This window comes from Sphingopyxis sp. (assembly GCF_034380315.1).
Lineage (GTDB): Bacteria > Pseudomonadota > Alphaproteobacteria > Sphingomonadales > Sphingomonadaceae > Sphingopyxis.
Window position 1 is genome coordinate 115,344 of sequence record NZ_JAXMPB010000005.1, and the last position, 56,098, is coordinate 171,441.

General features: G+C 64.2%; 54 protein-coding genes and 2 tRNA genes (2 of these 56 only partly in view). 28 read left to right on the top strand and 28 right to left on the bottom strand.

Annotated elements, in window-relative coordinates; translation table 11 throughout:
* The 3 genes from U0S50_RS10895 to U0S50_RS10905 form a co-directional block, all read left to right on the top strand.
* Window positions 1-240, top strand: the final stretch of a protein-coding gene (locus tag U0S50_RS10895; protein ID WP_322308811.1) for a TonB-dependent receptor domain-containing protein. The gene continues 1,641 nt to the left of window position 1, outside the view; 240 of the gene's 1,881 nt are visible here — the last part of the coding sequence; its start codon lies off the left edge, out of view; it ends in the stop codon at window positions 238-240.
* A gap of 27 nt (window positions 241-267) precedes the next feature.
* A complete protein-coding gene (locus U0S50_RS10900) occupies window positions 268-1,113 on the top strand; it encodes a hypothetical protein (RefSeq protein ID WP_322308812.1) in 846 nt (281 codons plus the stop codon).
* A gap of 137 nt (window positions 1,114-1,250) precedes the next feature.
* Complete coding sequence (locus U0S50_RS10905) at window positions 1,251-3,338, top strand: winged helix-turn-helix domain-containing protein (RefSeq protein ID WP_322308813.1); 2,088 nt, start codon at window positions 1,251-1,253, stop codon at window positions 3,336-3,338.
* Between the two features lie 10 nt (window positions 3,339-3,348).
* Here the strand turns inward: U0S50_RS10905 and U0S50_RS10910 are convergent, their stop codons facing one another.
* The 5 genes from U0S50_RS10910 to U0S50_RS10930 all read right to left on the bottom strand — a co-directional run bounded on the left by U0S50_RS10910 (window position 3,349) and on the right by U0S50_RS10930 (window position 12,093).
* Entirely contained in the window at window positions 3,349-4,086 is a 738-nt protein-coding gene (locus U0S50_RS10910) for a carboxypeptidase regulatory-like domain-containing protein (RefSeq protein WP_322308814.1), read from the bottom strand.
* 14 nt (window positions 4,087-4,100) lie between these two features.
* On the bottom strand, window positions 4,101-5,189 hold the full coding sequence (locus U0S50_RS10915; RefSeq protein WP_322308815.1) for a hypothetical protein: 1,089 nt from the start codon (window positions 5,187-5,189) through the stop codon (window positions 4,101-4,103).
* A 14-nt stretch (window positions 5,190-5,203) separates the two neighbouring features.
* Window positions 5,204-5,686 carry a hypothetical protein gene (locus U0S50_RS10920; protein WP_322308816.1) on the bottom strand — a complete coding sequence of 161 codons (483 nt, stop codon included), beginning with the start codon at window positions 5,684-5,686 and terminating at the stop codon, window positions 5,204-5,206.
* Entirely contained in the window at window positions 5,680-6,009 is a 330-nt protein-coding gene (locus tag U0S50_RS10925) for a hypothetical protein (protein WP_322308817.1), read from the bottom strand. Before U0S50_RS10925 ends, U0S50_RS10920 begins: the two co-directional genes overlap by 7 nt.
* 237 nt (window positions 6,010-6,246) lie before the next feature.
* Complete coding sequence (locus tag U0S50_RS10930; RefSeq protein ID WP_322308818.1) at window positions 6,247-12,093, bottom strand: autotransporter domain-containing protein; 5,847 nt, start codon at window positions 12,091-12,093, stop codon at window positions 6,247-6,249.
* Window positions 12,094-12,562: 469 nt separating this feature from the next.
* On the opposite strand from U0S50_RS10930, the gene U0S50_RS10935 reads away from it, so the two are divergent.
* Together U0S50_RS10935 and U0S50_RS10940 are read left to right on the top strand one after the other, a co-directional pair.
* Entirely contained in the window at window positions 12,563-13,660 is a 1,098-nt protein-coding gene (locus U0S50_RS10935; RefSeq protein WP_322308819.1) for a sensor histidine kinase, read from the top strand.
* Complete coding sequence (locus U0S50_RS10940) at window positions 13,657-14,340, top strand: DUF4336 domain-containing protein (RefSeq protein WP_322308820.1); 684 nt, start codon at window positions 13,657-13,659, stop codon at window positions 14,338-14,340. The genes U0S50_RS10935 and U0S50_RS10940 overlap by 4 nt, the downstream gene beginning before the upstream one ends.
* 26 nt (window positions 14,341-14,366) lie before the next feature.
* On the opposite strand, the gene U0S50_RS10945 is transcribed toward U0S50_RS10940, so the two are convergent.
* Window positions 14,367-15,185, bottom strand: a complete 819-nt coding sequence (locus U0S50_RS10945) for a LytTR family DNA-binding domain-containing protein (protein WP_322308821.1) — start codon at window positions 15,183-15,185, stop codon at window positions 14,367-14,369.
* 200 nt (window positions 15,186-15,385) lie between these two features.
* On the opposite strand from U0S50_RS10945, the gene U0S50_RS10950 reads away from it, so the two are divergent.
* On the top strand, window positions 15,386-16,540 hold the full coding sequence (locus tag U0S50_RS10950; protein WP_322308822.1) for a sensor histidine kinase: 1,155 nt from the start codon (window positions 15,386-15,388) through the stop codon (window positions 16,538-16,540).
* A gap of 272 nt (window positions 16,541-16,812) precedes the next feature.
* Here U0S50_RS10950 and U0S50_RS10955 read toward each other — a convergent pair whose 3' ends face one another.
* The gene (locus U0S50_RS10955; RefSeq protein ID WP_322308823.1) at window positions 16,813-18,111 is read right to left on the bottom strand and encodes an aminotransferase class V-fold PLP-dependent enzyme; all 1,299 of its coding nucleotides are present in this window, start codon (window positions 18,109-18,111) and stop codon (window positions 16,813-16,815) included.
* Window positions 18,112-18,128: 17 nt separating this feature from the next.
* Window positions 18,129-20,516 carry a TonB-dependent receptor gene (locus tag U0S50_RS10960; protein WP_322308824.1) on the bottom strand — a complete coding sequence of 796 codons (2,388 nt, stop codon included), beginning with the start codon at window positions 20,514-20,516 and terminating at the stop codon, window positions 18,129-18,131.
* A 183-nt stretch (window positions 20,517-20,699) separates the two neighbouring features.
* Here U0S50_RS10960 and U0S50_RS10965 point away from each other — a divergent pair, with 183 nt between their 5' ends.
* Window positions 20,700-20,972 (top strand): metal/formaldehyde-sensitive transcriptional repressor, encoded by a 273-nt coding sequence (locus U0S50_RS10965; RefSeq protein ID WP_322308825.1) that lies wholly within the window; start codon window positions 20,700-20,702, stop codon window positions 20,970-20,972.
* An 8-nt stretch (window positions 20,973-20,980) separates the two neighbouring features.
* Complete coding sequence (dmeF, locus tag U0S50_RS10970) at window positions 20,981-21,937, top strand: CDF family Co(II)/Ni(II) efflux transporter DmeF (RefSeq protein WP_322308826.1); 957 nt, start codon at window positions 20,981-20,983, stop codon at window positions 21,935-21,937.
* 54 nt (window positions 21,938-21,991) lie between these two features.
* Here dmeF and U0S50_RS10975 read toward each other — a convergent pair whose 3' ends face one another.
* Window positions 21,992-22,669, bottom strand: a complete 678-nt coding sequence (locus U0S50_RS10975) for a response regulator transcription factor (RefSeq protein WP_322308827.1) — start codon at window positions 22,667-22,669, stop codon at window positions 21,992-21,994.
* A 32-nt stretch (window positions 22,670-22,701) separates the two neighbouring features.
* Complete coding sequence (locus tag U0S50_RS10980; protein ID WP_322308828.1) at window positions 22,702-24,645, bottom strand: ATP-binding protein; 1,944 nt, start codon at window positions 24,643-24,645, stop codon at window positions 22,702-22,704.
* 183 nt (window positions 24,646-24,828) lie between these two features.
* Between U0S50_RS10980 and U0S50_RS10985 the strand changes: the two genes are divergently transcribed.
* Both U0S50_RS10985 and U0S50_RS10990 read left to right on the top strand, forming a co-directional pair.
* A complete protein-coding gene (locus U0S50_RS10985; protein ID WP_322308829.1) occupies window positions 24,829-25,506 on the top strand; it encodes a hypothetical protein in 678 nt (225 codons plus the stop codon).
* A 100-nt stretch (window positions 25,507-25,606) separates the two neighbouring features.
* Window positions 25,607-26,098, top strand: a complete 492-nt coding sequence (locus U0S50_RS10990; RefSeq protein WP_322308830.1) for a copper resistance protein CopC — start codon at window positions 25,607-25,609, stop codon at window positions 26,096-26,098.
* A gap of 308 nt (window positions 26,099-26,406) precedes the next feature.
* Here U0S50_RS10990 and U0S50_RS10995 read toward each other — a convergent pair.
* Window positions 26,407-26,483: transfer RNA gene (locus U0S50_RS10995), tRNA-Arg, on the bottom strand.
* Between the two features lie 69 nt (window positions 26,484-26,552).
* Here U0S50_RS10995 and U0S50_RS11000 point away from each other — a divergent pair.
* Together U0S50_RS11000 and U0S50_RS11005 are read left to right on the top strand one after the other, a co-directional pair.
* Window positions 26,553-27,302 carry a queuosine precursor transporter gene (locus U0S50_RS11000; protein ID WP_322308831.1) on the top strand — a complete coding sequence of 250 codons (750 nt, stop codon included), beginning with the start codon at window positions 26,553-26,555 and terminating at the stop codon, window positions 27,300-27,302.
* Window positions 27,303-27,322: 20 nt separating this feature from the next.
* Window positions 27,323-27,709 (top strand): hypothetical protein, encoded by a 387-nt coding sequence (locus U0S50_RS11005; RefSeq protein ID WP_322308832.1) that lies wholly within the window; start codon window positions 27,323-27,325, stop codon window positions 27,707-27,709.
* On the opposite strand, the gene purQ is transcribed toward U0S50_RS11005, so the two are convergent.
* Both purQ and purS read right to left on the bottom strand, forming a co-directional pair.
* A complete protein-coding gene (gene purQ, locus U0S50_RS11010; protein ID WP_322308833.1) occupies window positions 27,671-28,336 on the bottom strand; it encodes a phosphoribosylformylglycinamidine synthase subunit PurQ in 666 nt (221 codons plus the stop codon). The genes U0S50_RS11005 and purQ overlap by 39 nt on opposite strands.
* A gap of 19 nt (window positions 28,337-28,355) precedes the next feature.
* A complete protein-coding gene (purS, locus tag U0S50_RS11015) occupies window positions 28,356-28,586 on the bottom strand; it encodes a phosphoribosylformylglycinamidine synthase subunit PurS (RefSeq protein ID WP_322308834.1) in 231 nt (76 codons plus the stop codon).
* A 180-nt stretch (window positions 28,587-28,766) separates the two neighbouring features.
* On the opposite strand from purS, the gene U0S50_RS11020 reads away from it, so the two are divergent.
* The 3 genes from U0S50_RS11020 to U0S50_RS11030 all read left to right on the top strand — a co-directional run bounded on the left by U0S50_RS11020 (window position 28,767) and on the right by U0S50_RS11030 (window position 30,252).
* Window positions 28,767-28,940: a (2Fe-2S)-binding protein gene (locus U0S50_RS11020; protein WP_058816440.1), complete on the top strand. Its 174-nt coding sequence runs from the start codon at window positions 28,767-28,769 to the stop codon at window positions 28,938-28,940.
* Window positions 28,941-29,043: 103 nt separating this feature from the next.
* Window positions 29,044-29,526: a bacterioferritin gene (bfr, locus tag U0S50_RS11025; RefSeq protein ID WP_322308835.1), complete on the top strand. Its 483-nt coding sequence runs from the start codon at window positions 29,044-29,046 to the stop codon at window positions 29,524-29,526.
* Window positions 29,527-29,763: 237 nt separating this feature from the next.
* A complete protein-coding gene (locus U0S50_RS11030; protein ID WP_322308836.1) occupies window positions 29,764-30,252 on the top strand; it encodes an addiction module antidote protein in 489 nt (162 codons plus the stop codon).
* Here the strand turns inward: U0S50_RS11030 and U0S50_RS11035 are convergent.
* Entirely contained in the window at window positions 30,213-30,692 is a 480-nt protein-coding gene (locus tag U0S50_RS11035) for a hypothetical protein (RefSeq protein WP_322308837.1), read from the bottom strand. The two genes, U0S50_RS11030 and U0S50_RS11035, sit on opposite strands and share 40 nt — an antisense overlap.
* Window positions 30,693-30,767: 75 nt before the next feature.
* Window positions 30,768-31,421, bottom strand: a complete 654-nt coding sequence (locus tag U0S50_RS11040; protein ID WP_322308838.1) for a glutathione S-transferase family protein — start codon at window positions 31,419-31,421, stop codon at window positions 30,768-30,770.
* Window positions 31,422-31,616: 195 nt separating this feature from the next.
* On the opposite strand from U0S50_RS11040, the gene U0S50_RS11045 reads away from it, so the two are divergent.
* The 3 genes from U0S50_RS11045 to U0S50_RS11055 all read left to right on the top strand — a co-directional run bounded on the left by U0S50_RS11045 (window position 31,617) and on the right by U0S50_RS11055 (window position 35,614).
* Window positions 31,617-33,275, top strand: coding sequence for a CHASE domain-containing protein (locus U0S50_RS11045; RefSeq protein ID WP_322308839.1), 1,659 nt, complete (start codon window positions 31,617-31,619; stop codon window positions 33,273-33,275).
* A gap of 50 nt (window positions 33,276-33,325) precedes the next feature.
* Window positions 33,326-34,342, top strand: a complete 1,017-nt coding sequence (locus U0S50_RS11050) for a LacI family DNA-binding transcriptional regulator (RefSeq protein ID WP_322308840.1) — start codon at window positions 33,326-33,328, stop codon at window positions 34,340-34,342.
* 90 nt (window positions 34,343-34,432) lie between these two features.
* The gene (locus U0S50_RS11055) at window positions 34,433-35,614 is read left to right on the top strand and encodes a GGDEF domain-containing protein (protein WP_322308841.1); all 1,182 of its coding nucleotides are present in this window, start codon (window positions 34,433-34,435) and stop codon (window positions 35,612-35,614) included.
* Window positions 35,615-35,639: 25 nt separating this feature from the next.
* On the opposite strand, the gene U0S50_RS11060 is transcribed toward U0S50_RS11055, so the two are convergent.
* From U0S50_RS11060 to U0S50_RS11070, 3 genes are read right to left on the bottom strand one after another with little or no spacing between them, the layout of a single operon-like run.
* Window positions 35,640-36,314, bottom strand: coding sequence for an MIP/aquaporin family protein (locus tag U0S50_RS11060; protein WP_322308842.1), 675 nt, complete (start codon window positions 36,312-36,314; stop codon window positions 35,640-35,642).
* A 9-nt stretch (window positions 36,315-36,323) separates the two neighbouring features.
* Window positions 36,324-36,785, bottom strand: coding sequence for an ArsI/CadI family heavy metal resistance metalloenzyme (locus U0S50_RS11065; RefSeq protein ID WP_322308843.1), 462 nt, complete (start codon window positions 36,783-36,785; stop codon window positions 36,324-36,326).
* A complete protein-coding gene (locus U0S50_RS11070; RefSeq protein WP_322308844.1) occupies window positions 36,782-37,123 on the bottom strand; it encodes a metalloregulator ArsR/SmtB family transcription factor in 342 nt (113 codons plus the stop codon). Before U0S50_RS11070 ends, U0S50_RS11065 begins: the two co-directional genes overlap by 4 nt.
* A 249-nt stretch (window positions 37,124-37,372) precedes the next feature.
* Here U0S50_RS11070 and U0S50_RS11075 point away from each other — a divergent pair, with 249 nt between their 5' ends.
* The 3 genes from U0S50_RS11075 to U0S50_RS11085 all read left to right on the top strand — a co-directional run bounded on the left by U0S50_RS11075 (window position 37,373) and on the right by U0S50_RS11085 (window position 42,595).
* A complete protein-coding gene (locus U0S50_RS11075) occupies window positions 37,373-39,367 on the top strand; it encodes an alpha/beta hydrolase family protein (protein WP_322308845.1) in 1,995 nt (664 codons plus the stop codon).
* A 240-nt stretch (window positions 39,368-39,607) separates the two neighbouring features.
* The gene (gene acnA / locus U0S50_RS11080) at window positions 39,608-42,280 is read left to right on the top strand and encodes an aconitate hydratase AcnA (RefSeq protein WP_322308846.1); all 2,673 of its coding nucleotides are present in this window, start codon (window positions 39,608-39,610) and stop codon (window positions 42,278-42,280) included.
* Window positions 42,281-42,295: 15 nt separating this feature from the next.
* Window positions 42,296-42,595, top strand: coding sequence for a hypothetical protein (locus U0S50_RS11085; protein ID WP_322308847.1), 300 nt, complete (start codon window positions 42,296-42,298; stop codon window positions 42,593-42,595).
* A 19-nt stretch (window positions 42,596-42,614) separates the two neighbouring features.
* Here U0S50_RS11085 and U0S50_RS11090 read toward each other — a convergent pair.
* The 3 genes from U0S50_RS11090 to U0S50_RS11100 all read right to left on the bottom strand — a co-directional run bounded on the left by U0S50_RS11090 (window position 42,615) and on the right by U0S50_RS11100 (window position 44,874).
* Window positions 42,615-42,690: transfer RNA gene (locus tag U0S50_RS11090), tRNA-Val, on the bottom strand.
* 64 nt (window positions 42,691-42,754) lie between these two features.
* Window positions 42,755-43,726 (bottom strand): magnesium and cobalt transport protein CorA, encoded by a 972-nt coding sequence (locus U0S50_RS11095; protein ID WP_322308848.1) that lies wholly within the window; start codon window positions 43,724-43,726, stop codon window positions 42,755-42,757.
* 104 nt (window positions 43,727-43,830) lie between these two features.
* The gene (locus U0S50_RS11100) at window positions 43,831-44,874 is read right to left on the bottom strand and encodes a winged helix DNA-binding protein (RefSeq protein ID WP_322308849.1); all 1,044 of its coding nucleotides are present in this window, start codon (window positions 44,872-44,874) and stop codon (window positions 43,831-43,833) included.
* Between the two features lie 244 nt (window positions 44,875-45,118).
* Between U0S50_RS11100 and U0S50_RS11105 the strand changes: the two genes are divergently transcribed.
* The 6 genes from U0S50_RS11105 to U0S50_RS11130 are packed head-to-tail and all read left to right on the top strand — an operon-like array spanning window position 45,119 to window position 48,893.
* Window positions 45,119-45,712 carry a thermonuclease family protein gene (locus tag U0S50_RS11105; protein WP_322308850.1) on the top strand — a complete coding sequence of 198 codons (594 nt, stop codon included), beginning with the start codon at window positions 45,119-45,121 and terminating at the stop codon, window positions 45,710-45,712.
* A 44-nt stretch (window positions 45,713-45,756) separates the two neighbouring features.
* Complete coding sequence (gene crcB, locus U0S50_RS11110) at window positions 45,757-46,134, top strand: fluoride efflux transporter CrcB (RefSeq protein ID WP_322308851.1); 378 nt, start codon at window positions 45,757-45,759, stop codon at window positions 46,132-46,134.
* Entirely contained in the window at window positions 46,092-47,351 is a 1,260-nt protein-coding gene (locus tag U0S50_RS11115) for an RluA family pseudouridine synthase (RefSeq protein WP_416194981.1), read from the top strand. The genes crcB and U0S50_RS11115 overlap by 43 nt, the downstream gene beginning before the upstream one ends.
* The gene (locus U0S50_RS11120; protein WP_322308853.1) at window positions 47,351-47,971 is read left to right on the top strand and encodes an FMN-binding negative transcriptional regulator; all 621 of its coding nucleotides are present in this window, start codon (window positions 47,351-47,353) and stop codon (window positions 47,969-47,971) included. Before U0S50_RS11115 ends, U0S50_RS11120 begins: the two co-directional genes overlap by 1 nt.
* Entirely contained in the window at window positions 47,968-48,204 is a 237-nt protein-coding gene (locus U0S50_RS11125; protein ID WP_322308854.1) for a hypothetical protein, read from the top strand. The genes U0S50_RS11120 and U0S50_RS11125 overlap by 4 nt, the downstream gene beginning before the upstream one ends.
* A complete protein-coding gene (locus tag U0S50_RS11130; protein ID WP_322308855.1) occupies window positions 48,201-48,893 on the top strand; it encodes an ATP12 family chaperone protein in 693 nt (230 codons plus the stop codon). Before U0S50_RS11125 ends, U0S50_RS11130 begins: the two co-directional genes overlap by 4 nt.
* A gap of 134 nt (window positions 48,894-49,027) precedes the next feature.
* Here the strand turns inward: U0S50_RS11130 and U0S50_RS11135 are convergent, their stop codons facing one another.
* From U0S50_RS11135 to U0S50_RS11145, 3 genes are read right to left on the bottom strand one after another with little or no spacing between them, the layout of a single operon-like run.
* The gene (locus U0S50_RS11135; RefSeq protein WP_322308856.1) at window positions 49,028-49,831 is read right to left on the bottom strand and encodes a crotonase/enoyl-CoA hydratase family protein; all 804 of its coding nucleotides are present in this window, start codon (window positions 49,829-49,831) and stop codon (window positions 49,028-49,030) included.
* Between the two features lie 13 nt (window positions 49,832-49,844).
* Complete coding sequence (locus tag U0S50_RS11140; protein WP_322308857.1) at window positions 49,845-50,480, bottom strand: 2-hydroxychromene-2-carboxylate isomerase; 636 nt, start codon at window positions 50,478-50,480, stop codon at window positions 49,845-49,847.
* The gene (locus tag U0S50_RS11145; RefSeq protein WP_322308858.1) at window positions 50,461-52,014 is read right to left on the bottom strand and encodes an acyl-CoA synthetase; all 1,554 of its coding nucleotides are present in this window, start codon (window positions 52,012-52,014) and stop codon (window positions 50,461-50,463) included. The genes U0S50_RS11140 and U0S50_RS11145 overlap by 20 nt, the downstream gene beginning before the upstream one ends.
* A gap of 159 nt (window positions 52,015-52,173) precedes the next feature.
* On the opposite strand from U0S50_RS11145, the gene U0S50_RS11150 reads away from it, so the two are divergent.
* On the top strand, window positions 52,174-53,706 hold the full coding sequence (locus U0S50_RS11150; protein ID WP_322308994.1) for a class I adenylate-forming enzyme family protein: 1,533 nt from the start codon (window positions 52,174-52,176) through the stop codon (window positions 53,704-53,706).
* Between the two features lie 218 nt (window positions 53,707-53,924).
* Here U0S50_RS11150 and U0S50_RS11155 read toward each other — a convergent pair whose 3' ends face one another.
* From U0S50_RS11155 to U0S50_RS11170, 4 genes are all read right to left on the bottom strand, one after another.
* The gene (locus tag U0S50_RS11155) at window positions 53,925-54,131 is read right to left on the bottom strand and encodes a GIY-YIG nuclease family protein (RefSeq protein ID WP_322308995.1); all 207 of its coding nucleotides are present in this window, start codon (window positions 54,129-54,131) and stop codon (window positions 53,925-53,927) included.
* A gap of 313 nt (window positions 54,132-54,444) precedes the next feature.
* On the bottom strand, window positions 54,445-54,963 hold the full coding sequence (locus tag U0S50_RS11160; protein ID WP_322308859.1) for an ATP-binding protein: 519 nt from the start codon (window positions 54,961-54,963) through the stop codon (window positions 54,445-54,447).
* Window positions 54,960-55,556: a nicotinamide riboside transporter PnuC gene (gene pnuC, locus U0S50_RS11165; RefSeq protein ID WP_322308860.1), complete on the bottom strand. Its 597-nt coding sequence runs from the start codon at window positions 55,554-55,556 to the stop codon at window positions 54,960-54,962. The genes U0S50_RS11160 and pnuC overlap by 4 nt, the downstream gene beginning before the upstream one ends.
* Window positions 55,553-56,098, bottom strand: the 3' portion of a protein-coding gene (locus U0S50_RS11170; protein WP_322308861.1) for a phytoene/squalene synthase family protein. 414 nt of this gene lie beyond the right edge of the window; the window shows 546 of its 960 coding nt (coding positions 415-960); its start codon lies beyond the right edge, outside the window; it ends in the stop codon at window positions 55,553-55,555. Before U0S50_RS11170 ends, pnuC begins: the two co-directional genes overlap by 4 nt.

Consider the following 56,098-nt stretch of genomic DNA (forward strand, 5'->3'; position numbering starts at 1 on the left):
GGTCAGATCAACCATTCGTCGAGCAGGCGCATGTCTTCGCGCAGCGATCTGCGTACCCCCGCACTGACGACCGTCGACGTGGGCCTTCGCCATGCATTTGCGATCGGCAAGGCCAAACTGGCGGTCCGCGCAAGGCTGACGAACCTGTTCAATGCCGACAGTTGGATCGCAACACGGTCCGAACTGATCGACCGGCCCAGCCGACGTGGCTTTCGCCTGTCGCTGTCCATGGATGTTTGACCGATACCCTATTCGCGGAGAGATGACATGAAGACGCTTCTGATGTCCCTTTTGGCTGTTGCAACAGCATCACCGCCCACCGATGCTCCACCGTCGGGGTTGGAGATCTGTACGCCGCTGCCCGGTGCCGAACATCTGCTCGGCGAGGAAGGCCCCGATTTCATCATCGTGGGTGAGGCGCATGGAACAGCCGAACTGCCGGGTGCCTTCGCCGATCTTGTTTGTGCCTTTGCCAAAAAAGGCGCCCCGCTTACGGTCGGGCTGGAGTTTCTTCCAGCAGAGCAGGCCGCGATCGATGCTTATCTTGGGTCGCAGGGCGATCAGGCCGCACGGTCGAAGCTGCTCACCTCACCGGCCTGGGCCTTGCACGACGGGCGGTCCAGCAAAGCCATTTTCGCGCTTGTCGAAACCTTGCGGCGCATCCGGGTCGTCCATCCGGACATCCGCGTCATCGCGTTCGATCATCCCAGCGAGCAGGGCGGAACCTCGGCAGCGCGGGAAAAGGGGATGGCTGATCTGCTGCTCGCCGCAAAGCAGGCCCGCCCCGATGCAACCATGCTTGCGCTGACGGGCGTGGGGCACGCGGGAAAAAGCGAATGGACATCGCTGGGTCCGCCCTTCCCGGCGATGGCACAGCTTCTGCCCGCCGATCGCACGGTCACGCTGGCTTTCGATGTCACGGGGGGTGAAATCTGGGCTTGCCGCCAGACGGCAAAACCTCCGCAGGAAGAGTGCGGGGCACGCGCCGTCCCCGCGCGCACCCCGCAACGTCCGCGCGGCATCCATCCCGGCAGTGCCCGAAAGGGGTTCGATGCAACGATATCCGTGGGAGGAAGCTTTTCCGCTTCCCCCCCAGCACGAGACCATTTTTGAGCTGGAGCCGTCAGGGGCGGCACGTGCCGGGGCATATCGTCGCGGCCAACGACATCTGTTCATTGCCGATGGGACCCGCTAGGCACCGTCCGACAGACGATCTGTTCTTGCGGGACATTCAGGCGGCGATGAATGAGATGACGTCCCTCCCGGCTCGCCCGATCGAGCTTGCGATCGAGGCGCCGTTCCGATTGCGAACGCTGGAGGTCACTCCGGCGGCGCTGGAACTACGCCGCGGTCAGGATGTTCTTTCGCTGGAACCCCGCGTCATGCAGGTCCTGGTGGCCCTCCACCGAGCCGCAGGACAGGTGGTGAGCCGCGAAGAATTGCTGGAGCTTTGCTGGGAGGGGCGGATCGTCGGCGACGATTCGCTGAACCGCAGCGTAAGCCAGCTCCGCAAGGCGTTGACCGACGAGGACGGCGTAGCGGTCGAAACCATTCCGCGGGTCGGCTATCGGTTGCGTTTCGAAGCGGACGAAGCGGACGTCATTCCTGCAGCCGAAGCCGAGCATGCTCCAAAGCGCCGCCTGATCACCACCCGCACAATGATTTCGACCGCGCTGATCGCGATCTGCGGCATTGCGGCTTCCTTTCCCTTCTTCACCGATGCACCGCTGTCCTGGTCAGCGAGCGGAGTACGCCCGCTGACTCAGGATGCCGGGGTCGAGACCTTTCCTGCCATGGCCCCGGACGGCCTGTCGGTCGCCTATACGGCGGGGTCCGGATACTGGGAACCTCGCGACATTTACCTGCGCAACGTCAGCGTGGGAGACGCCACGCCCATGCGCCTGACGCACACGCCCGAAGCCGACGAATCGGCTCCGGCGTGGAGCCCGCAAGGCGACCGTGTGGCCTTTCTGCGTGAAACAGCCGATGGCCAATGCGCCATCATCGTCATGGCGCCGCCAAATGGCGCCGAACGCACCGTCGCCCAATGCACCGATCCGTCGGCAGCTCTCGCCTGGCTCAATGCGAACGAGCTGATCGTCGGCAACCGGCCGATCGGAAAAAGGGCGCGGCGACTGGTCGCAGTCGACATAACGAGCGGCCGATCGCGCATCCTGACGGTGCCGCCTGCGGACATGCTGGGCGATGCCTCTCCCGCCGTGTCGGGGCGCGGGCGCTGGGTGGCATTTCGTCGAACCGCCGCCATGGGCAGCGACGCCATCTACCTGCTCGACACGCAAAGCGGCGAAACACGGCCTTTGACACGCGATGGTTGGAAAGCGGCGGGCTTCACCTGGGCCAAGGACGAGCGCACACTCTTTTTCAGCAGCAATCGCGGTGGAGATTTCGGGCTCTGGGCCATCGACACGTCACCCGGATCGGAACCGCGCCGCGTCACGCTCGGCATGTTGCCGCTGGGCCGGCTGTCGATCGATCGGGATAGCCGCCACATTGCCGTGGAAACCGGCCGATTGCGGGCTGGCCTGGCCAGAATCGGAGCTGATGGCGGGCCCGCTTCCTCGATCACGGCGGGCGAAAGCATCGACTGGGACCCCGACGTTCGCGCCGACGGGACCATTCTCTTTGCCTCGGACCGCAGCGGTACCAACCAGCTGTGGGCTCGTCGTCCGGATGGCCGAATCGTCCGGTTGACCGATCTCAACGCCAGCTATGTCTATGCGCCCCGATGGTCCCCCGACGGCAATCGGATCCTCTTTATTGCCGTGATCGATGGGCGGACCGACATCCATGCCATCCGCCCCGATGGATCCGGCCTTGTCCGTCTGACAAACGACGGAGCACCGAAAGGGCGCGCCAGTTGGTCCGCTGTTCCAGACCAGCTTTTCTTTACGGCCGTGGCGGGGACGGGCTGGCATTTGCGGCGGCATGACATGCGCACCGGGCGCAGCGTCGCGGTTCCTGACAGCAAGGGCATTGCGATCGTCGAACGCACGGGAGACCGGTTGCTGGCGCGGCGGGCAGAAACCACCGCGATTGCCGAGGTCGATATTCGATCGGGTGCGATCCGCGCTCTTCCCACCCCCATCCATGTCGCGGGACTGGAAACCTGGGCACCACGGTCGGACGGCATCGCTCATATCCGCGGGAAAGGCCCTAAGGCGGAATTGTGGCTGACGACCTGGAACGGCAACAGCCGTCTTCTGACACCGCTCCACCCCGCGCCGCGCGACCCCTTTGCCGTCGCCGACGACGACAGCATCGTGACGCCGCAATTGATCGGCGATGACCGCGACCTGATGTTGATCGAACTGAAATGACGGCAACGGGTCAGCGGCTTCGCACCTCGACGCGCATCTGGTAGATTCCGGGACTCGTCCGTTCGAAACCGCCAACATATGCGGAGCGCCAGTCATAGTCGCGGTGCGGCGTCAGTGCCGCGCTGACCAGCATCGGACGGCCACGATGACGGGCCGTGACCTGATATTGCTGCGGGCGAAGGCCCGTGACGACCCAGCCTTCACCAGTGCTGCGCAAGCTTCGCTCGATCGCGGCGCCACCGCCAACGGGTTCCAGGCTGACCGTCACTTCGTCCAATGGCGTGTAGTCGCCAACGGCTGCGGCGACGACCAGCATACCCCCGACACCATAGGGATCATCGACCGTGCGATCGGCGAAGCGCAGACGGAAATTGCGCACCGCTCCCATATTGCCGGCAAACGGGGCCGCATTGTCAGGCGTCATCGCAACACGCATCGGCGTGCCTTCCGCCATCAGCGTAACCGTTGCGTGGACCGTCCATACCCCGAGGGGCTGTCGCACCTCGATCCGATAGCGCCCATGGTGATCGGTGCGCGCCGTCCGGCTCAGACTCACCCCGCCTGGATTCGACTGATAACGCGCGGTTACCTCGGCATTGGCCAACGGCTTTCCGCTCTCGTCGAGCAATTGCCCGATCACCGCTCCTCGAACGGGCGCCTGCGCCTGCGCCTGCGCCTGCGCCTGCGCCTGCGCAATGCCCATCACGAGACTGCTTCCGGCGGCAAAGAATAATATCAGTCGTTGCATGGGAAACGCCTCCGTCATCCGCGAATTGCGTAGCGCTCGAAGATTGCGTCGAGCCGACGTTCATGATCGTTCGACAGCGCCACCCGGCGACCGTGAAATGCCGCGATGCGATCGGGCAGATAAGACCCCAAGGTAGCATCGAGCGCCGCCAGGGCATCGGCAAAGCGCTTATGTTCCGTTTTATAGGCTTGCTTGTAGCCCTCGCGCATATCGAGATAGGCCAGATCGCTGCGATGGACGTGCGGATTCCAGTCGTTGCGGACCTGTTTCAGTGTCCGCTCCGCCTGGCGCAGCCGGCTCTGCGCCGCACGCGTCTCCGCATCGCCGAGCGGGGCAATAAAGTCCCGGACCAGCGGCGCCGGTTCAAAGCCGGCACCTGAAAGCGGAGCAATATGGCCGGTTGCCGCAGATGCCTTGCGGGCATGATATCGCTGCCACGCTCGTTCCAGCGCCTGCCTGGCCTCTTCAACTCGGCGGACGGCGTCCTCCAGTTTCGCGTGCATGACATCATCGGGCGCATTGACCACGACAATCTGTTCGAACGCACGCATCACGGCGTCGATGTCGCCGGCCGCCCTATCGATTTCCGACAGGTCGGACGGCGCAGACCGCTGCGCGACCGCAAATCCATGCATCGCGCCGACATAGGCTTTGGCCGCATCGCGATATTCACCGACAGCTTCCAGATGGGCTGCCTCGTCTTCGCTACTCCGCTCCATCCGACGCAGCACGCGTTCGGCATCCGCGTCGCGTAAGTCAGCCAGGATCACTTCGGGGTCCGCAGGCGACGCATTGTCGTCACGTCCGCCATCTCGCTCGATTGCCAAACCCGGCCGTCCCACCGAACCGCCGCCGCTCGGCATATATCGTGCTATCAGCGCACGCATCCTTGTAACGACCGCCAGGCAGGCTTGCTCGTCGATCCGAACAAGTTCCGACGCTTCGTCATAATGAGCCTGAAGCTGATCGGGAACCTGATAGGGTATGTCGCTGGGCAGGCTCGCAACCGCCGTCGCCGCATCCTGCAACAAATCGCCGCAATCGCGGGCCGACACAATGGTCGGCCAGACGACCCCGCACATTGCGGCACATGCCAGGGACATCCGAACTGGCAGGATCACAACGCCGCCTCGCCATCATTCATGTCCGGCGGACATGTCGACGATACAAAGCGGCCACGCTGGCGGGTACGGACAACATGCGTGTCCCCATTGAGCTTCACTTCAAGCGTCCCTTCGGTCGCAAAGGAATCCGGTCCGAAGGTACCGCCGATGCCGAGGCTTCCGCCCGACCGGTGCCGGGCAACCACCTCTATCGTGCCGCCCGACATGCGGTTCTTTTCGACCGTCCACCCCTCCCCCAATGAATCGGGTGGAGAAAAACGGCCTGCCGCTATGTGAGCTTCGCTGAAGCAGCGCCGTTCTTCGGTCGCCATGTCGCCGACTTCGACGATGTGATAAAGACCCGCTCGCAACCTTTCGCCGGTCGTCGCGGGGCCCGTCGGACGGGTCTCGGTGTCGGGTGTATCATCCCGTCCCGCGCTGCATCCCGCAGCGGACAAGGCGACACCAACCAGCAGCGCGGTCGATCGCTTCAACATTTCGGCTTCTCCGGCGGCGGGGCCATGCGGTTCGACGCATCGGCGACGTCAATCGCGGTATTCGCCACCGAGTTGACTAGCGCGCCACCAGTGCCCGCTTGTCCGGCCACAATGCTGACCAGACCCGAACTGCGCGCCGCACGCAACAATCCGCCAAGCCCCTTTTTCTTCTTCTTGCAGGTCTTCGCCGGCTTGTCCTGGTCCGCGGCAGCGGCAGCGACGGTTGCTTGTCGATCGTCGGTCGCGGGCATCGCCGGCGCCGTCGCCGCGACCGGAGCGGCCAGGAAGATGGCAGACATGGCAGTCCAACTGATCAATTTCATCACATGCTCCTCATTTTCGTGGAATCCGAAGCAGCGACACAGGCGCGAAGGGCGCCCGGCTCTTTTCCGTTTCGGACAGGCCACCGTCTGGCGCGGTCGGAGAAGGTGTTGAAGCGGCAGCGCGACCAATGGGACTTTGGCGCGACGAGCGTCGTGCAAAAATCCCCGGCCGGACCAAGGCCCGACCGGGGAAGGTATCCGGGGCACAGGAACTGGACCCCGGAGACGGAGAGGTCATCAAAAGCGGATCGATACGCCGCCCGAAAAGCTGCCGCGTTCCGCCTTCGCAAGATCGCGGCTGTACCCAAAGTTCACGCGAACCGCTGGCGTGACATCGACGGCAACCCCGGCGGCAAGATTCGTCGTACTACGATCGTTCCGCGCGCCATCTGCCTGGAAGCCTTCTCCCGTCGCTCCCGAAAAAGCGCCAGTAGCGGTCGACGACATCCCATCGAGAGTGACACGATAGCCTGCCTCGACAAAAGGCGTGATCGTCACGCCGTCGGCCGGGATGGCGGCCGAAAGCCGCAGCGCCATATCCCCAAAAAGGCCACGCATCTGGCGCTTTTCGACAGCCAGGGCAAAGGCGCCGGCCCCGCGTTCATCGACAGCGCCCCCCTTCGTATCGGCATAGACCAGTCCAATGCGCGGAGCGATCCGTATCGCTCCCAGCGTCTGGGCATAATCGATCGTCAGATCGGCAACCCAGCTGTCCAGATCATAGCGTCCGACCGCAGGGGACGCAGCCACCAGCAACGAGCGACTTGTCACGGCATCGGAACCGACGCGCGCGATCATCGCATGCAGGCCCAATGCCCCGATCTGACTATCGACATAGGCGCCGACCGCAAACCCATCAGCCTTCGTTTCGGCCCCCAACGCTGCGAGGCGCTGTTTTGTGTCGAGCGAACCGATGAAAATGCCCGCCTGACCCTTTTCGCCGAAACCATAACCGACGCCGCCGAACACCCCATCGGTGTCGCTGCGCCCTGACGACGCGCCGGTACGGGCGCTGCCCCCAAGCTTGCCGTCGCCAAAGGCCGCCTGTCCGAAAAGGAACAGGCCATCCCGCCAAGGGGACAAGGCATTCATCTGCCGGATATTGTTCGACAGGGTCAGCGCGGCATCGGTACCGACGTGCATCGCCGAGGCGTAGGCTTCGGGGGCCAGTTGCGCAAAAGCCGTGCGGTTTGCGCGGCCCTGCGCGTCCGTCAGCACGCCCAGGGCACCGGTATAGGCCTGAACGCCATATCCGCTGCGCAAAACCTGGTTCGAATAATCGATGCTGGCGCGCACATTCGCTGGATAGGCTCCATCATTTTCAAACTCGCTGCGAATCTGCAGGCGATTGCCGTTCTGCACGACGAACCCGAAGACCGAATCGGACTTGTTGATCGTGGTGAAGCGTCCCTGAATTCCTCCCGAGGCCACTACCAGATCGAGCAACTGTCCTGGCGTTCCCTGAAGAACGCCGGTGATATCCACTGCAGCCCCGGTCTCGATCGTCATGACGCCTGAAACGTTGAGCAGATCACTCACCGTCGGTGTCACTTCGAGCAGGAGGTTCGACCCGGTACGGAACACCACATCGCCATTGACCGTCATCGTCCCCGGAGACACCCCCGGCGACAAGGTCCCGCGAACGTCAATGTCGGCATTGACCGTACCCGCGGACCCGAAAACTGCCCCCGACGCCACCAGAATCGCGGACGCCGAAGTGATCGTGGTACCAGCCTGGCCGATCAGGCGCCCTCCCGAAACCGTAAGGCTATCCCAGCCCATGTCCTGGGTGATCGAAACGACCCCGCTTCCCACGTCCAGCCGCTCGAAACCGAGAAAGGCGCCGTCTGGCAACTCGAATGGATCGTCATAGGTCGATCCGACATGCAGTTCGACCGTGTCGGTTCCGGCGCCGCCTGCATAGCGGTTGGCCGCGCTGTAATGGCCAAGCACCAAGCGATCATCGCCGGAACCCAGATCGACATCGCCAACAAGAGTGCCGAGTACCGCGAGCCTGTCATTCCCGGTCCCTCCGGCCACGGGAGCGGTCAACGATGTGCCTGCCGCAACGGTCAACCGGCCTCCGTCAAGATGAACCATATCGAAGGCCGTATCGATATCGATCTGCAGTTCGCCCGCACCGCTGCTTTCCAGCCGCTCGAAGCCTATCGCACCGAGCGAACGGAGCGATCGCACGGAGCCCTGCGCTTGCTCCAGTTGGAGGAGATCGCTTCCGTCGCCGCCATCGATGCCGCCTGTTACCACTGCACCGCTGCCAAGCCGCAATCGATTGTCGCCATCGCCGAACGATAGGCCGCTTGCGGATACAAGGCTGGTGTTCGCTCCCAGTTCCAACGCGCCATCAACGAAGACCGATTGAAAACCATATGCCCCACCGGTCAAAGCCAACGTCCCGGGGCCTTCGGATCGCAGATCCTCGAAACCTGCGATCTGCGAAGCAATGATCGTGCGGCTGTCCTGGGCGCCAGACTGGATACGAAGCAGATCGCGCCCCGCACCGCCATTGACCACCCCCGCGAACGCCGCGCCGGCGGCGACGATCAGTTCATTATCCGACCCGTCGAAATTGACGGTTTGACCGACGCCAAGGCCACCCAGCGTCAGCGGCGCAGCGCCAGCGATGTTGGCGGTTTCAAAACCGTTCATTCCGTTGATGGTCGCTGCGTCCGTCAGCGTCAGGTTCAGCGTATCACTGCCCAGGCCGCCATCCAGCGCCCCCGACAAAACACCCGCGAGCGTCAGATTCAATATGTCATCGCCGCCTCCCAGATTGACGCCGCCCGTCAGCGTCCCGGCAACCGTGACGACATTGTTGCTGGTATCTCCGACAATATTCTGAATCGCCCCGGAACCGCCGTCGAGAACAAGGCTCGCTCCGTCGAGCAACTCGATCGTATCGATATCCTGGTCGAGCACGACATGGATCGTTCCCTGCCCACGCGCCGCGTAGGATTCGAAACCTGTCAGACCGCTTGGCAGATTGCCAATGTCCCCCGACAACAGAAATTCAAACGTGTCGATCCCGTCACCGCCATCGAGCAAGCCATTGATCACGCTGCCCGCTCGCCCGGCATAGCGATCATTGCCGCCGCCCAGCAGGACATCGCCATCTATGATGCCGGCATTGACAACCACATCGTCACCACCGCCAAGGTCGATGCCGCCGCCGATCGTGCCATTGTTCGCGATGCGCTCGCGGCCATCGTAACCGAGGAATGTGAACGCGCCTTCGCTGCTGACAATGTCCCCGACATCGACCTGGATCGCAATGTTGGCGAGCTCGATCTCGGACGTGTCGAACGCGCCGGCCACGGACAGCACGCCCGTGCCCTGGGGTACGCCCGCCAGCCCCTCGATCCGTTCAAACGAGCGATATTGTGCGGCGGTAATCCGGCCGTTGAGGTTGCTGCTGCCGTCGACCAGAATCGTGTCACGATCGCTGCCGCCGTCCGCGATGCCCGTCAGCGTACCGCTTGGCACAAAAACGAAGACGTCCTTGCCCTCCCCAAGGCGGACGTCGCCTTCGACCGAGCCGCGGTTTTCGAAACGATCGTCGCCATCGGCCAAACCGACATTGCCGACGATTGCGCCGCTGTTGACGATAGTATCGGTCGTTCCAAAGGTCTGGATCGCGCTCGCCACGACACGCGCGGCATCATAATCGCCCAACGCATCCGGAATCGGCATCGCGGTCGGGCGAGGCACGACATTTGGGCCATATATTGTGTCGGTACTGGCACCCCGGACCGTGCCATCGTTCGTCATCCGGAAGTGCGCGCGGCCTGGACCGTCGGAATTGTCCGCATGGACGAGAACCGCAACCGAATTGGCGCCGGTTGCCTCGATTTCTCCGGCATTGTCCAGCGCGACGACCGCATTGTCGCCCCGAACATACGCACCAAAGCCATGGCCCAGCGCCGGAGCATTGGCGATCAGAACGGTTCCGCCATTGGCGCGCATCGTGCCGCTGTTACGAACCGAGGCAACCACCTGCGGGTCGCCGCTCCCCGACCCACCGTTGGCGATGACGGTCAGCCCGCTACCGCCGGCTCCCGATCCCTCAATCGTCCCACTGTTGTTGATATCGATCGAAGTCGCCTCGATGCGGGCGCCGCCATCGGTTCGGCTGCGCGCCAACAAGGTCCCCGCATTGGCAAGCTCGACCCGCCCTCGCGACCGAACATTCAGCGCGAACGCCGCATCATCCGCCGCCCCGGAAGCGGACTGCAGGATCCGCCCGCCGGCTCCGTTGGAAATGCGCGCAACATGCCCAGTCTTGTTGATAAGCATGTGAACGCCATGCGTCGCGGTGGCCGTCGCGTCGATGACGCCGGTGTTGACGAAATCAAGCGCTTCTCCGCTCGCTCCTTCGGCCACCTCGATCAGCGCGCCGAGCTGGCCGCTCATCTGCCCCTCGTTTCGAATTTCACCACCGGCGCTTTCCGAACGCAATATCCGGGTTGCGGATGATATGACGCCGCGATTGATGAAGCGTCCGTTGCCAGCGATATTGGCAATGTCGCGAATATAGATGCCGTTGGCGTACTGACCGCTGTTGATCGCGGCGTTGTTCACGACCGTTCCGTTGCCGATGATATGCAGCCCTTCTTCCAACGGGCCTTCGGCATTCACCGTCACGACCGTATCGGTACCCGCGGCTTCGATTCCATGCATTTCGAAACCGATACGCCCATCGATATTGAGGCTGCCGTTCGCGAGTGTGACGGTCGCACTTTCGGAATAGGACCGACCATAGGCGTCGTGCTGGCCATCCCCGCCGTCAACCTCTCCCGTGACGGCAGCATTGCCCTTGACCAGATAAATGTCGGCACCGTCGCCCAGCCTGACATCGCCACGAATAGTGCCTTCGTTGACGATCACGTCAGTGCCCCGGACGCCCTGATAGGCGATACCCTGCAGCGTTCCGGCCTGGACCAGCCCCCGCGCGCCGTTGCGCAGCACGGTGGTCGACGTAATGCCCTGCACCTGCACCCCGGCGCCCAACAGGCTGACGATTTCGCCATCATTGACGATCAGCGTATCGCCGCGCGTGAAGATGGCGTTCCCGGACGCCTCTATCTTGCCGAGCTGACCGCCATTGCGGCGGTTGAGGATCGTCGCATTGGTCGCATCGATTCCGTTTCCCAGAACCGGCGCATCGACGCGGGTATTGATGCCCGTTATGCTCCCCAGGTTGCTGACCAGACCACTGGTTGCCAATGCCGCGGAATTATCGGGTACGGCAAATGAGGTTTCGAGCAGTTGGACCTTGGCGCCAGCGTCGAGCGTGACCTGCGCGGTTCCAGCGGAGAGTGCGACACCGCCGCGCGACCCCACGGTCGCACCGGCGACCACGGTTACCGTCCCCGCGGCCTGCGCATCGACCAAGGATCCATACGCCTCGCGAATTCCGGTAACGCTGGACCGGATGACAAGGTCAATCTTTCCGTCCCCGCCTTCGCCGAGCATGCCGGACGTGGACACGGGTTGCACGACGATCGCCGCACGCCCGGTATGTGCGGTCGTATTGATCGTGGCATCAATGTTAATCCGACCGTCGCCGCCCAGATAAACGGTCTGTTCCATTTCTCGGTTGCCGCCCGCGGTGGGCCGCGTCAGCGTCAGGACGGAGTCATTGCCCGACGCTTCGTAACCGACACCGTCAAACGCCTGTCCGTTGGGAAGCACCGCGGTCCCTTCGAACAGGCTGGCGGATTGCTCCCCTTGCGCACGAAACCAAAGCCGGTCGACATCAGGAGCAATGATCAGGTCACCGGTGAGCAGCGCCGGGCTGTTCTCCAACGCCCCCAGATTCACATTACCGGTGGCATGATCGAGCCGCCCGCCCTCGATATCGAGCACGACACGATTCTGACCGGCCGGGGTTTCCACATTGCCTTGTCGGGTCTGCCCTTCACGCAGATAAATGACGGAATCCGTCGATTGCGCTTGCGCGGTTGCGGCCAGTCCGATCGACAGGCAGGCGACGCTCGACAGCAGCAGCGCGCGGGACAATGTCGCGGGGACCGGCAGACGCGATGCAAGGGCGGATGCGTTTTTCACTTTTGAAACCTTTGCGATGACGGGTGATTGCGCCGGGGCACGCACATTTGCGTGCCCCGGCGGCCATGTGTGGGTGGGGATTCCACATGACCAAGCGCGCCCTGCCCTCTCGAAAGGGGAAACTGGATGGCGGTTGCGACCAATGGTCCAGTCGCTCGACCAACGAACCTCGCCAATGCCGTGGCAGGCGATAGAAGCAGCGCCGTCGGCCTCCGCGGGCCGTAGCGCGAAAAAATCGCTGACAAATCAGGCTTTCATCAGCCCGCCATCATGGTCCGGTGGGCGGCGCACTTTTATTGTGCTGGCCTCTCTGTTCGAAAGTGAGCCTCGCAACATGCATCGAGAAGCATCGCCGGCACGGCCGAGTGAATTCAGTGGCGTCTGGCCGGAGCCACGGCCCCGTCCCATCCCGGCGCGTGGACGCCAGAGGTCGGCCAACCGGCTTGGCTCGAATCTTGGTCCAGAATCTGTGGTCATTTTTCTGGTCTGGCTTGCCGTCTATCTTTCGATCGATCTCATTATGTGGGCCGGCGGACGGTCGACATTGATCAGCAATATCCTGATCAGCATTCCAATGGTCCTCTCCGCCGCCGGCTTGACCGTCATGCTTAACAATCTGCGGCACCGACTGGCCGACGCGCCCAGCCTCTCAGCAGCTCCCTTTTTGCTGATCGCCGCGGTAATCGCAGCGACCGCCCAAACGCTCGTCGACTATTTGGCCGTCCGGACCGCGGCCACGACGCTGTTTCCGGATTGGCGCGAGCATATCCCGACACAGTCGCGGCAGTTCGGTTTCGGCATCTATGTCTACACGCTCCATTTCGTCATGTGCCTGCTCTTCGTCTCGCTACTTCGAGCGTATCGCTCGATTGTCCGGACAGCCGAAAGACAGGCAGAGGTGACATTGGCGCATCGCCGCGCCGAAGCGAAAGCCTTGCGGCTCCAGCTCAGTCCACATTTCCTCTTCAACGCGCTCAACTCGATCGCCACCCTCGTGTCCGAAGGCGGCAATCGGGTAGCCGACACGATGATCTGTCGCCTCAGCGACTTTCTGCGCGCATCCATCACCGGCGACTTGGCCGCCGATGTGTCACTGTCCAGCGAGTTGGCGACCATCGAATCCTATCTGGCCATCGAACGAATGCGGTTCGGCCAGCGCCTTTCGACCAGGTTCGACATTGCCCCGGATGTTTGGGACGCCGCAGTTCCGGCGCTTATTCTGCAACCCCTCGCTGAAAATGCTATCAAACACGGCCTTTCGGCCAGGGGATCGTCGATCGAACTGACGATCACGGTTCGGCGGTCAGAAGGACAGCTGATCATGAGTGTCGAAGACACACAGCGCGCCGGCGAAATGTCCGAAACGGCCATTCCAGCCCGCGGGTTGGGCGTCGGCCTTTCCAACATCAGCGAACGCCTTGCGCTGTTCGATGCGGACAATGCCGGGCTGGAAACCGAGAAACGGCCTGACGGCTTTTGCGCGACGCTACGTCTTCCTTTCCGCCCGATTCCTCCGCGCTTGCATGGGCCGGGCCAGAAGCGCCCCGGAAGCATCGCTGCCCAATGACCCTCGTTCCGATCGTTCCCGGGCTGATATGGTGCGCGAGTCAGGCCGTGACGTTCGGCCCGATAAGGGTCGATACACGCATGACCATCGTTCGCCTTTCCGACGGTTCGCTTTGGGTTCATTCACCGATCGAGCCAACCAACGAACTGGTCGCGGCTATCCGCAAAGTGGGGACAGTCTCGCATGTGGTCGCGCCGAACCTTAGCCATTCGCGATATTTTCGTTCGTTCCTTCACGCATTCCCCGAAGCCATGGGGCATATTGCGCGCGGGCTTGACCGGAAGCATCCAGAGCTTTCCGGCTACAACACCCTCCCGTTGGACGGCGCGCCGTGGTCGGACACTCTCGAAAGCCAGTTCATCGACGGCTTGGCCACGCTCAACGAAACGGCATGGTACCACCCGGCGTCAGCAACGCTGATCGTCACCGACCTGCTCTTTTGCATAGGCGGAAAAAACGTCGCGGATCGTCTTTTGGCCAGGTTGCTGGGCGTACATCAACGGGTCGCCATGTCACGCACCATGAAATGGCTGGTGACCGACCGGCCGGCGTTTGCCCGATCGATTGCGCTGCTATGCGCGCGCGATATCCGACGGATCATTCTTGCGCACGACCAGATCATCGAAACCGATGCCGCGCCCCGTCTCGCGGCCGCCTTTGCATGGATCAGAGATCAATAACCGGGCTGGTCGGGCGTCCAAGCCAGTCAACGCAAGGCCGTCGCTGTGTCGATGCCGTTGCGCAACCGATCCCTCACCTGCCGAATATAGGTGCGTCCGACCCGAACCTCGGCGCCCGACTGAAGCAGAACGAAAATATTGCCATATCCACGATTCAATATGGATTCGACGCGATCGATCCGAACGATCGCAGACCGCCGGACGCGCATGAAACGCTCTGCGCCAAGGCGCTCGTGCAAGGCTCCCATCGTGGTTCGCAACAGATAGGCGCGTTCATGATTATGGATATGCACATAATCCCGCTCGGATTCCGCCCACTCGATTTCATGGACCAGCAAACGCACGTAGTTGCCGCCGCGCATGGCCCATATTTCCTGGCGGTCGCCCTCGGCAAGCGGCGTGCCCGACGCATCCTCCCTCAGCTCATCGAGCAGGCGCTGAAGCTCGCTCGCCCGCCGTGATGCACGCTCTCGCTCGATCTGCACGCGAGCGTGATCCAGCGCTTCCTGAAGCCGCTCCTGGCGCAGCGGTTTCAGAATATAATCCGCCGCGCGCGCCTCGAACGCCCGAACGGCATGCTGATTGAAGGCGGTGACAAATATGATCTGCGGAACATGGCGATCCGCGCTGATCAGCTGGCGCGCAAGCTCCAGGCCGCTCAATCCCGACATGTGAATGTCGAGCAGCAACACATCGGGCTGCAACATGTCGATTTGTGACAGCGCTTCAAGCGGGTCGCGGCTCGTCGCCACCAAATCGGCGCCGTCAATTTCGGAAAGCAGGAATTCGATACGGCGCAGGGCCAGTTCCTCATCGTCGACGGCCATGACCTTCAACCTTGTCATCGCGCTCCGTCTCCCCTTTTCCATCCCCAGAATGCCGACGCCGCTTATGCCCGTGTCCGACCATCTGTCGTTCCGCTGCATACAACGCAAGCGGTCGGTGCAGCACCCATCGCCCGAATGGACCATTCGTCGCAATCGATAGGGCTGCGGCGCTTCGCGCAGGCTTGGCTGGGCCACAGCACAGCGCATAGGGGGTATCGGTGCCGGGCACGATCGAAACGACAAACGAGTATCGACTGACATTCCAACTCACGGCCATCCTTTGGCTCGCCTCGAGCAGCGTCATTACCATCGGCGCCATATTCGCCGGACAGATGCGATCGCCGAGCGAGTATCTGAGCGTTCCGTTCACCGTCTGCACCGCCGCCGGCATAACCATGCTGCTTTATGTCCCGACGCGCCTCCTCCAGAACAAGCGGGCGGCCGTCATACTGCCCGCCGTGCTGGCGGCCATCATACTCGCCACAATGCTGCAGACGGCGGCGGACTACGGCATGCACCTGCTGTTCCAAGGGATATTTCCCGACCATGTGATGCCCGACGCCAGCCTGTCGTCGCTCGCAGTTGTCGGCAGCATCTATTTTGCTCTGTTCTCCTGCAACGCCGCCCTGCTGTGGCTGTCACTCGTCGCGCAGGTTTCAAAATCCCGGCAACTCGCCCTCACCCAAGCAAAGCTGAACCTTGCCATGGCCGAATCGCGCCGTGCTCAAGCGGAGCTGAGGATGCTGCGCCTGCAACTCGATCCGCATTTCATGGTGAATTCGCTCAGCGCCATTTCCACCTTGGCGATGACCGGCGACGCGCCCGGCGCAGCGGGCATCGCCGACCGTCTCGCCGATTTTCTGCGCCTGACACTCGACCAGTCGGATTGGGCCGAACAATCGCTGAGCGACGAGATTGCATTGACCGCCGCCTATCTGGATATCGAGCGCGTCCGCTTCGGTGACCGATTGAAGGTACAGATTACCTGCCCGGACCCGCTGCAATCCGCGCTGGTCCCTCATTTCCTTCTTCAGCCCCTTGTCGAAAATGCGATGAAATATGGATTTGGCACCTCCATCGGCACGATGACGCTTCTGATTTCGGCGAGGCAGGAACAGGATTGCCTGATCCTCGCAGTCGAGGATCTGGCCTCGACACGCTGTCCTCATCAGCCACCTCCGGGGCTTGGAATCGGCCTTGCAAATACGCGCGAACGGTTGGAGGCGCTTTATGGGTCGCAGGCACGGCTTTCGACGGCTGTTCTGGATCAGGGATTTCGCTCTGAAATCAGCCTTCCGATCCATTTCGACGCCCCGCACGGCGCGGCCCGCGCGCAATCATCCGTCAAGGTTCCGGGCACCAAAATCGCTTGATCGCACCCTCGCGCCGGCCGTTTCTGGCCTGTGGCGTGCGAAACCTTGCCGTCATCGCACCGGAACAGCGCGGCGCGGCTCGACCGCAGCGCAGGTCGAAGCCTGCGCCCTCCCGCAGCGGCCGCCGAAACGCCATGGCTCGGGCGGCAGGCGATCCGCGCCATCATGCGCGCGCCCTTGTTACAGGAGAAGCTCTGCCCCGGCGATGCGCTTGCCGATCTGATCGGCGCGATGACACGATACGACCTGATGGGTAAGCGAATTTGGGTGCGCTATCCCCGGCCGCGCACCGCCGCTTCGGGAGACCAGCCTGTCTGCAGCATATCCGTCAGAGCGGCCAAGAGGCGGCCGATATCTGCGGCGCCGTTGAACAGCGCGGGCGTGATACGGACGCAGGCACCGCGCGCCGGCCCCGGCCGGTGAACCGAAAATATGCGATAGCGGTCGAGCAGGTGATGCGCGATCGCGGCATTGTCCTCCACCGTCGTCCGGCCCGCCAGGCGAAACGAGCTAATCCCTCCGTACAGGCGCGGATCGGAAGGCGTCAGTATTTCGATCCCGGGCCGATCGCGGAGCGGTTCCGCCCACAAGTCGCGCAGGTGACGCAGCCGCGCGGCGCGTGCGGCATCGCCGATTGCATCCTGAAAATCGAGCGCCGCGGGCACACTCAGCTGCGCCGCGAAATCGAGCGTGCCGGTGTGGACCCGCGACCGGGCTGCGGATGGAAAGGGCGGCGCATTGGCGCTGTCAGGGTCGATCAGGTCGATCTTGTCCTTGCGGATGTAGAGCGCGCCCACGCCCAACGGCGCGCCGATCCATTTGTGCAGATTCAATCCCACGAAATCGGCGTCGAGGTCGGGTAAAGTAAAATCAAGCTGTCCCCAGCTGTGCGCCGCATCGACGATCGCGTCGACGCCCCGCGCGCGGGCCATTGTGACAATCTCGCGCACCGGAAGCGCCAGGCCGGTACGATGGCTGAGATGGGTCAGCAGCAACAGCCGAATGCGCGGGTTGGCGTCGAGCGCGGCCGCATAGCAGTCGATCAGGCCCTGATAGGTCGCCGGTTCGGGAAGCGCGATCCGTACAATCTCGACCCCGCGGCGAGCCTTGAGCGCTTCGCAGCACGCCTGCATGCTGTCGTAATCGAGATCGGCGTAAAGCACGGCATCGCCGGAGCGCAGCCTGTTGTATCCGCCGATCAGCGCCTTCAACGCCTCGGTCGCGTTGCGGGTAAAGGCGATCTCGTCGGGTGATACCCCAAGCTTCGCGGCAACCCGGCGCTGAACCGCCATCAGGTCGGGGCCCAGACCGCGCCGGGCATAATAGCTCGTCGCCCTGTTCACCCGGCGCACGATCGCTTCATATTGTTCGAGCACGGGACGCGCCATCATGCCCCAGTTGCCGTTTTCAAGCTGGATGATGTCCGGAACCACATCATATTGGGCGGCAACCGCCGCCCAATATGGCTCGTCATCGGGCCGGGGAGACCCCGGTGGCAAAGCCGCCCTGGCCTTGCTCGCCACCGGTGCCGCCGCGGCGGCGATCAGCATCTCTCGCCGGCTGATCTCCATGCCGCTTCGCTCCCTGATCAGAAGTTGATACCCAAACGGACATAATATTGGCCGCCATCGGTGTCATAGGGTGCATTGCGCGAATAGATGAGCCCGCGCACCGCCTGGTTGGTTGCTTCGTCCGGATAGGAATCGAACAGGTTTTCGGCACCCGCGCGGATCGTCACATGCTCGCTAAGCTTCAGGCTGGCCGACAGGTCGAACAGGACCATCGATCCAAAACGCTGGAACACCTCGCCCGTCGCATTGCCACTGACATCGGTCCACGCGCCATAATAGCGCGCCCGTGCCTGCAAACCGAACCCGCCGATCGTGTAGCCAAGGGATGCGGTGGCATTATGCTTCGGCAGCCGATCCTCGAACAGGACGCGCTGCGTCGCGTTACCGATCGCGTCGGTGATCCCGCTCGTCACCTTTGTCCGGTTGTAATTATAGGCAAGGTTGACGTCGGCACGTCCCGCACCGATGTCGCGCGCATAGGCCAGCACCACATCGATACCGCGCGTACGCGTATCGAAATCATTGGTGAAATAATTAACCGCGGTAAAACGCTGGGGATTGGGGAATGTGTCCGGAACGGTGAAGGTCCGCGACTGACCGAAACGGTCGCGCAACTTGATCTGATAGACGTCGATGCTGCCGGTCAGGCCGAAATCGGACTGAAAGGTCAGACCCGCCGTCAGCGTCCGCGACTTTTCGGGTTTCAACGGCTGCGCGCCAAGGGCAATCGCGAGCGGGTCGCTGGGCGACAGGCGTCCCCGGTTGAAGATCTGTAGCGTGGTCGTGTCGAGCCCCTGGGTCGTGTTCACCGCATTCAGCTGGCCCGGCGTCGGCGCTCGAAAACCGGTTGAATAGGTCGCGCGAACGGCAACGCCGGAAACGGGCTCGAGCCGTGCCGACAGCTTGTAGTTGAAAGTGTCGCCAAAGGCCGAGAAATCCTCATAGCGTCCAGCGGCACCCAACGTCAGCATCTCCGCCGGACTAACCTCGACGTCGAGATAACCGGCATAGCTTGTCTGCGACCATTCGCCGGCATTCAGCGGACTGAAACCCGGAAAGCCGTTGCTGTTCGGGGCAAGCCCCGACGCTGCACCAGGACCAATCGCATAAGAGGCCGGATCGCCGGGATAGATGGCATAGCTTTCCTTGCGTCGCTCGGCACCGAAGGCGATGTTCGCCGGATCGGCCAGCCCAAGCGGCAAGCGATAGACAAAATCGGCGTTCAAATTGACCTCGCGCTGCCGCAAGCGCCCAAGATAAAAGCTGGTCGGGCTGTCGGGGCCCATCGACGCATTCAGCGATTCCTGCATGGTGTAATCGATGCGATTGCGTCCGACCGAAGCGCTGAAATCATAGGAAAAGGCATCGCTGGCTTCGCCGCGCAGACCGCCGACGATCTGATAGTCATCATATTCAGTACCGAACCGCGGTGTAAAACCGGCCGGATACAGATCGGTAAAACTGAAACCCGGAAAGGCGGGGCTCGGTTTATAGACGTTGGCGGTATTGGCCGGGTTGCGCCAGTTGAAGTCGGTTACACCTTCGCCATCGGCAATCGTGCCAAAGGCGTAAAGGGTTGCCCCGTCGGCGATTTCATAGTCGGCGTTCACCGACGCACGTACCGACCGCAAGTCGGGCTGGCCCCAGCGCTGAACCGGATTGGGGATGTTCAGACCGGGGTTTGCGGCCTGAAACGCCTCCGCATCGGCGCGCTGGCGCGTGCGCGACGTCGCGTCGGACTTGGTAAATTCGCCGCTGAAAACCAGCGCGCCGCGATCGCCGAGCCGCACGCCGCCCTGCCCCCCGGTCCGATAAGCCTTTCCATCGCCTTCATAATATTGCGAGAACTGGCCAAAGGCCTCCATTCCCGGCTGGTCATCCAGAATGATATTGATAACCCCGGCGATCGCGTCGGACCCATATTGCGCCGAGGCACCGTCGCGCAGCACCTCGATGCGCTTGATCGCCAGGTTGGGGATCGACGCAAGATCCGCCGCCTGCGCTCCTCGCGTACCGGGCAAGGCCGACCGGTGATAACGCTTGCCATTGACCAGCACGAGCGTCTGGTCGGGAGACAGGCCGCGCAGTGTCGCCGGACGAACGAACGCCAGGCCGTCGGCCGCCGGAAGTCGCTGGACGTTGAAGGACGGAAGCAGCTGCGCCAGCGTATCCGACAGATCGTCGGACACGCTGCTGTCGATCGCCTTTGACGGCAATATGTCGATCGGAGCCAGCGTGTCGAACTGCGTACGCCGCGCGTCGCGGGTGCCGGTGACGATGATCAAATCGCCGTCCGCATCCGCAAAATCGGCGCCGACATCGGCGGACACGGCATCTGCGGCCATGGCGACAGAGGGCGCGACAAATTGCAGCGCGACAAGCGCGCAGGCAGTCATGCGTTTCATGGGATACTCCTTGGGACCTCGAGACGAGAATTATGTTCTGGTGCCCGGCGCCCCTAGGCATTCAATGTGACAGGTCGATGTCCATCGCCGGCTGTTCGTTACTGACGAGCAGCGCCTTCGCCCCGCCGCGCGACAAGGCCGTACGGTTGCAGCTTGGCGCCATATACCCTAAGGGGGTATGGTATGAGCCATCTGACATCCAATGCCGATCTGGTCGCGCGGGTCCGCCGCATCGCGGGACAGGTCAACGGCATAGAAAAGGCGTTGGTGGACGAGGCGCCCTGCGCCACGGTCCTTCATCGCATTGCCGCGGTGCGCGGGGCCGTAAACGGCCTCCTCGACGAAGTGATCGCGAGCCATCTCGAAGAGCATGTCGCTGCCCCGGGCCTGACCGACGCCGAACGCAGGGCGGGTGCCGACGAATTGCTGGCGGTCATCCGGCGCTACTCCAAATAGGCAGTGCGATGACACAGGACCAGGACAGAACCGGCACGGGTCACAGCCATGACTTTCTGGGCGCGGCGCACGACGCGAATGCCCGCCGCACTCTATGGGTCGTGGCGCTTACCGCCGTGATGATGGTGGCCGAAATCGTCGCGGGCTATGTGACGGGTTCGATGGCGCTGCTCGCGGACGGCTTTCATATGGCCACCCATGCCGGGGCGTTGGGGCTCGCCGCCCTTGCCTATCATTATGCACGGAAATACCGTGCCGACCCGCGCTTCAGTTTCGGAACGGGCAAGGTCGGCGATCTGACGGGCTTTGCCTCGGCCCTGATCCTCGGACTGTTCGCAATCGGTATCGCGGTGGAATCGACCCTGCGACTGATCGATCCGGTCGCGGTCGATTTCGGCAATGCCGCCCTCGTCGCCGTGCTGGGGCTCGTCGTCAATATGGTCAGCGCCGCGCTATTGATGGGCGGACATTCGCATCATGCTCCCCACCTTGGCCATGATCACGGCGTCGCGCATGACGCGCATCACCACCATGGCCATGACAATAATCTTCGATCCGCCTATTTCCATGTTCTGGCCGACGCGCTGACGTCGGCATTGGCGATTGTCGCCTTGCTGGCGGGCCGTTACCTCGGCCTCCACTGGATGGATCCCGCTATGGGTATCGTCGGATCTATCGTTATCGCGCGCTGGTCCTGGTCGTTGATGCGCGACACCGCCGCGGTGCTGCTCGACACCACCGACAAGGAAGCGGCACAGGCCCTGCGCAAGGGGGTCGATTCCATCGACGGCCTGACGATCACCGACCTGCATGTCTGGCGGATCGCTCCCGACGCCCGCGCCGCGATCCTCGAGGTGGACGGCCAGATGCGCGCTGCCGATCGTCAGCGCTTGGCCGAGACCGCGAACATTGCCCATCTGACCATTGGTGTTGACCCCGCAAGCCCACGCGCCCCCGGCATCTGAGCGCAGCGACCGCGCTTGCGCGGGGCGCCCCTGGTCCCCGTCTGCTTGGGCGCGTCAAACCTTGCGCCAGGCGTTGACCGCCCGCAGCGCCTCGCTTCGCGACGACACCTCCAACTTCCTGTAGATCGCCTTTACATGATTACCGACCGTATGGTGCGATATACCCAGCGCGCGCGCCGCTTCCTTGTAACTCATGCCCTCGGCAAAGGCGCGCAGAAGATCTGTTTCGCGCGGAGTCAGGCGGGCGTCGAATGCCAGATCGGCCACAGCCGGCGCGCTGCCCGCCGACGGCGCCCGCAGCAGATCGAGCAGATAGATGGCCGCCGCCGGGCTCACCGGGGCGCCGCCCGCCAGTGTCACGGCAATTCCGTCGAGTATCTGATCGGGGCTACTATCCTTCAGCAAATATCCGTCGGCACCGGCCGACAGCGCCCGTACGACCGTGTCGCGGTCGCCAAAGGCGCTGATGACCAGCGTCCTCGCGGAGGAGGCAGCACGGATTTCGGGGACAAGGTCATAACCGGTCCCATCGGGCAGACCGATGTCCATCAGGAACAGATCGGGTTTCAGCGCGATCAGCGCCCGCCCGGTTGCGATATCCGGCGCGACGCCCACGATATCATGGCCGGGCGCCGCGGCGATAATGCGCATGAAATACTGCCGGACCACCGGATCGTCTTCGACGATGGCGATACGAAAGGGCCTGTCGGGCGAGATGGAGCTATCGGACATGGCGCGTCGCTATCATGCAGCCTCGCCGGCCGCTATGCCATGTCCTGTGCCATGTCCTGTGCCATGCCCTTTACCAAGTCGTCGGGCCTCGACGGTTCCGTCGGCGGCGCGACGCGCAGATGCACACGGGTTCCGCCCCCTGACGGAGAGACAAGTTCGACCTCGCCTCGTACCGCCGCCGCACGGCGGTCCATGTTCGCCAGCCCGCGCCCCGTACCGGCGATCGCACCACCGCACCCATTATCGGCCACGCAAATGCCCAGTCGGCCCACTTCATCGACATCGACCGTCACCGTGATTTCATCACCGCCCGAATGTTTAAGCGCATTGGTGACGGCTTCCTGCATGATCCGAAATATCTGGAGCACCTCGCGCGGTCCGAACGCCGTCGCTATCGTTGTCGGAAGCGCGGCCTGCCGCCAGTTGAAAGTAAATCCGGCCGCCACCACGCGCGGCTGAATCCGCGCACGAAAGGTCGCGAGCGCCGCCTCCAGCGACTCGCCGACCGAATCCATCGAATCGATCATCAGGCGCATTTCATCGATCACCGCCTGCAAACCTTCGGCCACCCGATGGGGTTCCGCTTGCCCCAGTCTGGCCGCAAGCATCATCGACATCAACTGGCTTCCCAGACCGTCGTGAATATCCTGCATGATACGGCGCCGTTCGGCGTCATGGGCCTGCTGGCGGATCAGTCCCTGCTCGCGGACATGTGCATCCACCAGTTCGGCCTCGCGAGCCGCCACCTGAGCACGCAGGGTCGCGTTGAGCGTCGCCTGCGACTGGAACAGGCGAAAGTTGCGCGCCAGAAACGCCGCGAGCATCGCAAGCATCAAAAAGGGCGCCGCATTGTTGAGGTTGCCCTCGTGGAACCCCAGCTGCGGCAACAGATTGCTTGCACCATCCATCATCACCGCGGCAACGCAAACCGAAAGCAGCGCGCTTTCAACTATGCGTTTCTCCTCATGCCGCGCAAAATGCCATAACATCCGAACCAGCGCTGCGACGGCGAACGCACCCAAGAACCACGTCCAGATCGCCGCCGGCCGATCGAAGGCGCCCGGCATCGGCGCCCCATAAATCTGCGTTCCGATATAGGCCATGGTCAGCCCGTATAGAAAGAGCGCGGCGGCCTGCAGCCGGCGGATCGGCCTGCCGGTCCAGGCGTCGATGAAGCATAGCAGGGCCACCGGCACCGCCATATTGACGGCAAAGAAGGCGAGCATTCGCCCCCATCCGTCAAAAGGCGGATCGAGCATGATCGCATAGACATAATTGCCGACGAACGCGGCGCAGAGCGCACTCAGCCAGGCCGAAAAGCGCCAATCCTCCGAACGCACCACCATGATCGCCGCCAGCAGCCCGAGCAACCCGAGCAGCCCGGCGGCGTAGCGGTGAAATTCATTGGTGCTCCACAGGCGGCTGGCCGAAAAGACCCGCATTGCCTCATACTCGCCGATCAACGGCGGATAGATATCGGTATAGGGAAATCCGTCACGCAGCACGATATAGGTCAGAACATTGTCACCGGCCTTCAAAAGGCCGGCGGGAACGCGCGTCAGAAACATCTTCTGCCCATGAAAGCTGCCATTTCCTGGCTGCATTCGTCCTTCCGCGACAATCAGGCTGCCGTTGACCGCAAGCATGTAATTATCGACCTGCAGGTCGGAAATCAGGCCCAGTCCCGTTTGCGGAACCCTGTCGAGCGGGATCGACAGCCGGACCGCGTGAACGGCGGTGTCACAACAATATGTCCAGGGCAGTTCGACCTGCTCGTAACGCGCACCCTCGGCGGCACGCAGCGTGGGGGAGGTCAATCGTGCCACCTCTGCCTTGCTGTACGACACAAGGGGAGGAGCCTGGGTCCGGTCGGCGCTGAACAGCGGCCTGTCGATCAGTCCCCAATAGACCGCTTGCACGGCACAGATCGCCACGGCAAGCCAGATCAGCTGGCGCCAATTTATCAATCCCGTCACTATGTTACCCCTCTCCCACCGCGCTCGATATCAGGCGATGCGACCGTGGCAAGATGCAGAATGGGGCCGATGCCACGATATGGCAGCACGCCGCATGGCATGGGCGGAGGCGGACCCGAGGCGTAGGCGCGGTTTCGCAAAGGGAAGACGCGACCTCCGCGCTTCCGGCTGGAGAATCCTACCATGAACAGGCGCCTTGCCCTCGGCCTCGGCGGCCTCAATCTTTCGCTTCTCGCCGCGGCCATTCTGTCGACCTACGCACCCGCCGCGAATGCCCAGGATCAGAATATCGAGCCCATACGCAAGGGCTCCGGGATATGCCCCTTCGGCTGGCGCGAAGGCGGCACCGCACAGGGCCGTTCGGGCATAAAGGGCGTGTGCTACCCCATCTCGTCGGATTCGCTGCGGATTTACGCACGCACCTCGGGCAACGAACCGTGCGCCACCGGCTATTACCCCGAAACCGGGCTCTTCTGCACCAGCCAAAAGCCTACGCTCGTTTCGGCCGAACGCAGCTTCGCCCGCTCGACCGCCCTGAAAAAGCCGGCCGACAATGCTGGTGCAAAGGACTTCAACGAAGTGCACGCCTGGACGCTGCGCAACGGCGGCGATCCCAAGGCGGTCGGGGACTCGCTGTCACCGGCTGCCATCGCATGGTTCGCCAGCACCGCCGGGTCGGGGAGCACCCCGGCGGCCGACCGCAACGATGCCGCACGCCAACAGACCAAACCCGAACCCTCCTCACCCTGCACGAATGGGGCCGCGACGGGCGCGGCTGTCGGCGCCGTCATCAGCGGCACGTCGGGCGCCAGGGTGGGCGCGGCACTGGGCAGCCTCGCCGAAAGAAAGCCGCATTGCTAATTCGCTGCCCCCCGTCCGAACGCGACCCTCGGTCGGAGGCCCGGATCGCCGGGTGGCTGCCAAGGCGGCTACCCGGCGCATAATATAGGAAAGCTTGCCAATGCCGACACCATTCCGATCACTCGCGCTCGTCATGGCGCTCGCGCTCGGCAGCTCCGCAGTTTACGCCCAGCCGCCCGCCAACAGTGAAGTCTCGGCCGCTCCGCGCTTCGCCACGTCCAACCCTCGCGACGGGTCGGTCGTTTCTGGAACGCTGGAGCAGATCAGCCTTGCCTTCACAGCCGAAGTCGACCTGACCTATCTCGATGTTGAAAAGCCCGACGGCACGAAGATCCTGTTGTTCGACAGATTCGCCGACGGGGCCCAGGATCGTCGGGCCAACAGCTTTGTCGACTCCCTGCCCCATCCCCTCGACCAACCGGGCCATTATTATATCAACTATGGCGCCTCGTTCACCATCGGCCGCTCAACCTCAACACTCGCAGCCTATACCAGCTTCGAAATCGCGGCACCGCCCGAAACCGACGAGGGCGTCCCCATGCCTGCCGTTCCAAACCGGAGTGGAGACACGACCGCAGCCACGCGCCCCTGAGCGGCTGGTCAACCTCAGGTTCCGACGGGATGAGCTTTCCGATCAGATTTCAGCCCTCACCCGCCGCCTTGCCAGGGCGGAGCCGGTAAATCACACCAACGAAGATCGAGAAGCTGGCGCTGCTGCTGCGCGACAAGCTCCATCACGGCCCTCCCGATGTGCGACAAGCCTACGCTCGGTTGCTGCTCGGCGAGATCCGCGTTGACGACCGGGAAATCCGCATCAACAGCTCCAAAGCCGTGCTGGCACGGAGTGCTGCAGGAGGCGTGGCCAAAACCACGCCCGCAGTTCTCTCTTTTGTTCGAGAATGGCGCGCCCGGCAGGATTCGAACCTGCGGCCACCCGCTTAGAAGGCGGGTGCTCTATCCAGCTGAGCTACGGGCGCGCATTGCGGTGACGCGCCGGCGCAGATAGCGCGGTTTGCGCCGCGCGCAAAGCGGGTTAAGCATCGCCCATGTCCGAGTCCGCGCGCCCTTCCGCCAAACCCGCCCGCGTCGGCGCGGGGAGCGTTCGCAATTTCCGTTATTATGACCTCGTCATGGCGGCGTTCGTCACCATTCTGCTGCTGTCGAACATCATCGGCGCGTCGAAGCCCAGCTACATCCTGCTGCCCGGCGGCGAGCAATGGCCCTATGCCGCCGGGGTCCTGTTTTTTCCCATCGGCTATATCGTCGGCGACATATTGACCGAGGTTTATGGTTATGCGCGGGCGCGGCGGGTGATCTGGACCGGCTTTGCCGCACTTGCCTTCATGGCGTTCATGGCGTGGGTCGTCGTGTCGTTGCCGCCGGCCGACGGCTGGCCCGGCCAGTCGAGCTATGAATTCGTCTTTGGCAACAGCTGGCGCATCGTCCTTGCCTCGATGCTCGCCTTTTGGGTCGGCGAATTCGCCAATTCCTATGTGCTCGCGCGAATGAAGCTGTGGACGCACGGGCGCTTCCTGTGGATGCGCACCATCGGGTCGACGATCGTGGGCCAAGGGCTTGATAGCCTGATTTTCTACCCGCTCGCCTTTTACGGCCTTGCGGGATGGCCGCCCGAACAGCTTATCAAGGTTGCCCTTTCCCAATGGCTGATCAAAACGCTATGGGAGGCGGCGCTCACGCCAGTCACCTATGTGGTGATCGGCACACTCAAGCGGCGCGAAGGAGTCGACGTGTTCGACGAAAACACCGACTTCACACCGTTTAGGGCCAAGGTTTGAACTTGCCGGAATCTCTCCCCATGATGTTTTATGATTTCAAGATCTGGCTGATCGATGCGACCGGCCTCAGCCGCGATGCACTGCACGTCTATGTCGCCGTCGCCCTGTTTCTGGTCGTGCGCATGATGTGGCGCGGCTGGCGCGGAAGTATCGCCGCGCTGCTCGTCGTGGCGGCTGCCGCGCTGGGCGGCGAATGGCTCGACCACCAGCTCGAACTGATGAACGGCGGCCTCTGCGACCGCGCCGAACATTGGCACGACCTGCGCAACACCATGTTCTGGCCGATCATGCTCGCGCTGGCCCTGCCGCTGCTGCGTCCCGGGCAGCGCAAACCCACCGCCCCTGACGAAGCGAGACCTGCTGTGACCTCAGGCAAGAACGCCGAGCGCGGCCTCGAACAGACGTAGCCCGTCGGTGCCGCCGTGCGCGCGGTCGATCGCGCGTTCGGGGTGCGGCATCATGCCCAGCACATTGCCCGCATCGTTGATCACGCCCGCAATGTTGCGCGCCGCGCCGTTGATCGGCTCGGCATAGCGGAAGGCGACTCGCCCTTCGCCCTCGATCCGGTCGAGGGTCGCGGCGTCGGCGAAATAATTGCCGTCGTGATGCGCGACCGGAATGGCGATGGTCTCGCCCGCCCGATAGGCGGACGTGAACAGCGACCGATTGTTTTCGACGGTCAGCGGGACCGTTCGGCACACAAAGTTCAGACCCGCGTTGCGCATCAGCGCGCCGGGCAGAAGCTGTGCTTCGGTCAGGACCTGGAAACCGTTGCATACGCCAAGGACGGGCACGCCGCGAGCAGAGGCATCGACCACCGCGCGCAGGATGGGCGACCGGGCCGCCATCGCGCCCGAACGCAGATAGTCGCCATAGGAAAAGCCGCCGGGCAGCGCGATGAAGTCGGTCCCGTCGGGCAGCGCGCTTTCGCGGTGCCAGACCATCGCCGGCTTGACGCCGGTGACGGTTTCGAGCGCGACCGCCATGTCGCGGTCGCAGTTGGAACCCGGAAAGACGATGACCGCGGTCTTCATGGCTGTCTCTTTCTGTCCGTCAGGGACGTTCGATACGATAGTTTTCGATCACCGTGTTGGCGAGCAGCTTGGCGCACATCGCATCAAGGTCGGCATCGGAAACATCGTCGGCGACATCGAGTTCGATGAAACGCCCCGCGCGAACATCGGCAACCCCGCCGAAACCCAATCCTTCCAGTGCATGGTGGATCGCCTTGCCCTGCGGGTCGAGGACCCCCGGCTTGAGCGTCACATAGACATTCACTTTCATGGGCGGCGACCTTTGCAATGGCATGAAGAAGATGCGCGCGCCTATGCCCGCGAATCGCTTTTCGGGCAAGGGGCGGGGCGCACGAAAATGCGCCTGTTCGGATTGCGAGCCAATCGCAACTTTACTGTTGCGAATCCTTCTCACTATCCCTAGATGGGTCTTGTTGAGAAGGATTCGCACATGGTCGTCTGTGTCTGCAACGCAATAAGAGAACGCGATCTGCGCGATGTCGCGCGCGATGGCCAATTGCGGTGCGCAAAGGCCGCTTACGCGCAACTGGGTCGCAAACCCAAGTGCGGCCAATGCCTGCCATTCGCTCGCAATATCATCAAAGACGCTGCGGCAACGGCCTAAATTTCCCCAGATTTCAGCCATTTTTACCCTTGGCCTGCTTGGCTCTGGGCGGGTATAATGCGTGCATTATCCCCACCTTAGAAACCAGACAGGACAAGAGAAAATGAAGGGCGACGCCAAGGTTATCGATTTTCTGAACGAGGCGCTCAAAAATGAGCTGACCGCGATCAACCAATATTGGCTGCATTACCGCATGCTCGACAATTGGGGCATTTCGCGTCTCGCCGCATTCGAGCGCGAAGAATCGATCGACGAGATGAAGCATGCCGACAAGCTGGCCGACCGCGTCCTCTTCCTCGGCGGGCTTCCCAATTTCCAGTTGCTCGGACGCCTGCGCGTCGGCGAAACGGTCGAAGAGATTCTGAAGGCCGATCTCGCGCTGGAGGAGGAAGCGATTCCGCTGCTCAAGGACGCCATCGCCCACTGCGAAAGCGTACGCGACTATGTCAGCCGCGACCTGTTCGCCGACATTCTCGAAAGCGAGGAGCATCATGTCGATGAGCTGGAAAAGCAGTTCGACCTGATCGAGCGCATGGGAATCGAAAATTATGTCCAGCTGCAATCGAAACCGCTGAGCGGAGATTGACCCCGTTCGCCCTCGCCTCCTTTTGGAAGGGGGGGCGCGGAAAGCCGGAAAAACCGGGACATGCCGTCCCTTTGCAGAGGCGCCTTCGGGCGCCTCTCTTTTTGCTTGTATTTGCGATTAATTATCATTAGCACAATAAGGCAGTCCCCTCCTGCCGGTCGCGGCTGCGGCTGCGGCCGGCATCTTTTTCGGTTCGACCGGGGACCGCCGACGAACCGATGGCGGGACGAAGAGGCTATGATGGAAATCCGCACGCTGATCGGACGATTGATCGCGCAACCGTCGATCCGCGATCTGCCTGCCGACGGCGCGCAGGCGGTGCTCGCACTGCGATACTGCATCCTGTGCCGCCGGCGCGGCCGCGACCCGGTCCCCGAACTCGAACGGCGATGGGGCAATATCCTCGCGGCGCGGCGATATCGGCTGGTGGTCGAAGCGATCGGCCAATGCTGGCCCGACCCCTTTGCCGTCGCCCCGCCCTGCTGTCCGCGCCTCAGTTTTGACGAGGCGCTGCTCGCCGCGATGATCGGCGCCGTATCGCGCGGCGACCGCGCCGGCTTCGATTACCACACCGCTGAAATGCTGGGCAGCGATGCCCGCGAAATCATCTTCATCGCGCTCGAGAATTTTCTTCGCGCCCGGGCGGTGGCGCCCATGCAGCCACAACAGCCCGCCGCCAGGCCCGTTCAGGCACCGCCGGGCGGCAGCAACCATTTCAGGCCGTGAAGCCCGACCACTTTGTCGCCCTCACACCGCGGCGCGGCGACCAGGCGCATCCACCGCGGCCGGGGCAAGGCGGGGCCGATCTCGACATCGAGGGTGAAGCCCCGACGGTGCGCAATCGCATAGGCGCGCAGCCGCTCCATCGCAGCGCGCGACCCTTCGCAGTAAAAGGAAACCGCCTCGGCCCGGGCCACGGACGAACCGCGCGGAACGCCGAAAATATCATAGACGACGGGAGACCAGCTCAATCGGTTGTCGGCAAGGTCGCAGCGCCATACGCCGACCCCGCGCCGCGCCAGGGCGGCATCGTCGATCGGAAGCGGGGCCTGCGGCGGATCGAGCGGACGAACGCATGTCCTGTCGACCCAACCCAGGTCGAAATGGCGCGCCTGGTCGAACAGCGGCCAGCTATGATGAAGCGCCAGCGGATATTCTTGCCTCAACGCCCGGGTCCCTCTTCGCGCGCGATCCCCCTGATCCACGCGGCGCGCCGCCGAAAGCCGAAGCCGAGCGCCGCGTCAAGCCTTGTCGCGTGTGCGCGCCATCATTCTTTCCTCTTTGGCGATCCAGCCGGCCAGCGCCGGGCGAGAACGGATAGCCGCGCTCCATGCCGCGACACGGGGATAGGCGCCGATATCTATCGTCTCGGCGCAATAGCCGATGTTGACCAGCGGAGAGACGGCCGACAGATCGGCCAGGCTGAAACGATCGCCGACCAGATAACCACTGTCGGGGATTGCGCCGTCCAGATAGGCCAGCAGTTTGGGCAGTTCATCCGCCTCGGCCTGCGCCGCCGCCGCAAGGTCCCCGTCGCGCCCCAGAAACCGCGGGGCGACGATGCGATTGAAAAACATCTTTCCTCCGCACGCCGCAAGAACGGTATCGCCGAATTCGTCCCACCAGATAACGCGGCCACGCTCCTGCGGATCAACCGGGATCAGCGCGGGTTCGGGGTATTTCGCTTCCAGATAGTGGATGATCGCGCTCGAATCGGCGAGCAGAAAGCCGTCGTCGTCGATTGCGGGCATCTTGCCCAATGGCGAAGCCGCCTGAAAACCGGGATCGGGATCGCCGAGTCCAACGCCCTTCAGTTCGAAATCAATCCCCTTTTCGCCGAGATAGCCGAGCAATTTGCGGACGAAGGGCGACACCACCGAGCCATAAACGATCATCGTGCGGATCCTCCTGCTGACAGAAGCCGCAGCATAGAGATTCAGTTGCACCATGCAACCCGTGCCCGATATCGCCGGCCGCTACGGCGACCTTCCGTTCCGGCGGCAAATCAGCTTGCTATCAGCCGCTTGGCATGAAAGAAACGCGATCGAGGGGCGCGCTGCCACGGCAGCCATCATGCAGGATTGGGAATAATGCGCCCGACGCTTTGGGCAGATCGGCTGCTGGGCCTGCTCGTCCGCTTTGTCGGACTGGTGATTTTGCTCGCCGCCATGATGGGGGCGACCGCCAGCTTCCTGTATAACGGCCGCGAAGAAGCCAAACAGGCGGAACGGCTGGCGTTGCAGATCAATGTACGCCTGCGCGACCAGCTCGCGGTCCTCGAAGGGGTCCGCGCGCTTTACCAATCGGACATGGAGACCAGCGGCCCGGGCATTCGCGCCTATCTCGCCGCGCTGCAGCCCAAGGCGCGGGCGCCGGGAATGCAAGGGGTCGGCATCGCCATTGCGATGCGCCAGGGAACCCCGGCGGCGGCCGAAGCGCGGCTTTTAGAAAATTACGGCAAACCGATCCGCGTCTGGCCCACCACCAGCGAACCGATCGGCTTTCCCATCGTCCTGATCGAACCCGACGAACCGCGAAACCATGCGGCGCTGGGGTATGACATGTACAGCAACCCCGTCCGCCGCGAGGCGATGCGACGGGCGTGGCAGACCGGCCAGCCCGCCGCCAGCGGCATCGTCCAGCTGGTGCAGGAACGACTGCCGGGCCGCAAACAGCCGGGATTTCTTATTTATATCCCGGTCTATGCCAATCACGCGCCGAACAGCGGCATCGCCCTGAACGGCGCCCACCCAAAGGATGAGGTTGTCGCGACCGCACGCGGTGCTCGCGCGATCGAGGCCTTCGTCTATGCCCCGTTCCGCGTCGAGGATCTGATGACCGCGACGATCGGCAACCAATTGTCCAACGTCGACGGGATCGAGATCCTGGCGGGCGAAGGCCCCTCGGCACAGCGGGTGTTCAACCGCGGCACGGTTCGCTGGGACGCGCATGAACAGACGTTGCGCGTTGCCGACCGACGCTGGACGGTACGCATTTCTTATGGCCGCTTCTTCGAACGGCTGGGTCGGCCGCTCGCCATCCTGCTGTTCGGCGTCGCGCTCGCCCTGCTCGCGGCACAGCTTCATCGCGTCCAGCAGCGGCGGCTCCAGGCGTTCCAGGCACTGGCCGAGGAAAAGGCACGCCATGCCGAGGACCGTGAATTGATGATCGGTGAAATGGCGCACCGGATGAAGAACGCCTTTGCCCGCATCGGCGCGCTCGCACGCATCACCCTGCGCGAGGCAAGCGATCTCGACGACTTCGAAACCAAGTTCGATGGCCGTCTGCGCGCACTGTCGGACACCAAGCAGATGCTCGTGACCGGGGCCGTCGATACCGTCGAACTTGGCGCGATCATCCGCCGCGAACTGGAGACGGCAGGCTGGCCAGCGGCTCAGCGCGAAGCGATCACCGGCCCCGACGTCCATCTCGACGACGAAGCGGCGCAGGCGCTCACGCTGGCGGTCCACGAATTGGTGACGAACAGCGTCAAATATGGCGCACTGTCGGGCCGGGGGGCGCTTGCCGTCGACTGGCACCGCGACGGCGGAAACGTCGAACTGAGCTGGAGCGAAAGCGACCTTCCCGAAACGCCGGAGTTCGGAACCGAAAGCTTTGGCACCCATTTCATCCGGTCGCTGATCGAACGCCAGCTAAAGGGCGAATGGAACCGCGCCGCCGCCGACCATCGCCTCGACATCCGCATCCGCTGGCCCGACCGCACCCCCGACGCGGCCGCGCGCGATTGACAAGCCCTCGCCCCGGCGCAACAGACAGCGCGAAGGAGAGGGACGCCATCATGACCGCCAAGCCGCTGCGCCCGACATCATTCGACGTCGCCGAACGCGCGGGCGTATCGCAATCGACCGTCTCGCGGGCGCTGCGCAACAGTGCGGGCGTCAACGCCGAAACCCGCGCCCGGGTCGCCGCTGCGGCGCGCGAACTCGGCTATGTCGTCGACCGCCATGCGTCGAGCCTTCGCCTCAAGAGCAGCGAGACGATCGCGCTCGTCACCATCTGCCGCCCGGGTGAAGACCGCAGCGCGATCAACCCCTTCTACTTTGCGCTGCTCGGCAGCATCGCCGCCGCGACATCGGCACGCGGTTTCAACCTGCTCGTCAGCTTTCAGGAAAGCGCCGCCAATTTTCGCGCTGATTTTGTCGCATCGGGTCTCGCCGACGCGATGATCGTCATCGGCACGACCAGCAACCGCGCGGCATGGGACTATTTCGCCGAGGCGCAGGCGTCGGGGCTCGATTTCGTGTGCTGGGGCAGTCCGGGCGATCCGTTTCGCTGGATGCGCAGCGACAATGAAGGCGGAGCCCGCCTCGCCGCCGATCACCTGGTCGCCAGCGGGCGACGCCGCATCGCCTTCGTCGGCCCCGAAAAATCCCCGCAGCGCCAGTTCGACGAACGGCGCGACGCCTTTTTCGACGCCGTGGCGGCCCATGGCATCGAGCCGCTGTTCATCGCACCGCCGCCCGCACCCGATCGGCATGCCGAGGGCGTGGCCGCCGCGGCCGCCCTGCTCGCCGCCAAGCCCGACGTCGACGCGATTTTCGCGGCAAGCGACATGCTGGCGCTCGGCCTGCTCCAGGGACTGAGCGACGCCGGGCGCCGCGTGCCCCAGGACGTCGCGCTGATCGGCTTCGATGGAATTCGCGCCGGCACCCTTGCCCATCCCGCGCTCTCGACGCTCGAACCCGACATCGACGCTGCGGGCGAAGCGCTGGTCGCCATGGCGCTCGAAGATCATGCCCATACGCGCACCGGAACACGCATCCCCGTCCGCCTTGCGGTGCGCGGCACGGGCTAGGACGCTTCGCTTCGCCTTGCTTTTCCGGACGGCTTAACCGATTGTTATTTATGGCTGCGACATAGTGAAAGGGGGCGGTTAGGAGCGGCTTTGACCGGACAGTTTTTCATCTCGCTGCTCAATCCAGGTATCGGCCTGCTTTTTGCCGTGGCCTTTTTTCTGCTGTGGCTGAATCACCGGCGCCCCTATGTCGCCTATGCGGCGGGCGCCTATCTCTCTTCGTCGATCGCCTTCCTGATCATGGACGTCGGCCCGGCACTGCCGATGGAACTGCAACGGCTTCCCGCCAACCTCGGATTCCTGACGACCGGCATGTTGTTCGCCGCGGCGATCATCGGGCGATATAATCTGCCTATCCCCTGGCGGCCGATGGCGGGCGTCATCGCGGTTTCGCTCTCGATATTCCTGTGGTTCCTGATCGGCGAGCCCACGATCACCGGCCGCATCTATGCGATCAGCGTCGGGACGGGCGTCATCGCCTTTCTTATCGTTCGCGCGCTTTACCCGATCGAAAAGCCCTATCTGATCGACAAACTGCTGTTCGGGGTGGCGCTGCTGTCGGCGGCGAACCTGACACTGCGCCCGCTGGTCATCCTGTCGCTGGGCGGCGGGTTCGACAATTATGTGGGTTTCCAGCAATCGGTTTACTGGACCACGGTGGAATTCAGCCAGGCGATGGTCTCGGTCGTTGCCGCGCTCAGCCTGATGGTCGCGGTCGCGATCGACCTGATCGCCGATCTGCGCGAACAGGCCGATACCGACCAATTGTCGGGCCTCCTCAACCGCCGGGGCTTCGAGGCAGAGGCCGGGCCCGCGCTTCGCCGCTGCCTCGTCGAAAACCAGCCGGTTGCGCTGCTGATTGCCGATATCGACCATTTCAAGCGGATCAACGACCGTTTCGGCCATGCCGCGGGCGACGCGATCATCGCCGCCTTCGGCGCGCACGCGCTGCGGACCGGACCGGTGGATATGATCGCGGGCCGGATTGGCGGCGAGGAATTTGCGATCCTTGTCCCCGGCGCGGGCATCGACACGGCGCGCCAGTTGGCCGAGGCGATCCGGACCGGGATGGCGGGGGCCTGCAAAGGGCTGGTGCCCGAGAACCAGCCCGCGACGATCAGCGTCGGGCTCGCGGTCGGTGCGCCCGGTGCCGGGCTTTCGGGTCTGATGCGCGACGCCGACCAGGCGCTCTATGCGGCCAAGCGGACAGGCCGCAATCGCGTTCGCGCCTTTGCCCCCACGCCTGTATCGCTGACCGTCAACGGCGCCTGACCCCTGGGCGGGCGCGCTGCGACGATCAGCCCGCTCGCGGCGGGAACAGGAAACGGGCGACCGCCAGCGCCGCCAAAGCGCCCAACAATTGTCCAGCGACAAACAAAGGCACGTCGCGCAGCGCGATTCCGGCGAATGTGTCGGACAGGCTGCGGGCGATGGTGATCGCTGGATTGGCGAAGCTGGTCGACGATGTAAACCAATAGGCGGCCGTGATGTAAAGGGCGACCGATGCCGGGATCGCATGCGGCCGGTGCCGCGCGGTGCCCAGGATCGTCAGCAACAGGCCAAAGGTCGCGACCACTTCACCCGTCCATTGGCCCATGCCCCCGCGCGCCTTGGCCGACCATTGCAACAGCGGCAGGTCGAACATCAGATGCGCCGCCCACGCCCCCGCAATGCCGAACCCCAGTTGGGCGAGCATATAGGCCAGGGCATCGCGGCGCGACAGGTCGCGGCGCAGCATCGCCACCATCGTCACCGCCGGGTTCATATGCGCACCCGAAACCGGGGCCAGCATCGTGATCAGTACGAACAGGATCGCTCCCGTGGCCACCGTATTGGCCAGCAGGGCAAGGGCGTCATTCCCGCCCGCCAGCCGTTCGGCCATAATCCCCGATCCGATGACGGCGGAGAACAGGAAAAAGGCGCCAACCGCTTCGGCGGCGACCCGGCGCATGAGCGGCGCCGGGTCAGTCATGGGCGCGCCTCATACGGCGGATTGGGGCATGGGGACGCAGCAGGATGGGGGCGTTCCCTCATCCTTCGCCGCCAGCGTCTCGAGCGCCGGGCTATCGCCATAATGCGTCGCTTCGCCGTCGGTGAAAAACGCTTCCCACACCAGCCCGTCAGGGTCGGATATCCAGCTCTTTTCGGATTTGGCATAGCAGCAGACCGTCCGCCCTTCTTCCAGCACCGGCCGGTCGGCGGCGCGCAGACGGCCGTAAACCTCGCCCAGCTCCTCGACGCTCTCGACCTGGATTCCCAGATGCTCGACCCCCTTGTGCGCGTCGCCGCGAACCGAAATCGCGAAATTGACCCGCGGATCGTCGAGCATCCACTTGGCATAGTCGGGCTTTACCACCGTCGGCTCGGCCCCGAACATCGTTGCGTAAAAGCCGATGGAGCTGTCGAGATCGGCCACCCCGACATGAACATGCAGACGTTTCACAGGCTCTTTCCTTCCTCTTGTTGAACCAGGCAGGCGGGTTCGGGATCGCACCCCGTGCCCGCGCAGCAATTTTCCATCAGATAAGTGAGCAGCGCATTCATCGCGGAATAGTGGGCGCGATAGATGATCGAGCGATGCTCCCGCCGCTGTTCGATCAACCCGGCCGCGCGCAGCTGCGTCAGATGAAAAGACAGCGAACTGTTGGGAATGGCCAGCGCTTCGGCGATCGCGCCCGCCGCCAGCCCCTTCTCGCCCGCCTGCACGAGCAGGCGGAACAGCGCCAGGCGATGCTCCTGCGCCAACGCGGCAAGCGCGGCGACGGCCTGGTCGGCCTTCATGGGCGAATCCTTATTTCCATAATTCTGGAAATATAGGATGCAGAACCTATCGGCAAGAACATTTCGACAATGTTCGAAATTTTTTCATTACATTCTCCGCCCCGCCCCTTCGTCCCCACGCATGGCGCCCGTTCCGTTTTCGTCATCGCGACATGCGAATTATTCATTGGTCGCTCCGCCGGGCGCCGCCTAGCAAGTCGCGCAACATTCAGTGGGGAGGAACAGACGATGGGGCCACGAGCACGGGGCATGAAAGCGCGCGCCTGGAGATTGCCGGGCTTGTTGGCGGGGCTCCTGCTATGCGGATCGCTTTCGGCGCAGCAGGGGCCAGCAACGACAGCCGAGACCGGAACGTCGGCGCCCCCCGGAACCGAAACGGACATCCGCATCGAACAGGGCGTCCGGCTGGAAAATATCCCGATGGAGGCAGAGGCAGAGGGTCGCAAGCTCGGCGCGCACCTGCCGACCGCCAACAATTATCGCTTCGTCGATTATGCGCCCGACGGCCGGTATATGTATTTCGCTCGCCGCGGCGACATCTATCGCTATGCCTCGGCCACCCGCGGCGCCGAACCCTATGAGGATCGCGCCTGGTCGCTCAGCGGGGCCCAGCTCGTCCGCGCGTGCGACAAGGAAGCCTTTCTGACCCGCCGCGACAACAATGGCGATGAATATCACGACATCCATCTGACGGTTCGGGGCACCCCCGACCGCCTTGCGCTGACCAGCGGAAAGGCCCGCCGCATCGCGCTGAAAGCCGCCGACGATCGTCGGCGCATCGCCTATGCCGCTTCTCCCGAAGGCAGCGGCATCTGGCAGGTCGTGGTCCACGATCTGTGCGGCGATACCAGCGGCCGCGTCCTTGCCACCTTCGACGATTCGCTGCTCGTCCAGGACTGGTCGCCCGACGGCAGCAAGCTTGTCGTGTCGCTGCAGGGCGACGATCATCATCGCCTGTTGCTGATCGATCCCGTCACCGGCGAAGAACAGCTGCTCCTGACCTCCTCCTCGCCGATAGGAAATGCGCGCTTTTCGGCCGACGGGCGCAAACTGTTCCTGGTCGCCAACGGCATGTCCGACTACCGGGCGCTGTTCCAGCTCGATCTCGACAGTGGCCAGCTCGCCGACATCAGCTCGGCGCTCAAGCGCGATGTCGATTTCGCCATCCTGTCGCCCGATCGCAGCCTCCTTGCACTGTTCGTGAACTGGGAAGGGCTCAGCCGCGTGATGCTCCTCGATGCGGTCAACCTGCGCAAACTCGACAGCGCGCCCGATCGTTCGCCGGGGGTGGTCACCGATGCCGCCTTCAGCCCCGACAATCGCGAACTGGTGATGACGCTGACCCAGCCCGTATCGCCTTCGCGCACCGTCACCTTCGACCTCCAGTCGGGCAAGGTCCGTGCGCTCACCGGCGGGCTCAGCGACGGAGGCGGGGTCGACCTTGTTCCGCAGATCGTCCGCTACCCCACCTTCGACGAGGATGAAGGGAAACGGCGCGAAATCCCGGCCCTGCTCTACCTTCCGCCGAAACGCCGCGACGGCGCGCGGTTGCCGGTGGTCATCAACGCTCACGGCGGCCCGGCATCGCAGCATCGCCCCGAATTTTCGCGCACGATGCATTATTATGTGACCGAATTGGGGGTCGCGGTGGTCGAGCCCAATATTCGTGGGTCCACCGGCTATGGCCGCGCCTTCGAGGCGCTCGACAATGGCATGAAACGCGAGGATTCGATCCGCGACATCGGGGCATTGCTCGACTGGATACGCACCCGGCCCGACCTCGATCCGGATCGGGTGATGATCGTCGGCGGTTCCTATGGCGGCTATGTCTCGCTCGCGGCGCTCACTCACTATTCGGACCGGCTGCGCGGCGGCATCGCGCGGGTCGGGATCAGCGATTTCAAGACCTTTCTGGAGGAAACCGAACGCAACCGCGTCAACAACCGGCGCCGCGAATATGGCGACGAACGCGACCCCGCCATGGCGGCCTTTTTCGCGCGCATTTCGCCGCTCGCCAATGCCGCGAAGATCAAGGCGCCGCTGCTGATCATCCAGGGCGCGAACGACCCCCGCGTTCCGGCCCGCCAGGCGGAGATGATCCGCGATGCGGTGCGCGCCAATGGCACACCCGTCTGGTTCCTTCTTTCCGAAAAGGACGGGCACAGCGTCAACAGCGACGAGGCCGGCGACTGGAGCAGCGGCGCGCAGATCATGTTCATCAAGAAACATCTGCTCGGCGAATAGGCGGGGGGCGCCCCCCCCCCCCGGCCCCGACTCCCCGTCCACGCCGCCGGTCGGCGGGGAACGTATCCGGGGTTGGGACCGCGCCCACCCCCCAGAACAACGCCGCTCCCCCCTTGCATTTCCGCGATCCCGGCGTAGGGAGGCGCCAACCATAACCGCGCGCGCGACTCCCGCTTGCCTCGCTCTCCCGCTCGGCACGCGGCGGTCATTCCCCGCCGCGCCCTCAATAGGGAACTGCACATGACAACGACTGGCCAAGACACGCTGGGAACCCGCTCGACGCTTTCGGTCGGCGGCAAGGATTATGCCTTTTATTCGCTCGACAAGGCCGCGGCCAAGCTCGGCGACGTGTCACGCCTGCCGTTCAGCATGAAGGTGCTGCTCGAAAACCTCCTTCGCTTCGAAGATGGCGGTTTCACCGTCTCCACCGACGATGTTCAGGCGCTGGTTGACTGGCAGCAGGACCCGCATTCGAACCGCGAAATCCAGTATCGCCCGGCGCGCGTGCTGCTTCAGGATTTCACCGGCGTTCCCTGCGTCGTCGACCTCGCCGCAATGCGCGACGCGATCGCCAAGCTTGGCGGCGACACGTCGAAGATCAACCCGCTCGTTCCCGTCCACCTCGTCATCGACCACTCGGTCATGGTCGACGAATTCGGCCACCCCAAGGCGTTCGAACAGAATGTCGAGATCGAATATTATCGCAACGGCGAACGCTATGACTTCCTGAAATGGGGGTCGAAGAGCCTCGACAATTTCAAGGCGGTTCCCCCGGGCACCGGCATCTGTCACCAGGTCAACCTCGAACATATCGCCCAAGCCGTGTGGTCGAGCGAAGGCGCCGACGGCACCACCGTCGCCTATCCCGACACCTGCGTCGGCACCGACAGCCACACGACGATGATCAATGGCCTCGGCGTGCTCGGCTGGGGCGTCGGCGGGATCGAGGCCGAAGCCGCGATGCTCGGTCAGCCGGTATCGATGCTGATCCCCGAAGTCGTCGGCTTCAAATTCACCGGCGCGCTCAAGGAAGGCGTCACCGCGACCGACCTCGTGCTCACCGCCACCGCGATGCTGCGCGAACGCGGCGTCGTCGGCCGCTTCGTCGAATATTTCGGGCCCGGCCTCGCCTCGCTCAGCCTCGCCGACCGTGCGACACTCGCCAACATGGCGCCCGAATATGGTGCGACCTGCGGTTTCTTCGGCATCGACGACAAGACGCTCGATTACATGCGCCTGACCGGCCGCAGTGAAGAGAATATCGCGCTGGTCGAGGCCTATGCCAAGGCGCAGGGACTGTGGATCGTCGAAGGTGCCGCCGACCCGATCTTCACCGACACGCTCGAACTTGATCTGTCGACCGTCGTTCCCTCGCTCGCCGGGCCGAAGCGTCCGCAGGACCGCGTCTCGCTTCCCGATGTCGACGACGTCTTCAACGCCGACATGGCCAATGTCTATAAAAAGGCGCAGGCGCGCGTTCCGGTCGAAGGCAAGGATTTCGACATCGGCGACGGCGACGTCACGATCGCGGCGATCACCAGCTGCACCAACACCTCGAACCCCGGCGTCCTCGTCGCCGCCGGCCTCGTCGCCAAAAAGGCCGACGAACTGGGCCTCAAGCCCAAGCCGTGGGTCAAGACCAGCCTCGCACCGGGATCGCAGGTCGTCACCGACTATCTCGAAAAGGCCGGGCTGCAAAAGCATCTCGACAATATCGGCTTCAACCTCGTCGGCTATGGCTGCACGACCTGCATCGGCAACTCGGGCCCGCTCGCCGAACCGATTTCAAAGGCAATCAACGAAAATGGCCTCGTCGCCGCGGCGGTGATCTCGGGTAACCGCAATTTCGAAGGCCGCGTGTCGCCGGACGTGCGCGCCAACTTCCTCGCCTCGCCGCCGCTCGTCGTCGCCTATGCGCTGAAGGGTACGGTGATCGAGGATTTCACCACCACCCCGATCGGCACCGGCAAGGACGGACAGGACGTGTTCCTCAAGGACATCTGGCCGACCAACGAAGAAGTCGCGGGCACGGTGGCGGGCGCCGTCGATCGCGCGATGTTCGAGGCGCGCTATGCCCATGTCTATCAGGGCGACGCGCACTGGCAGAAGATCTCGGTCGAAGGCAGCGACACCTATCAGTGGCGCGCCGGATCGACCTATGTCGCCAACCCGCCCTATTTCGAGGGCATGGAAATGACCCCTGCCCCGGTCAGCGACATCGTCGGCGCAAAGCCGCTCGCGATCCTCGGCGATTCGATCACCACCGACCACATCAGCCCGGCCGGCTCGATCAAGGCGGACAGCCCGGCCGGCCAATGGCTGATGGAGCATCAGGTCAACAAGGCCGATTTCAACAGCTATGGCGCACGCCGCGGCCATCACGAAGTCATGATGCGCGGTACCTTTGCCAATATCCGCATCAAGAATGAAATGGTCCCCGGCATCGAAGGCGGCATGTCGCGCTATGGCGCCGACGTCATGCCGATCTATGACGCCGCCATGCGCCACAAGGCCGATGGCACCCCGCTGGTGGTCATCGCGGGCAAGGAATATGGCACCGGATCGTCGCGCGACTGGGCGGCAAAGGGCACCAACCTGCTCGGCGTCCGCGCCGTGATCGTCGAAAGCTTTGAACGTATCCACCGCTCGAACCTCGTCGGTATGGGCGTGCTGCCGCTGCAGTTCCAGGACGGCGAGACCCGCGAGACGCTGGGCCTGACCGGCGACGATGTCTTCACCATCAAGGGCGTCGCCGACATCAAGCCGCGCCAGACCGTGACGGTCGAGGTGACGCGCCGCGACGGTTCGACCTTCCGCTTCGATACGCTCTGCCGCATCGATACCGCGAACGAGGTCGAATATTATATGAACGGCGGCATCCTGCACTATGTGCTGCGCAAGCTCGCTGCCTAAGGACGGACGGGGACGATGGGTCCGCTGATCCTCTTCCTCCTCGGGCTGGTTTCCGGGGTCGCGCTGACGCTATACCTTCAACGAAGGAATGGCGACCGGCGCGACCTCACCGGTCCGCCGCCGCGCGTGCTGCCTCCGCGTTTCGCGGCAAGCACGCCTCCAACCGATCCGGCGGCGATCGACGAAGATGAAATCCGCCGCCTCGTCGATGCGGGCCGCAAGATCGAAGCGGTCAAACAGGTTCGCAACGCAACGGGCGTCGACCTCGTCACGGCCAAGGATATCGTCGAGGCGATCGAGCGCAAACCGCGCTGATATATCCGGTCGGGAAAAATGGTGGGCGCTGACGGGCTCGAACCGCCGACCCTCTCGGTGTAAACGAGATGCTCTACCAACTGAGCTAAGCGCCCCACGCCGTGGGAAGGGCGCCCCTGCCACAAGCCGGCGCGGCTGGCAAGCGCTGCGTCGCGCCCGCTATAGCCACCCGATCCGTTTGAAACGCCAGTACAGCAACAGGCAGATGCCGGCCATCGCGCCGACGATCAACGGATAGCCGAAGGTCCAGCGCAACTCGGGCATATGCTCGAAATTCATGCCATATATGCCCGCGATCGCGGTCGGCACCGCCAATATCGCGGCCCAGGCGGCCAGTTGGCGGGTAATGACGCCCTGGCGCTGCTGCTCGAGCATCCCGTTGGTTTCGATCACCGACGCGGCAATGTCGCGCAGCCCGGTCAACCGATATTCGGCGCGCTGCACATGGTCCCAGATATCCCGAAAAAAGGGGCGCACCGTCGAATCGATATTCGGCAGTTCATCATCGGTCGCCAACCGCCCGGCGACCTCCTTCATCATCCCGACCAGCCGCTGGAACCGGATGATCTCGTGCCGCTGCGCGTAAAGGTGACGAATTTCGGCCGCATCCAGCGGGGTATCCATCACGCGGTCCTCGACCAACAGCATCCGATCCTCGATCGCATCGACGACCGGGAAATAGCCATCGACGATGAAATCGAGGACGGCATAGAGGACATAGTCGGGACCGTGCGCCAGCTTGGCCGGCAGGCTCTCCAGCCGCGCGCGAACGTCGGTGTGGGTGCGCGCCGAACCATGGCGGACGCTGACGAAAAAATGCGGCCCCAGGAAAATGGCGGTTTCGCCGGCCTGGATCGTGTCGTCATCCAGGTTAGCGGTGCGCGCAATGACGAACAGCTGGTCGCCATAGACTTCCACCTTGGGCAACTGATTCGCCTTCAATGCGTCCTCGACCGCCAGCGGGTGCAGCCCGAACCGCTTGGCGATCGCTGCGAGTTCACCCGGCGTGGGTTCATACAGGCCCAGCCAGAAGGAATCCCCATCGGCGCAATCCTCCGGGATCGCCTCGTCGGGACCAAGATCGCGGACAAGCTTGCCATCGTGATAAACGCGGGCGGCCATGATCGGCATCGGCACACACTCCGTTGAAACCGCTCCACCCCTAACCCGCGCAGGGCGACAGGGGAATGCGCCGCATGCCGATACCCCCCGCTCTTTGTGGCGGCCCGTCAGGCCTACTCGTCCAGAGCCTCGAAATAGCGGTCCATCGCATCGAGCGCCGCATCGGCAAGCGCGATGAAGATGCGGCGCCCATCCTGCGGGTCGGCCTCGCGCCGGAACAGGCCCGCTTCGGTCATGGTCTTGATCCAGCGCAGCGCGGTCGTCGCGGGGACTGCGGCGGCGATGCACAGGCTCGACACCGACACCGGCTGGCGTTCGAGACGCGCGGCATAAAGGTCGAGCAACATGTCCCAGGCGGGGTCGGCGAACATGTCGGCGGGGAAATATTGCTCGCGCATCCGCCGTTGCCGCAACAGGTGGCGCACCTGCTTCGCCCGCTGACGATCGATCGTCCAGTCTTCGGGCACGAAGCTGCGCGGCGGAGCCGTGAAATCGCGCGCCGGCGCACGCACGGCGGCCTCGACGGCCGTCGCGGGCTCCTCCGCACCGGACAGCGGCGGCGGGACGAAGCCCGTCCCCATCGCGCCGGGCAGCACGGTCCGCTGCGCCGCCAGATCGACGAGCAGGCGGGATATGCGTGCCACCTCCTCCTGCAGGCGGTCGATCCGGTCCATCGCTTCGTCGCGAGCGCTGTCGCAAACGCTCATCCGGCGTTCGGGACAGGCCGCAGCAAGGGCGAGCCGCCGGTCGGCTTCATCGGGATCGACCAGGAAATGGACCGGGACATGGTCCGGGATCGCGGCCGTCATCCGGTCGAGCGCGGCCAGCGATGTTTCACAGATCAGCCCGCCGCCCCGCTCCGCAACCGCGGCACAGATATCGGCAAGCAACTCACCCTCGATCGTCTCTGCGGCGGCAAGCCAGGCGATGTCGAGGCGTCCCATGCTCCGCATATGTCCGGCCGCACGCTCGGGCGGCACCGCCGCGACAAGCCGCACGCCTTCGATCGGCGCCGCGGCCTGTGCCCCGCTCGCCGGGCCGACGTACAGCAGCATCGCGGCCGGTACGGGATCGTCCGCCCAGGCCGCCGCCCCGCGTTCGAAAAAGGCGAACGCACCATGGCCGCGCAAGGGGCGCGGTTGAATTTCCTGCTGCATCACTTCCTCCACCCCATGACATTGCTCCGATCCGGCGTTCTTATGCCGTCATTTCGGGCATATTCGCCTTTTGTTCGTTCGCTTTTGCCGCCGAATCGGATCGAAACCGCCCCGCCGCCGACCGATGCGCGGCCCTCGACCGCGAATCCTCTCCATTTTGGACATGATTTGTTCTCATCGTCAATCCTTCATCCCTCTTCCCTGGCCCTTGCCAAGCGATGGCGCGCACGCCACGCGCTTCGTCGTGCCTCGTCGTCCTTCTTTCCTTTCACGCGCCCGCTGGCGCCGTCGCCTGCGGTCGCTGGCCGCGCTGTTGCTGTTGGCGGCGCTGGCGATCGCGGCCTGGACCACGGGCTCCGGCCCGGCCTCGGTCGTCGCCCCGGTTCACATCATCGATGGCGACAGCCTGACCGTCCGCCACGACGGCGCGGCGCTGACCGTTCGCCTGTCAGGGCTCGACGCCGTCGAATATCGACAGGATTGCGCGGCGGCGGCGGGAGCACGCTGGCCGTGCGGAAAGCAGGCACGCAGCGCGCTTGAAAAACTGGCCAAAATGGGCGCACTCCATTGCGATCTCACCGGCCGCGACCGCTATCGCCGCGCCGTCGCGACATGCCGCACCGCGCCTTTCCCGGACGGCATCGACCTCGGCGCCGAAATGGTGCGCGCGGGTTGGGCAGTGACCGATGGCGACGCCTATCTGATCGAGGAGGCCGAGGCCCGCGCCAAGAAGCGCGGCATATGGCAGGGCGCCTTTACCCCGCCCGCCGACTGGCGCGCCGCGCATGCACGCGGCGGGATCGAGGCGCGTGCCCCGGCGCTTCCCGCCCCCCGATGACGCGCCGCTATCCCTCGCGGCAATTTGCGGCTAGGGCGGGCGTCATGAACAGCCTGTTTTCCGTGATGCTGGGCGGCGCCCTCGGCGCTGGCGCGCGCCATCTGCTCGGACAGGCAATGCTCGTACGGCTCGGCCCCGGCTTTCCCTGGTGGACGCTGACCGCGAATATCGCGGGCAGCCTCGCCATGGGCGTGTTGATCGGCTGGCTGGCTCGCAACGGCGGCACCGATACGGCACGGCTGTTCCTCGGCGTCGGGCTGCTCGGCGGCTTCACCACCTTTTCTTCCTTCAGTATGGAATTCTGGATGCTTTTCGAACGCGGCCAGTCCGCCCAGGCAATTTCTTATGCGCTCGCCTCGGTGATCGGGGCGGTGCTGGCATGCGGGCTCGGCTTGCTCCTGATGCGGCAGGTACCGGCATGAGCATGGACCGCGCAATCGTCGCCGAAGAAGATGACGGCATCCGCCTCGACCGCTGGTTCAAGCGCCACCGGCCGGGAACCCCGCATGCGCTGCTCGCACGCTGGGCCCGCTCGGGGCAGCTGACACTCGACGGCAAAAAGGCCGACGTGTCGGACCGGATCGCCGCCGGACAGGTGCTCGTCATGCCGACCCCGCCGGTCGAGGCCGAAGCCCGCCCGGCGCGCAAGGGGCGGCCGCTGACCGACGCCGATGTCGAACTCGCCACCGCGATGCTCATCCACCGCGACGCCGGGGCGCTGGTGCTCAACAAGCTGCCCGGCCTCGCAACACAGGGCGGGACCAAGACCGACAGCCACGTCGACGGGCTGCTCGACGCGCTGAAATTCGACGGGCCGGTGCGGCCCAAGCTGGTTCACCGGCTCGACAAGGATACGTCGGGGGCGCTGCTGATCGCGCGCACCCCGCGCGCTGCCGCCTATTTCGCCAAAAGTTTTTCGAACCGCAGCGCGCGCAAGACCTATTGGGCGCTCGTCGTCGGCGTCCCCGACATCGCGCAGGGCGAGATCGACCTGCCGCTCGCCAAACAGCCAGGGTCGGGGGGCGAAAAAATGCATGTCCACGACGACGGGCTGCCGTCGAAAACGCGCTATCGGATCATCGAACGCGCGGGCAACAGCGCGGCGTGGGTCGAGCTGCAACCGCTGACCGGCCGCACCCACCAACTGCGCGTCCATATGGCGGCGATCGGCCACCCGATCGTCGGCGACGGCAAATATGGCGGCAAGGCGGCCTTCCTGACCGGCACGATCAGCCGCAAGCTGCATCTGCACAGCCGCCGCCTGCGCATCGATCATCCCGATGGCGGCGCGATCGACGTATCGGCCGATCTGCCCGAACATTTCGCCGCCAGCCTCGACGCACTGGGCTTCGATCCGCTGCTCGGCGATGTTCTGACCGAAGAGGCACCGCGCCCGTCGCCCAAGGCGGCGCAAAAGGCCAAGGCCAAGGCGCATTCGAAACAGCTGCGCAAGGCGCGGCGCGGCGAACGACGCTCACGCAGCACCGCCGCGCCCGCCAAGCCTGGCCCCGGCGGCAAGCCCGCGGCGAAAAGCGGTGGCAAGCCCGGCACGAAAAGCGCCAAGCCCGCCACGGGACGCGCGCCCGCACGGCCCGGCGCCCGCGGCCCTGCAAAACCGGGCCCGCGGAAACCCCGCTGATGCATCCCAACCCGGCTTTCCGCCCCCGGCACGATGATCTTGCCGCGCTGATGGTGCGCGAAGTCGGTTTCGCCGCCATCTTTGCCGCCACCCCCGATGGGCCGCGCGTCGCCCATGCGCCGGTGGTACTGAGCGCCGACGCCTCGACGCTGCAATTCCATCTGGCGCGCGGCAACGCGCTGACCCACCACCTTGCGGGACAGGCCGCGCTCGCGGTGGTGCAGGGCCCCGACGCCTATGTCAGCCCCGGCTGGTACGCAGCCCCCGACCAGGTGCCGACGTGGAATTATGTCGCGGTCGAGATGGAAGGAAGCGTCCGCAAGCTCGACGATGACGAACTGACCGCGCAGCTCGATACGCTGTCGGCCGAGCACGAGGCGCGGATCGGCGCGGTGCCGCCCTGGACCCGCGACAAGATGAACCCGGCCATCTTCGGCCGGATGAAGGGCGCGATCACCGGGTTCGAAATGCACGTCACCGCCTGGCGCCCGACGGTCAAGCTGTCGCAGAACAAGCCCGCCGACGAACGCGAGCGGGTCGCGGCGGGGCTGGAGGCGGCGGGCCAGGGCGCGATCGCGCGGTTGATGCGCCACCTTGGCGGCGATAGGGAGAACGCATGACCCCCGCCAACGACGCCCTCGCCAGAAAACGCTATCTCGCGCTCAACCTGATGCGGATCATGGGGGCGCTGCTCGTCTTTGCCGGCTTCGTCCTGGTGCGCGGCGGTTTCGAACTCGCAGGCCAGCCGACCGATCGCTGGATCGGGGCGGCGGTGGTGCTGATTGGCGCCTTTGATTTCGCCGTGATGCCGATGATCCTCGCGCGCCGCTGGCGCTCGCCCAAAGAGCTATGAAGCGCTTTTGGAAGGAAGCCGCCGTCACCGCACAGGGTGACGGCTGGGGCATCGCGCTCGACGGGCGCCCGGTGCGCACCCCGGCGCGCGCGCCGCTGCTTGTTCACAGCCTGCCGCTGGCGGAAGCGATCGCCGCCGAATGGGCGGCCCTGGGCGAAAGCATCGATCCCGCCGCCATGCCGCTGACCGGAATCGCCAACGCCGCGATCGACCTCGCATCCCCCGACCCCGCCGCCTTTGCCCAGCCGATTGCCGCTTATGCGATGAGCGATCTTTTCTGCTATCGCGACGATCGCGACGCGCTGCTCCAGGCTGAACAGGCGGCGGCGTGGAACCCGCTGCTCGCCTGGGCCGAACGGCGCCACGGCATCGAATTTGCACTCGCACAGGGGGTTCTGCCGATCGACCAGCCCGCCGCGACGGTCGCGGCGCTACGCGATGCCGTGCTGGCGCAGGATCCCTTCCGTCTCGCCGCGCTCACGCCGCTCGTCACCATCGGCGGATCGCTTGTCGCCGGGCTGGCACTGGTGGACAACGCCTTTGACGCCGATGCCCTGTGGCAGGCGGTCAGCCTCGACGAGCTGTATCAGGAACGCCGCTGGGGCGCCGACAGCGAAGCGCAAAAGGCGCGCGCCCGGCGTGAAGCCGACTGGCACCATGCCGCACGTTTTTTAGGCTTGCTCCGATGAATCCTCCCTGCGGCGAAGCCGTAGGACCATGGCGGTACGCTGCGCTTACAAAAGGAGCACAGCGTCATGGCCGTGCCCCCTCCGCCACCCGCTCCTGACGGCAAGCGGCGCTGAGCCGATCCAGCGGGCCGTCGCTAGTCGGCGAAGTTCGGCTTGCGCTTTTGCATATGCGCCATCACCGCCTCCATCTGATTGGGGGTGCGGATCACCTTGACCTGCTCGTCGCTTTCGGCCTGCAGAATGGCGGCATCGTCGGCATCGGCGAGCATGTTGCACAGCCGCTTCGCCCCCCGGATCGCATGGGGGTTCTTGTTGGCGATCGTACGGGCCAGGTCCATCGCATGGGCCAGCGGGTCGTCGGACACATGGGTTGCAAAACCCAACAGCTTTGCCTCCGATCCGTTGAATTCGCGGTTGGTATAGATCATCTCGCGCAGCACATCGTCGGCGACCTGGGTGCGCCACAACGCCATGCCGGCAACGTCGGGGACCAGGCCCCAGCGCATTTCCATGATCGCAATCCGCGTATCGGGATGAACGATGCGGATGTCGGCGGCAGCCATGATCTGGCTGCCCGCGCCGAACGCGACTCCGTGCACCGCGGCGATCACCGGGACGGGCAATTCGCGCCAGCCCCAGGCGGCATATTGGGCGTTGTTGGCGATCCCCTTGGTCCGATCGGACAGACCGCCGCCCGCGCTGCTCGCACCGGGGTCGCTCTCGGCGGACAGGCTGGAAAGGTCGAGCCCCGCGCAAAAGGCGCGCCCCTCGCCCGACAGCACGACGACGCGCAGCCCCGCCATCGCCTTCAGCGTCTCGACCGCCTCGGCAAGCGCCGACCACATCGCGGCGTCGAGCGCATTCATCTTGTCGGCGCGGATCAGCCGGACGTCGGCGATACCGTCGTCGAGCATGGTGATCGAAATTCGGTCGTGCATGGGAAGAGTCTTTCTAAGTCCGGTTGAGGGCGGCCTCGACAAGCGGAAGCTGGTCGTTGCCGAAATACATGTCGGTGCCGTCGACGAAAATCGTCGGCGATCCATAGCCGCCGCGCGCGACGACCTCTTCGGTATTGGCGCGCAGCCGCGCCTTGACCGCATCGCTCGTCGCCGCCTCGGCCACCGCCGCGCCGTCCAGCCCTGCGGCATCGGCGACCGCGATCAGCACGGCGGGGTCGTCCAGATTTTCCTGGCGGTCGAAATAGCTCTCGAACGCGCCGCGCGCGAACCGGACGAGCGCCGCCTGGTCCGCCTCCAGCGCGCAGCAGAAACGCATCGCCGCGACGCTTTTCGCCGGGTGCCATGACGAGGGGAAATTCATCGCCACGTCTGACAGGCGCGCCCAGTCCTTCAAAATCTTCCAGCTGTGGACAAGCTTGCGATTGTCAGCCTGTTCGCGCGCGGCATAGACCGCCGGATTGACCGCGTTGAACACCCCGCCGACCAGGATCGGCCGATACTGCGCGCATACTCCGGCGCGCGCCAGCACCCCGGACAGGTTGTGAAAGGCCAGGCAGGTCCAGGGGGAAGACAGGTCAAAGAAAAATTCGACGCGCACGCTCATCGCATCAACGCTCCGTTTGGGCACCTGCGACTTCGCCCTTGGCCTTGTCCCAATATTGATCGCGCAGCAGACGCTTATAAAGTTTGCCGGTGTCGTGGCGCGGCAGCGCGTCGAGGAAATCGATCCGCCGCGGGATTTTCACCCCCGACAGCTTCTCGCGCGCAAAGGCGATCAGTTCGGCGCGAAAATCCTCGGTCGCGTCGGCCATGTCGGCGGGCTGGATCACCGCGATCACCTCCTCGCCCATTTCCTCGTGCGGGCCGCCGACCACCGCGACATCGGCGACGCCCGGGTGGGTGATCAGATGATTCTCGATCTCCTGGGGATAGATGTTCACACCGCCCGAAATGATCATGAAACTCTTGCGGTCGGTCAGATATAAAAAGCCGTCGGCGTCGACCTTGCCCACGTCGCCCAGCGTCGACCAGCCTTTTGAATTACGGCTCGATGCGGTCTTTTCAGGGTCGTCGTGATATTCGAAGACATTCTCGCTCTCGAAAAAGACCACGCCTTCCTCGCCCACGGGCAGTTCGGTTTCATTGTCCTCGCCGACGATGTGGACCGTGCCCAGGATTGCCCGGCCGACGCTGCCCTTGTGCGTCAGCCAGTCCTGGCTCGAGGCAAAGGTCATGCCATTGCCCTCGGATCCCGCATAATATTCGAGCAGCACCGGGCCCCACCAGTCGATCATCGCCTGCTTGACCGGAATCGGACATGGCGCGGCGGCGTGGATCGCCCCCTTCATCGACGACACGTCATATTTCGCGCGGACCGCGTCGGGCAGCTTCAGCATTCGCACGAAATGGGTCGGCACGAACTGCGCGCTGTTGCAGCGATATTTTTCGATCGTCGCGAGCGCGGCCTCGGGATCGAATTTCTTCATCAGCACCACCGTCCCGCCCAGGCGGTGGATGGTCATCGACCAGCGCAGCGGCGCGGCATGGTACAGCGGTGCGGGTGACAGATAAACGCTGTCCGCATTGATCCCGAACACCATCGAGGCGAGCGCGACCAGGCTGTTCGGCGCATCGATCGCGGGTTCCTCGGGCAATGGCACGCGCACGCCCTTGGGCCGTCCCGTGGTGCCGGAGGAATAGAGCATATCGACCCCGGCGCGCTCGTCGACGACCCGCTCCGCGGGCATCGCCGCCAGCGCCTCTTCGATTCGCGGCCAGCCCGCAATCTCGCCGCCCATGGAAAAGCGTTCGATCCGCGTCGTCAGCGCCAGCGCGGCGGGCGCCAGGCTGGCCGATGCGATCAGCATCTTCGCCCCCGAATTTTCGAGGATATAGTCGGTTTCGTCCTGCGTCAGCCGCGACGAGATGCAGACATAGCGCAGCCCCGCACGCTGCGCCCCCCAGGTCAGCCCGTAATAATGCGGTGTATTTTCGAGCATGAAGGCGACGACATCCTCATGCCCCAGCCCATGCGCGCGAAACAGCTGCGCGGCGCGGTTCGATGCGGCATCCATCGCGCCATAGCTGATGGTTTCGCCCGTTTCGGCAACGATGACGGCGGCTTTGTCGGGACTGGTGGCGGCATGGACGGAAGGGTGCATCGGTCATCATCTCCGGGGTCATTGATTTCTTTATGCCGGCAAATGAGTAGCAAGCTGAAACTTTTGGTCAAGCAAGCACGCCCCGGCGTACCGCAAACCGCGCACCGCCCGCGATGCGGGTCCATTGCGGATCGCCGATCCTGTGCTAACCCCATGGGCATGACCGCCCTCGACATGCTCGAAAGCGCCTTCGCAACGCTCCCCGACCTGGTGCGCGCCCATGCCGCCGAACGTCCCGATGCCGTAGCGGCGGCCGACCCGTCGCGGCGGCTGAGCTGGGCCGAACTCGACGCCTGGACCGACCGAATCGCCGCCCGGCTGCAACAGGACGGGCTGCAAAAGGGCGCGCGCACCGCGATCGCCGGGCTGAACAGCGTCGAACAGATGGCGGTCATTCTCGGCACGCTGCGCGCTGGTGGGGTCGCGGGACTGATCACCAACAGCGCGACCGGCGAACAGATGGCGGCGATGATCGCCGACACCGACGCGCGCCACCTGTTCCTCGACGCCGCGGCGGCGGCCAGCCTCGCCGGACAACATGTGACCGCCGCCGACCGCATCGCGATGGACGGCAGCGACGCCGGGGTCGCGCTCGGCGAATGGATGGCGCCCGAAGGCGCGCGGCCGAGCCCGGTCGCGATCGAGCCCGAGGACGGGTTCAACATCATCTATTCGTCGGGCACCACCGGCACGCCCAAGGGCATCATCCACAGCCACGCGATGCGCTGGCAGCATGTTCAGCGCGGCGCCCCCGCCTATGGCCCCGCGGCGGTGACGATCCTGTCGACCCCGCTTTATTCGAACACCACGATGGCCAGCTTCATGCCCACCGTCGGGTCGGGCGGACAGGTCGTGCTGATGAAGAAATTCGACGCGCACGGCTTTCTCGAACTGGCCGAGCGCGAACGCGCGACCAACACCATGCTGGTGCCGGTACAATATCGCCGCATCATGGCGCTCGACGATTTCGACCGTTTCGACCTTTCCAGCTTCGTGATGAAATATTGCACCTCGGCGCCCTTCCCCGCCGCGCTCAAGGCCGATGTGCTGGCGCGCTGGCCGGGCGGGCTCGTCGAAATCTATGGCATGACCGAGGGGGGCGCCGCCTTCCTGCTCGAGGCGCATAAATATCCCGACAAGCTGCACACCGTCGGCCAGCCCGCACCCGGCCATATCGCCAAGGTGATCGACGAGGACGGCAACGAACTGCCACAGGGCGAGGTCGGCGAGATTGTCGGGCGATCGCCTGCGATGATGACCGGCTATAACAACCGCCCCGATGCGACCAAGGCGATGCACTGGCATGATGCCGAGGGGAATCTTTTCTATCGCCACGGCGACATCGGGCGCATCGACGCGGACGGGTTCCTGACGCTGATGGACCGCGCCAAGGACATGATCATCTCGGGCGGGTTCAACATCTTCCCCAGCGACCTCGAAGGCATATTGCTGGCCGACGAGCGTGTCGTCGAGGCCGCGGTGGTCGGGATGCCGAGCGAGCAATGGGGCGAAACCCCGGTCGCTTTCGTCGTTCTGAAATCCGGCGCCGACGCTGAAAGCGTGCGCGCCGACTGCAACGCCAGGGTCGGCAAGACCCAGCGGCTGAGCGCGATCCATGTCGTTGAGGAACTGCCACGCAGCCCGATCGGCAAGATACTGAAGCGCGAACTGCGCGACGCTTATGCGAGGTAAAAGGCCGGTATCGACCCCGAAGCTGCCGCCTCCGCCTCCTCAACCCGTTTGCATCGAGCGAAGTCGAGATGCCCTTCGGGCTAGGCGCCGCATCCATAGGTGTCTCGACTTCGCTCGACACGAACGGAAAAGGAGGTGCGTCGGCTATAGACCGGTTGCGACCGGAAGTTGACCTATCCATCATCGTCACCCCGGACTTGATCCGGGGTCCCGCTTTTTCATCCGACCCATCTATCGAACAGATCCTGCCAATCGGGATTGCCGCGTTCGATCAACGCGAACTTCCATTGCCGGTGCCAACGCTTGATGCGCTTTTCGTGCGCGATGCAGGCAGCAATGTCGTCGCCGGGTTCAGCCCATATGAGGCGAGAGAGGCCATATTTGGCACGGAAATCGGAGCCATCACCCGTGCGGTGCTGATGGATGCGGGCGGGTAGATTTGCTGTAACGCCGACTTAGATTGTCCCGCGGTAGCGGTCGGCCATGATATAGACCCAGCCGCCTTTCCTTGCCCCTTCCATCGAGGAAAAGTGGTTCAAGCGGGACCCCGGGTCAAGCCCGGGGTGACGAAAATGAGGGACGTCCGCTTTCCACCCCATTTCGGCCGCTACTGATGTGGATCGAATGACGGCCAGGCAACCGGCTGGTTCGTCCATATCCTCCCTGTCGCAAACCTTGGGGAGGGTCTAAAAAACGCCAGCCTTCCCCCTGAAACATTCGCACTCGTCCTGTCCGTCGTTACGCCAGCCTCGCCGCCCGGATCGCCGCCAGCGCGCTTTCCAAACGTGCATCGCCCGTCCCCTCGACCCAAGCCCACGGCAGTGCGCGCCGGTCGAGTTCGGCAATTGCGACCTCCATGAACCGGCGCCGATCGGCCTCGCTGCCGAACAGCCGCGTCCCGTCCTCCTGCCACGGCAGGTCCAACGCGGGGACCAGATAAAGGTCGGCGGCCCCGTCCCACGCGTCGATTTCGGGAAGCCGCCGTCCCAGCAGCATGATCGCCCACGCCTGGGTCATCAGCGGGTCGGTGTCCGACACCAGCCATGCCGGCGCGCGCGCCAGCGCCGCATTGGTGGCGGCAAGATGGCCTTCGGCAATCGCCAACAGGTCGCCGCGGTCAAGGTCGGTGCCGTTCGCCTCGCAATAGAGGCGCCCATATTCGGGAACCACGACAGCACCCAGCCGCGCCGCGAGTTGCGGCGCAAGCGTCGATTTCCCGGTGCTTTCGGCACCGTGCAGACAAATATGCCGGGTCATGCGGCGATGCGCTCTCCGGCGCCGACGGTCGCCTCGGCGGGCCTGACCGCCGCGCGGCGCCACTGGATCAGCCCGTCGATCGACATGCCCAGCAACACGACATAGACGGCGCTGGTCGCATAGAGCCCGCGCGATGCGAACAGCGGGATCGCGATCAGGTCGACCAATATCCACAGCAACCAGCTTTCGACCCGCCGCCGCGCGAGCAGCCATTGCGCCGCAATGCTGACCATCGCGATCGCGCCGTCCAGCCACGGCGCGGCGGCATCGGTAAAGCGCTGCATCGCATAGCTCCACCCCAACCAGGCGGCGATGGTCGCGCCGCCCCAGATGCGCCGCGCGCGCGGCGTCATCCAGCCGACGGGTACGCCGTCGTCGCCGCGCGCGCGCAGCCAGTTCGCCCAGCCGTACAGGTTGAGGAGAAAGAAAAAGCCCTGCAACAGCATGTCGCTGTACAGCTTCGCCTCGAAAAAGACGAAGGCGTAGAGCGTGACGGCGACCAGCGCGAAGGGATAGTTCCACACGCTGCGCAGCACGATCAGCGCGACATTGACCAACACCAGCGCCGCCGCCAGCCATTCGATCTGGCTCATGCCTCCGCTGCCGCGCGCGCGCGCGTCCACAGTCCGTCGCGCGCGATCCGCCGCTGCGGCGGGCGGCGCAGCACCGACCAGCCCGCGCGCGCCACCCAGCCAAGCTTTGCCAGCAATGTCGATCGCGCGCGATGGTCCCAGGCATGATCGCCGCGCGCGCGCACCTCGCGCGCGATGTCGCCATAGATGCCGGTTGCCGCCAGCACCGCCCAGCGACTGCGCGGCGGCAAACGCCGCGCGCCCCAGCGCGCCGAGGCTTCATATTCCCCGGCCATGTCGGCCAGCCATTTCGCCATCACCGACAGGCGCGGGCGAAACGCCGGGTGCATGTGCTGCCCCGGCGGAATGTCGAGTTCGACCAGCCATTCGATGGGCAGATAGCAACGATCGGCGGCGGCATCCTCCGCAACGTCGCGCGCGATATTGGCGAGCTGGAACGCGATGCCAAGGTCCGACGCGCGGTCGAGCGTGACCGTTTCGTCGGGGTCGATCCCCATCACCAGCGCCATCGCCACCCCCACCGCGCCCGCGACATGATAGCA

Excerpts from the sequence above, each read along its gene's own strand:
- U0S50_RS10900 (WP_322308812.1), top strand. The coding sequence starts at position 268 with ATGAAGACGCTTCTGATGTCCCTTTTGGCTGTTGCAACAGCATCACCG.
- U0S50_RS10905 (WP_322308813.1), top strand. The coding sequence starts at position 1,251 with ATGACGTCCCTCCCGGCTCGCCCGATCGAGCTTGCGATCGAGGCGCCG.
- U0S50_RS10910 (WP_322308814.1), bottom strand. The coding sequence starts at position 4,086 with ATGCAACGACTGATATTATTCTTTGCCGCCGGAAGCAGTCTCGTGATG.
- U0S50_RS10915 (WP_322308815.1), bottom strand. The coding sequence starts at position 5,189 with ATGTCCCTGGCATGTGCCGCAATGTGCGGGGTCGTCTGGCCGACCATT.
- U0S50_RS10920 (WP_322308816.1), bottom strand. The coding sequence starts at position 5,686 with ATGTTGAAGCGATCGACCGCGCTGCTGGTTGGTGTCGCCTTGTCCGCT.
- U0S50_RS10925 (WP_322308817.1), bottom strand. The coding sequence starts at position 6,009 with ATGAAATTGATCAGTTGGACTGCCATGTCTGCCATCTTCCTGGCCGCT.
- U0S50_RS10940 (WP_322308820.1), top strand. The coding sequence starts at position 13,657 with ATGACCCTCGTTCCGATCGTTCCCGGGCTGATATGGTGCGCGAGTCAG.
- U0S50_RS10945 (WP_322308821.1), bottom strand. The coding sequence starts at position 15,185 with ATGACAAGGTTGAAGGTCATGGCCGTCGACGATGAGGAACTGGCCCTG.
- U0S50_RS10955 (WP_322308823.1), bottom strand. The coding sequence starts at position 18,111 with ATGGAGATCAGCCGGCGAGAGATGCTGATCGCCGCCGCGGCGGCACCG.
- U0S50_RS10960 (WP_322308824.1), bottom strand. The coding sequence starts at position 20,516 with ATGAAACGCATGACTGCCTGCGCGCTTGTCGCGCTGCAATTTGTCGCG.
- U0S50_RS10965 (WP_322308825.1), top strand. The coding sequence starts at position 20,700 with ATGAGCCATCTGACATCCAATGCCGATCTGGTCGCGCGGGTCCGCCGC.
- dmeF (WP_322308826.1), top strand. The coding sequence starts at position 20,981 with ATGACACAGGACCAGGACAGAACCGGCACGGGTCACAGCCATGACTTT.
- U0S50_RS10975 (WP_322308827.1), bottom strand. The coding sequence starts at position 22,669 with ATGTCCGATAGCTCCATCTCGCCCGACAGGCCCTTTCGTATCGCCATC.
- U0S50_RS10985 (WP_322308829.1), top strand. The coding sequence starts at position 24,829 with ATGAACAGGCGCCTTGCCCTCGGCCTCGGCGGCCTCAATCTTTCGCTT.
- U0S50_RS10990 (WP_322308830.1), top strand. The coding sequence starts at position 25,607 with ATGCCGACACCATTCCGATCACTCGCGCTCGTCATGGCGCTCGCGCTC.
- U0S50_RS11000 (WP_322308831.1), top strand. The coding sequence starts at position 26,553 with ATGTCCGAGTCCGCGCGCCCTTCCGCCAAACCCGCCCGCGTCGGCGCG.
- U0S50_RS11005 (WP_322308832.1), top strand. The coding sequence starts at position 27,323 with ATGATGTTTTATGATTTCAAGATCTGGCTGATCGATGCGACCGGCCTC.
- purQ (WP_322308833.1), bottom strand. The coding sequence starts at position 28,336 with ATGAAGACCGCGGTCATCGTCTTTCCGGGTTCCAACTGCGACCGCGAC.
- purS (WP_322308834.1), bottom strand. The coding sequence starts at position 28,586 with ATGAAAGTGAATGTCTATGTGACGCTCAAGCCGGGGGTCCTCGACCCG.
- U0S50_RS11020 (WP_058816440.1), top strand. The coding sequence starts at position 28,767 with ATGGTCGTCTGTGTCTGCAACGCAATAAGAGAACGCGATCTGCGCGAT.
- bfr (WP_322308835.1), top strand. The coding sequence starts at position 29,044 with ATGAAGGGCGACGCCAAGGTTATCGATTTTCTGAACGAGGCGCTCAAA.
- U0S50_RS11030 (WP_322308836.1), top strand. The coding sequence starts at position 29,764 with ATGATGGAAATCCGCACGCTGATCGGACGATTGATCGCGCAACCGTCG.
- U0S50_RS11040 (WP_322308838.1), bottom strand. The coding sequence starts at position 31,421 with ATGATCGTTTATGGCTCGGTGGTGTCGCCCTTCGTCCGCAAATTGCTC.
- U0S50_RS11045 (WP_322308839.1), top strand. The coding sequence starts at position 31,617 with ATGCGCCCGACGCTTTGGGCAGATCGGCTGCTGGGCCTGCTCGTCCGC.
- U0S50_RS11050 (WP_322308840.1), top strand. The coding sequence starts at position 33,326 with ATGACCGCCAAGCCGCTGCGCCCGACATCATTCGACGTCGCCGAACGC.
- U0S50_RS11060 (WP_322308842.1), bottom strand. The coding sequence starts at position 36,314 with ATGACTGACCCGGCGCCGCTCATGCGCCGGGTCGCCGCCGAAGCGGTT.
- U0S50_RS11070 (WP_322308844.1), bottom strand. The coding sequence starts at position 37,123 with ATGAAGGCCGACCAGGCCGTCGCCGCGCTTGCCGCGTTGGCGCAGGAG.
- U0S50_RS11075 (WP_322308845.1), top strand. The coding sequence starts at position 37,373 with ATGAAAGCGCGCGCCTGGAGATTGCCGGGCTTGTTGGCGGGGCTCCTG.
- acnA (WP_322308846.1), top strand. The coding sequence starts at position 39,608 with ATGACAACGACTGGCCAAGACACGCTGGGAACCCGCTCGACGCTTTCG.
- U0S50_RS11085 (WP_322308847.1), top strand. The coding sequence starts at position 42,296 with ATGGGTCCGCTGATCCTCTTCCTCCTCGGGCTGGTTTCCGGGGTCGCG.
- U0S50_RS11095 (WP_322308848.1), bottom strand. The coding sequence starts at position 43,726 with ATGCCGATCATGGCCGCCCGCGTTTATCACGATGGCAAGCTTGTCCGC.
- U0S50_RS11100 (WP_322308849.1), bottom strand. The coding sequence starts at position 44,874 with ATGCAGCAGGAAATTCAACCGCGCCCCTTGCGCGGCCATGGTGCGTTC.
- crcB (WP_322308851.1), top strand. The coding sequence starts at position 45,757 with ATGAACAGCCTGTTTTCCGTGATGCTGGGCGGCGCCCTCGGCGCTGGC.
- U0S50_RS11115 (WP_416194981.1), top strand. The coding sequence starts at position 46,092 with ATGCGGGCTCGGCTTGCTCCTGATGCGGCAGGTACCGGCATGAGCATG.
- U0S50_RS11120 (WP_322308853.1), top strand. The coding sequence starts at position 47,351 with ATGCATCCCAACCCGGCTTTCCGCCCCCGGCACGATGATCTTGCCGCG.
- U0S50_RS11125 (WP_322308854.1), top strand. The coding sequence starts at position 47,968 with ATGACCCCCGCCAACGACGCCCTCGCCAGAAAACGCTATCTCGCGCTC.
- U0S50_RS11130 (WP_322308855.1), top strand. The coding sequence starts at position 48,201 with ATGAAGCGCTTTTGGAAGGAAGCCGCCGTCACCGCACAGGGTGACGGC.
- U0S50_RS11135 (WP_322308856.1), bottom strand. The coding sequence starts at position 49,831 with ATGCACGACCGAATTTCGATCACCATGCTCGACGACGGTATCGCCGAC.
- U0S50_RS11145 (WP_322308858.1), bottom strand. The coding sequence starts at position 52,014 with ATGCACCCTTCCGTCCATGCCGCCACCAGTCCCGACAAAGCCGCCGTC.
- U0S50_RS11150 (WP_322308994.1), top strand. The coding sequence starts at position 52,174 with ATGACCGCCCTCGACATGCTCGAAAGCGCCTTCGCAACGCTCCCCGAC.
- U0S50_RS11160 (WP_322308859.1), bottom strand. The coding sequence starts at position 54,963 with ATGACCCGGCATATTTGTCTGCACGGTGCCGAAAGCACCGGGAAATCG.
- pnuC (WP_322308860.1), bottom strand. The coding sequence starts at position 55,556 with ATGAGCCAGATCGAATGGCTGGCGGCGGCGCTGGTGTTGGTCAATGTC.